This is a genomic window from Nocardioides sp. NPDC059952 (assembly GCF_042730435.1).
Classification (GTDB): domain Bacteria; phylum Actinomycetota; class Actinomycetes; order Propionibacteriales; family Nocardioidaceae; genus Nocardioides.
On sequence record NZ_JBHWLY010000025.1, the window covers coordinates 9,576 to 65,199 of the forward strand.

Genomic DNA, 55,624 nt, shown 5'->3' on the forward strand with positions numbered 1-55,624 from the left:
TCCTCACCACTTTGGGTGCCGTGTCGGCTCGTCTTACCGAGCCGACTCGGCACCGATTCATGTCAGAACGAGCCGACTCGGCGGTGTTTCAGAAGATGATCTCGCCGGACTTGCGGCGGGAGCGGAGCAGGGCGATTGCCTCCTCCAGGATGTCCTCGGCCTCGGCGTCGGAGCGGCGCTCCTTCACGTAGGCGAGGTGGGTCTTGTAAGGCTCGATCTTCGGCGCCGGGGGCGCGTTCTCCTCGTCCAGACCAGCCGGGAGCCCACACTTGGGGCAGTCCCAGGAGTCCGGTGGCGTCGCCTCGACGGCGAAGGTGATGACCGAGCGATGTGCGTTGGTGCAGAAGTAGGTGACGGCCTTCCGCGGCGCAGCCTCGCCGCGCTCCGCCTCACCCATCGGCCCAGCACCGACTCGGGAGCCCCGAATCGCGTTCCCTCCACCTGCCATGGTGCTGCGGTGTCCTCTCTCAACTTAAAGTTCGCAGCCCCGAGAGGCCACTTTGGGGGAATCGGACGGCAAAATCTCCGTCCAGCGTCGATGAGTTTAGACGCTATCGCGCGTGCGCTGAAGGGGAATGGTTCAGTAGGCCATCAGCAGGCCGAGCGCGATCACACAGGCGAACCAGATGACTCCGATGCCGATGGTGAGTCGGTCGAGGTTGCGCTCGACGACCGAAGATCCACCCAGCGAGCTCGAGACACCGCCACCGAACATGTCGGAGAGTCCGCCACCGCGGCCCTTGTGAAGCAGCACGAGCAGGATCATCAGCGCGCTCGCGATGACCAGGATGATGGTGAAGAGAAGTTCCACGTCTGAAATCCTATCTGGAGAGCCCGAAACCTACAGCACTGGCCTAGAGAACTGGCAGGTCGTAGTAGCGCGAGATCGCGGCGAAGTCCTCGACCGAGAGGCTCGCCCCGCCGACCAGCGCCCCATCCACGTCGGCCTCCTGCATCAGCGCGGCCACGTTGTTGGGCTTGACCGAGCCGCCGTAGAGGATGCGTACGCCGGCGGCGATCTCCGCGCCGTAGCTCTTCTCGAGCTGGTCGCGGATGCCGGCGCAGACCTCCTGGGCGTCCTGCGCGGTGGCGGTCTCGCCCGTGCCGATCGCCCAGACCGGCTCGTAGGCGATCACGACCTGGCCGACCTCGGCGTCGGTGAGCCCGGCCAGCGAGCCCTCGACCTGCGCGGTGCAGTGGTCGAGGTGGTTGCCGGCCTGGCGGACGTCGAGACCCTCGCCGACGCACACGATGGGGATCATCTTGTGCTTGAGCGCGATCTTGGCCTTGAGCGCGACGATCTCGTCGGTCTCGCCGTAGTGCTCGCGACGCTCGGAGTGACCCACGATCACGTAGGAGCAGCCGAGCTTGGCCAGCATCGCGGCCGAGACCTCGCCGGTGTAGGCGCCGGACTCCTGGGTCGCGACGTTCTGGGCGCCGTAGGTGATGCGCATCTTGTCGCCGTCGACCAGCGTCTGCACCGAACGGATGTCGGTGAACGGCGGGAAGACCGCCACCTCCACGGCCGCGAAGTCGTGGCGCTTGTCGGAGAGCGTCCAGGCGAGCTTCTGGACCAGGACCACCGCTTCTTGGTGGTTGAGGTTCATCTTCCAGTTGCCGGCGATGAGCGGGGTGCGCCCCGAGGCGGGCTTCTTGGCCGCCATCAGCCCAGTCCCCCGGCCATGGTCGCCTCGTCGAGCACCGCGATGCCCGGAAGAGTCTTGCCCTCCAGGTATTCGAGCGACGCGCCGCCGCCGGTCGAGATGTGACCGAACTGGTCATCGGAGAACCCGAGCTGGCGGATCGCCGCGGCGGAGTCACCACCGCCGACGACCGAGAGGCCGTCGATCGTGGTGAGCGCCTGGGCGACCGCGCGGGTGCCCTCGGCGAAGGCAGCCTGCTCGAAGACGCCCATCGGACCGTTCCAGAAGACCGTCTTCGCGCCCTCGAGCGCGGCGGCGTAGGTCTGCGCCGACTCCGGACCGATGTCGAGCCCGAGCGACTCGGACGGGATCGCGTTGGCCGCGACCACACGGGCGGAGGCCTCGTCGCCGAAGGAGTCGGCGACCACGATGTCGGTCGGCAGCAGGATCTCGACGCCGATCTCCTCGGCGCGCTCGAGGTAGCCGAGCACGGTGAGGATCTGGTCCTCCTCGAGCAGCGACTGGCCCACCTCGTTGCCCTGGGCCTTGAGGAAGGTGAAGACCATGCCACCCCCGATGAGCAGCTTGTCCGCCTTGCCGAGCAGGTTGTCGATCACGCCGAGCTTGTCGGAGACCTTCGAGCCGCCGAGGACGACCACGTAGGGGCGCTCGGGGGTCTCGGTGAGCCGCTTCAGCACGTCGATCTCGGTGGCCACCAGGTCGCCCTGCGCGCTCGGGAGCAGCTTGGCGACCTCGTAGACCGAGGCCTGCTTGCGGTGGACCACGCCGAAGCCGTCGGAGACGAAGGCGTCGGCCAGGGCGGCGAGCTCGGCGGCGAAGGTGGCCCGCTCGATGTCGTCCTTGCTGGTCTCACCGGCGTTGAAGCGTACGTTCTCCAGCACAGCGACCTGACCGTCGGCCAGGCCGCCGACGACCGAGCTGGCGGAGTCGCCGACGGTGTCGGTCGCGAAGGCGACCTCGGCACCGAGCAGCTCGCCGAGGCGGACGGCCACGGGGGCCAGCGAGTAGGCCGGGTCCGGCTCCCCCTTCGGCCGACCGAGGTGGGCGACCACCACGACCCTGGCGCCGGCGTCGGCCAGCGCCTTGATCGTGGGCACCGAGGCACGGATGCGACCGTCGTCGGTGATCGTGGTGCCTTCCAGCGGGACGTTGAGGTCGGAGCGCACGAGAACTCGCTTGCCGGCGACACCCTGCTCGATGAGCTGCGTGAGATTCAGAGACATAACGGGCTAGACACTAACCTGTGAGGACCCTCGCTGGGTCACAGGCTCGCACCAACGTACGCCACCAGGTCGCCGAGCCGGTTGGAGTAGCCCCACTCGTTGTCATACCAGGCCGCCACCTTGACCTGGTTGCCGATCACCTTGGTCAGCGGGGCGTCGAAGATCGAGGACGCCGGGTTGGTCACGATGTCGGAGGAGACGATGGGGTCGGTCGAGTAGACCAGGTACTTCCCGTCGGCGGCCTTCTCCATGATCGCGTTGATCTCCTCGACCGAGGTCTCGCGCGAGGCCTCGAAGGAGAGGTCGACGATCGAGCCGGTCGGGGTGGGCACGCGCAGCGCGTAGCCGTCGAGCTTGCCCTTCAGCTCCGGCAGCACCAGGCCGATCGCCTTGGCGGCTCCGGTCGAGGTGGGCACCACGTTGATCGCGGCGGCGCGGGCGCGGCGCAGGTCCTTGTGGATGTTGTCCTGCAGGTTCTGGTCGGCGGTGTAGGCGTGGACCGTGGTCATCAGGCCCTGGTTGATGCCGATGCCCTCGTGCAGCGCCTTCGCCAGCGGCGCCAGGCAGTTGGTGGTGCAGGACGCGTTGGAGATGACCGTGTGGGCCTCCGGGTCGTAGACGTCCTCGTTGACGCCGAGGACGATGGTGGCGTCCTCGTTCTTCGCCGGGGCGGAGATGATGACCTTCTTCGCGCCGCCGTTGTCGACGTGGGCGCGAGCCTTGGTCGCGTCGGTGAAGAAGCCGGTGGACTCGATCACGACGTCGACACCGAGGTCGGACCACTTGAGGTTGGCCGGGTCGCGCTCTGCGTACGCCTTGATCTCCTTGCCGTCGACGACGATCGCGTCCTCGGTGGCGGACACCTCGGCGTCGAGCGGGCCGAGGATCGAGTCGAACTTCAGCAGCGTCGCGAGGGTTGCATTGTCGCTGAGGTCGTTGACACCGACGATCTCGATGTCGAGGTCGGAGGCGCGCACCGCGCGGAAGAAGTTGCGGCCGATCCGGCCGAACCCGTTGATGCCTACTCGAACTGTCACGTGGACTCCTGGTTCGCGTCGAAAAGATTGTGCGCGGGATCACCCGCTGACGCCGACACTACCCAGCGCCTCTGAACAGCGGGAGACTGGGTTGGATCGTTCCAAAAGACGGACGAGTAGCAAACGGCCCGAGCCCCTCGATCAGTCGAGGGGCTCGGGCCGATTTCCGGAATCTGGAGGCGCCTCAGGCGTCCTCGGCCAGCATCTCCGCGGTCAGCGATGCCTCGGTGTCAGGGATGCCGAGCTCCTCGGCCCGCTTGTCGGCCATCGCCAGCAGACGGCGGATGCGGCCGGCGATGGCGTCCTTGGTCAGCACCGGGTCGTGGAGCTGTCCGAGCTCCTCGAGGGAGGCCTGCTTGTGCTCCAGACGGAGCTTGCCGGCCTGGCGCAGGTGGTCGGGGATGTCCTCGCCGAGGATCTCCAGGGCACGCTCGACGCGGGCCCCGGCGGCGACGGCCGCGCGGGCCGATCGGCGCAGGTTGGCGTCGTCGAAGTTGGCCAGCCGGTTGGCGGTGGCGCGGACCTCGCGGCGCATGCGGCGCTCCTCCCAGGCCATCAGCGACTCGTGGGCGCCCAGGCGGGTCAGCAGCTGACCGATCGCGTCTCCGTCGCGGATGACGACGCGGTCCACGCCGCGTACCTCACGAGGCTTGGCGGAGATGCCGATCCGACGGGCGACGCCGACCAGCGCGAGCGCCGACTCCGAGCCCGGGCAGGTCACCTCCATCGAGGAGGAGCGGCCCGGCTCGGTGAGCGAGCCGTGGGCCAGGAAGGCACCGCGCCAGGCGGCCACCGCGTCGCAGGCCCCGCCCGAGACGACGGCAGGCGGAAGACCCCGCACCGGCCGTCCGCGCTGGTCGAGAAGGCCGGTCTGGCGCGCCAGCGCCTCACCGTCCTTGACCACGCGCACGATGTAACGGCTGCCCTTACGAAGCCCGCTCGCCTGGATGAGAGCCACCTCTGCCTCGTGACCGAAGACGTCGGCGATGTCTCGCTTCAGTCTCCTGGCGGCCAGACCGGTGTCGAGCTCAGCCTCGACCACGATCCTGCCGGCCACGATGTGGATCCCCCCAGCGAACCTCAACGTCGAGGCAACCTCTGCCTTGCGGCAGCATGTCTTGGTGATCTGAGTGGAGGCCAGCTCGGCCTTCACCTGTCCCGTCATCGCCATGGCGAGAGTCTTTCATTGATGTCAACGACCCTCGAATCGGTTCCACGTCAGATCACTCAGTCTGGGGCAGTGCGAGGACGATTCTGCCGATTCGACGACAGGCGTTCGCCCCGTCCTCTAGTTTCCACGTCGTGCCACACGCGAAACCGGTCTCCAGCGACGACTCCCGGCCTTTCGCGATGCTGGTCATCCTCACCATCTGCTGCAGCCCCAGTCCGTTCGGCACCTTCACCTCAGCGTTGGCGACGTCCGACGGAGACTGGTCGAACTGGGCCTACACCGGGATCCAAGCGTTTCTGCTCGGCCTCTGCGTGTGGGGGATCATCAGACACGTACGTTGGCCAACAGGGTCCGCCAGCTCGTGGGACGCGGGCGCGTATGCCGTTCTCGCCATCCTGAATCTGGGCCTTGGAGTCGTGACCTTCCAGGACGGGGCGCCGCCCATGGAGACGCGGCTCGGTACACCGGACTGGGGATACCGACTGGACGCAGGCACGGTCTGCGCCTTCGGTACGACCCTACTGATCCTCGGCATCCGGGAAGTGGTTCGTCTGCGCCGCCAGTCCGATCCAGAGCCCGGGGAAGGACACGATCACGCCGAGCCGCAGTCGACCTGACCCCGCCCGCTCAGGGTGACACCCTCCGGCTCGCACCGGCTGCACTCAGCCCGCCCCGATTACCCTCGCGTAGGCCGCGGCGAGACGCTCCGGGTCGTGACGAGGGGTCCCGTCGTCGACAGCTACGTCCGCGACCTCGACTCGCGCACCGCTCTTCTCGGCCACCCGCGACAGCTCGTCGAGCCCGTCGAGGGAGGAGTCGACGAGGACGGTGTGGATGCGGAGGTCAGGAGCATGGTCGAGGAGGACCGAGAGGTGCTCGGCGGGGCCGAAGCCGGTCGTCTCCCCCGGCTGCTCACCGAGGTTGAGCACGACGACGATCTTCGCGGAGGTGGCGGCCAGGGCCTCGCGCAGCGCGCGGACCATCAGGTGCGGTAGCACCGAGGTGAACCAGGAGCCGGGCCCGAGGAAGACCCACTCCGCCTCCTGGATCGCCTTGACCGCGTCGGGGGCGGCGGGAGGGTTGTCCGGGATCAGCCGGATCGATTCGATGATCCCATCGGTGCTGGCGACCTCGACCTGGCCCTGCACCGAGGTGAGGGCGGCCGGTGAGCCGGGCACCAGGCCGCGTACGTCGGCGACGATGTCCATCGGCACCAGTGCCATCGGCAGGACGCGGCCCTTGGCACCCAGCAGCCGGCCGACCCAGTCGAGGGCCTCGACGTGGTCACCGAGCTGCTCCCACAGCCCCACGATCAGCAGGTTGCCGAGGTTGTGGCCACGCATCTCGCCCTCGCCGGCGAAGCGGTGCTGCAGCACCTTCGCCCAGGTGTCGTCCCAGCGGTCCGCGCCGCACAGCGCGGCGAGCGCCATCCGCAGGTCGCCCGGCGGGAGCACGCCGAACTCGCGCCGCAGCCGGCCGCTCGAGCCGCCGTTGTCGGCGACCGTGACGATCGCGGTGAGCTGGTCGACGGTCAGGTCGTCGACGAGCAGCCGCAGCGCGCTCAGCGACGCATGCAGTCCGTGCCCTCCCCCCAGGGCGACGACGGCCTGGGCATCTGCCCCGGGTCGGTCGGCCCCGGCCACTCTCACTCCCGCCCGAGGTCTCGGTGGATCGCCTTCGCATCCAGGCCCGCATCTCGCAGCCGCCTGGAGATCTCCTCCGCCATCGCCACGCTGCGGTGCTTGCCACCCGTGCACCCGATCGCCACGCGCATGAACCTCTTTCCTTCGTGGAGGTAGCCCTTGGTCACTCCGATGAGCACCGGAACATACCCGCTCAGGAACTCCTCCGCACCAGGGCGCGAGTAGACGTAGGCGGCGACGTCGGGGTTGTCGCGTCCGTTGCCGTCCTTGAGCTCAGGCACCCAGTGCGGGTTGGGCAGGAAACGCATGTCGGCCATGAAGTCGGCGTCGACCGGGATGCCGTACTTGAACCCGAAGCTCACCACCGACACCTTCAGCGTGGTCCGCTCCGGGGTGCCGAACGCCTCCGCGATCCGCGCGGTGAGCTGGTGCACGTTGAGCTGGGTCGTGTCGATGACCAGGTCGGCGGCGCCACGCAGGTTGGCCAGCACGACCCGCTCCCGCTCGAGCGCGTCCAGCAGCCGCTCGTTGCCCCGCTGCATCGGGTGCGGACGCCGAGCGGCCTCCTGCCGGCGGACCAGGGTGTCGTCGGCGGCGTCGAGGAAGACCAGGGTCGTACGCCGCCCGGTGGCTCCCTTCGCCACGATCTCCTCGAGCTCGGCGAAGAAGGACCCGGAACGTACGTCGGTCACGACCGCCACCGGCTGCTCCGGGCCCCGGGCCGCGTCGACCCGCTCGACCACCTGCGGGAGCAGGCTCGGCGGCAGGTTGTCGACGACGTAGTAGCCGAGATCCTCCAGCTCCTTGGCGGCGGTGCTCCGCCCGGCACCGGTCATGCCGGTGATGACGACGACCTCCCCCTTGTGCATGACCTACTCCTCGATGATCTCGCCGGTGGTGACGTTGATGGCGCTAACCTTGCCATTCTTCGCCGTCTGCTCCACAGCGGTCTTGATCGCTGTCGCGGTCGCGGGGCCGATGCCGGGCACCTGGGCGATCTCCTCGACGGTCGCCGCCCGGAGCTTCTTGAGCGAGCCGAAGTGCTTCATCAGCGTCTTGCGGCGCACCTCGCCGAGACCGGGTACGTCATCGAGCAGGCTCTCCACCATCGACTTGCTGCGTCGTCCGCGGTGGTGGGTGATCGCGAACCGGTGCGCCTCGTCGCGGACCCGCTGCAGCAGGTAGAGGCCCTCCGAGCTGCGCGGAAGGATGACCGGGTCCTCCTCCTCGGGCACCCAGACCTCCTCCAGCCGCTTGGCCAGGCCGACGACCGGGATGTCATTGATCCCGAGCTCGACCAGAGCACGCTGAGCCGCGGCCACCTGGGGCGCACCGCCGTCGACGACGACCAGCCCGGGGGCATAGGCGAACTTGCGCGGCCGACCGGTCTCCGGGTCGACCAGCATCGGCCCGTTGGCCCCTTCGACCTCGGTCGACACGATCGACGTGGACTGCTCGTCGAGCAGCCGCTTGAACCGCCGAGTGATCACCTCGTGCATCGCCTTGACGTCGTCGGAGCCGTCCTGGCCCTTGATGATGAAGCGGCGATACTCCGACTTGCGGGCCAGCCCGTCCTCGAAGACCACCATGCTGGCCACGATCTCGGTGCCCTGCAGGTGGGAGATGTCGTAGCACTCGATCCGCAGCGGCACCTCGTCGAGCTCGAGCGCCTCCTGGATCTCCTCCAGCGCCCGGTTGCGGGTGGTCAGGTCACTGGCGCGCTTGGTCTTGTGGAGCGCGAGGGCCTGCTTGGCGTTGTTCTCCACAGTCTCCTGGAGCGTCTTCTTGTCGCCCCGCTGCGGGACCCGGATCCGGACCTTCGCCCTGCGCACGTCGGAGAGGAGCTCCTCGAAGGTCTCGTGCTCCGGCGGCAGCGCGGGGACCAGGATCTCGCGCGGGATGGCCTCGGCGTCTTCGCCGGCGTAGAGCTGGAGCAGGAAGTGCTCGACCAGGCCGGCGGTGTCGGCCTCGTCCATCCGGTCAGCGACCCAGCCGCGCTGGCCCTTGATGCGGCCGCCGCGTACGTAGAAGATCTGGACGCCGACCTCGAGCGGGTCCTCGGCCAGGGCGATCACGTCGGCGTCCGCGCCGTCGCCGAGCACCACGGCCTGCTTCTCCAGGGCACGCTGCATCGCGGCGAGGTCGTCACGCAGCCGCGCGGCCTTCTCGAAGTCGAGAGCCTCGGAGGCGGCGTACATCTCCTTCTCGATCCGCTTGGTGAAGGTCGAGGTGTGACCGGCCATGAAGTCGCAGAAGTCGTCGACGATCTCGCGGTGCTCCTCGGCGGAGATGTTGCCGACGCAGGGCGCGGTGCACTTGTCGATGTAACCGAGCAGGCAGGGGCGGCCGATCTGCTGGGAGCGTTTGAAGACGCCGTTGGAGCAGCTCCGCATGGGGAAGACGCGCAGCAGGATGTCGACGGTCTCGCGGATCGCCCAGGCGTGGCCGTAGGGGCCGAAGTAGCGGGTGCCCTTGCGCTTGGCGCCGCGGCCGACCATGACCCGCGGGAAGTCCTCGGAGACGGTGACCGCGAGCCACGGGTAGGACTTGTCGTCGCGGTACTTCACGTTGAACCGCGGGTCGAACTCCTTGATCCAGGTGTATTCGAGCTGGAGCGCCTCGATGTCGTTGTTGACCACGGTCCACTCGACACTGGCCGCGGTGGTGACCATGGTCGCCGTACGTGGGTGCAGCGACGGGATCGGCTGGAAGTAGTTCGCGAGCCGCTGACGCAGGTTGATCGCCTTGCCGACATAGATCACCCGCCCCTTGGGATCGCGGAACCGGTAGACCCCGGGCTGGGTGGGGATGTCTCCAGCTTTGGGGCGATAGCTCTGCGGATCAGGCACGTCCGCCAGCCTATCGGCGAGCGCCGACATCGATGACAGCGATCGCCCCAGGGTCACGCCCTGGGTCACGCCGTGGCGCTACCGGCATCTACTCGAGGTCGACAGGCTCGTCATTCGTGTACCCATCCCAGTTGTGGATGTCCTTCTGGTCGATGTCTACGTCGGGGCTGAACACCGTGAACCGCACCGTCTCAGCGTTCACGTCGTATGTAGTGATCTCGGCAATCATGTTGCGATACCGGATCCGAAGCGTCGATCCGTCGATGACCGGATCGAACTCTTTGAGCGCAACAGCCAAACTGCTTTTCGGATCAGGAGCTGCGGTGACGAAATTTCCAAGAACCTCGTAGCGGTAGCTCGCATAGTGGCTGGATACTCCCGGCGTGTCGACCCCTCGGTATCCGCCGGATGCATCGACGGAATCAAAGCCGATGCTCTGCTCGGTCAGCGCAACAATCTCGGCCGTCCACTCCTGCGTGTCATCGCGGTGCTGCTCTAGCGCTGCGTATGTCTCTTCATCCACGGAGCCGCATCCTCCAAGGATCATCATTGTCACGACGGCCAAGATTGCCGAAAGTAGTCTCGCCATTTCGTTTCGTCTCACTGCGGATGCTTCTCGGTGTCGGGAGTGGTCGGAGTACGGTCGGCTTCGGGATCCGTAGGCGTACGCCACCACGGGTCATGGACGTGGTCGGCTCGGGCAACTTCGCCATACTGGCCGTTGACGATGTGAGCGATGTTGGACAGGGACTCGGTGCCTTGGTCAAAGTACTTGGTGTGATCGCCGATGATGCCGGTCTCGCCGCGCGTAGTGCTCTCCGCCTGAAATCGGATCGCACCGAAGTCGTCTTCGGCCGGGTTGCGCCCCATGCCGATATCACCGGTCGGCAGCAGACCCCCGAGTGGTCCGGCGAGGCCCCCACCGAGGATCGGTCCCGGGCTTACTCGGCCCTGGTCCCCGAGATCTGCCACTGGGTCCTCGCTGTTGGCACCGACCCAGACATGACCGTCCCCGACGCCGAAATCGCCGGCGGTCGACGCGTTGTCGCCAGCGCCGGGGCTGCCGGCAAGGACCACGTCGTCGACATCCGGGGAATGGTCGGTCATTGCGTGTGACAGCGTGGTGGACCCGTAACTGTGTCCGATTGCGGTGAGATGGAAGTCGTCATCGCGCATCGCGTTCAAACCGTTGAATGTGTCCGCGAGACGCCTCCCACCTTCCTTCGCCATGTCTTCGCGCGAAACGCCTGGAGAGTCGCCGTCATCCGGTGCGTCATAGCCCATCCAGAACATCGAGGCGTTGCTGTTGCCGCCTTCGAAGGAGGTTGCCTGCTGGACGTTCACGGCATCCTCAGCAAGGTTCGGGGCTGAACCGCCATCGTTGGTCAGGCCCGGCGTGATCGTCGAGACGTTCTTCGCCGTGTCGAGGTCGCCTACCGCCATCGCGACCGCACCATCACCGTCGAAGGCCGCTGGGTCGTAAGCATAGATCTGCGCCACGTAGGGCTCGTTGGAAGCAGGGTCGATCGTACCGTTGATGTACTTGCGCGCATCGTCGGCAGCGACCGCGTTTTCGAACGCCGCCTGTTCCTCGTCGGTCCGGACACCAGCAGGGATTTGGCCGAATTCCACGAGGTCTCGGTCGAGCGAGATCGTGTTCGCCTCATGGCGGGCGGCGGCGGGGATGCCGTCGGTATTACCGACGATCTCGGGGTAGGCAGCGGTCATGGCCTCGCGCTGCTCTTCGGTCAGGCCGTCCCACCACGACTTGATCGCCTTGGGGTCCTTGTCCGGCGGCATGGATGCCTTGGCCGCATCTGCTGGGTCCGCGGCACCTGCGTACTTGCTGTTGACCTGATCCTCGGTCATCAGCCGCCGCAACACAGCGGCCGCCTTCTCCTCGCTGGCGGTGAGGTCTTCGGCCCACCTGCCCTTGTCGTGCTCATAGGTCTGCACCCTGTTCGTGCAGCGCTCGCACTCGAGCTGAAGCTCGCGCAGCTCGGCCTCATCGGTCGGCATCGGACTTGTTCGAGCAGTGACGCGATCGATGTCCCGAACGAGTTGCGCGCGGTCGGCGGCGAGGTCGCCGTGACGCTGTTTGAGCGAGACCAGGTCATCGCCATGAGTCATGAGCGCGACGGCGGCCTCACGCAGCGCCAACGAGCAGGCATCGGCGTGCTCGCCGATAGGACCCAGACCTTCCATGTACGCCACCGAGGACACCCCGTCGCGAAGGCCAGAGTCCTTGGCCCCATGAGCAACGAACGAGCCGTGGTCGTCGAAGATCGACGAGGCGGTACGCAGCTTGTTGCCCTCCGCCTCGACCTTCGCGGCGTCGGCTTTGAAATCTGGCACCTCACCAGGCGTCGGCGGGAGCAGGATCGTGATCGTCATCGAAGCTCCTCGATCCTTCGGCCCTGCATGTCGGCGCGGGGACCGACCCCGAGGTCCTGGGTCTGGATCTCGTTGCCGGCTGAGCGGAGTCCGTCAGCTTGGCCCTCGGCGGTACGCGCGGCGTCCTTGGCCAGATTGGTCCAGGACTCCCCGAACCGGGCGACGACCCCGGCCAATGCTGGCGTGCATCCGCCCCCGGTGACATCGCTGATCTCGTCGGCGGCAGATATGAGGTTGAGATTCTCCGTGTCCCAAGCGGTCGCCGTCTTCTGCACCTTCTCCGGATCGACATGGATGCTCAAGAGCCCACCTGGACCAGATCTCGCGCCGCGATGGCGCGTCCTGAGACCGTGATCGACAGGTGGCCGTGTCGCGACGACCAGAACCCGACGATGTCGGCATCACCGCTGCGCGCCGTCCAACGGTGAAACGCCTTGACCTCGAGGCGCGACTCCCAGCGAGCCTCGGCGAACGCCTGCCTCAGTCGCTCCAATGTGGCTGCCCCGTCAGGCAGATCGGCCGACACCTCGGCTCGGCGACGTACATCATTGTGTGACACCGGTTCCCATCGCGGTTCCGCGACCACAGCCCCCGGGATACGGGGAACGATGGCCGCGACCGCGGCATCCACCACCTCCACCGACGCGGCGACATCCTCGGCACTAGCGCGCCGCGCCGGTGGTTCCACTGGTGGCAGGATCACCAGGTCGATGTCAGGACGCCGTCGACGCACCTCATTGAAGAACGGCTCCTCCACGACGCAACCTCCCGAGATTCGGCCTGAAGGCCTCGATCCTAACCGAGCAGCTCCACCTCCGAGAGGTTGATCTGCTCGTCGGCCGAGCCGGTGAACTCGATCCGGATGCGGCTGAACTTCGACGCCGACTCGAGCTTGAACGGCCGGGTGGCCTGCTGCCAGTCGAACTTCTCACCCGAGCGCCGGTCGAGGACCTTCCAGTCGGTGCCGTCGTTGGAGCCCTTGACGACCCAGCCGCTCGGCGAGCCACCTTCGGCGCCGTTGGTGAGGGTGTAGAAGGACACCGGCACCTTGGTCCCCGAGAACTGGTACTCCACCCACCCGTCACCGGCCACGGTCGTCTGCGTCCCGGAGTCGTTGTCGACCAGCGTCTCGCCGTCGCTGCCGCTGGCCGACACGATGCCCTTGCCGGCACCGGACTTGTCGGCGAGAGGCGTGGCCGGCTCCGAGCCGGTGGTCAGCGACGGCGGGACGGCGCTGGGCGAGGTGCCCCAGCGGGACGGCTTCGAGCCCATGTCGAACTCGATGGTGCCGCCGTCGACGAGCTCCTGGTGGGCGACGTACGTCTTGTCCCACCTCTTGCCGTCGATCTTGACGCCCTGGACGTAGATGTTCCTGTTGCTGTTCTTCGGTGCCTTGATCACCAGGTCCTTGCCACCCTCGAGGTGGAGGGTGGCTTTGGTGAACTGCGGCGAGCCGAGCACGAGGTTCTCGCTGCCCATCTGGAGCGGGTAGAGGCCCAGGGAGGCGAAGAGGTACCACGCCGAGGTCTCGCCGTTGTCCTCGTCACCGGCGTAGCCCTGCCCGATCTCGGAGCCGGTGTACATCCGGCGCAGCGTCTCGCGGGCGACCTCCTGCGTCTTCCAGGGTTGGCCGGTGTAGCTGTACATCCACGGGATGTGGTGGCTGACCTGGTTGGAGAAGCCCCACTGCCCCATGCGTACGTCGCGGGCCTCACGGATCTCGTGGATGATGCCGCCGTAGGAGCCCGGGTACTCCCCCGTCTCCGGCGTGGAGAAGAAGGTGTCCAGCTTCTTCGCGAGCCCGCCGCGACCGCCGTAGAGGTTGGCCAGGCCCTGGCCGTCCTGCGGGGTGTGGAACGCGAAGTTCCATCCGTTGGTCTCGGTGTAGTCGTGGTCGCTGCCCCACACCAGCGGGTTGTAGTCCGCCGGCGACTTCTTGAAGGTGCCGTCGGCGTTGCGGCCCTGGAAGAAGCCCACCTTGGTGTCGAAGGTGTTGACGTAGTTGCGGGCCCGGCTGAGGAAGTACTCCGACTCCTCTCGCAGCCGCTTCCGCTCGGCGGCGGAGATCCCGTCGCGCCGGGCGAGCTTCGCGGCCATGTTTCCGACGCCGTAGTCGTTGATGTAGCCCTCGAGCCCCCAGGAGACGCCCTCGCTCACGGCCGCCGGGGTGTAGCCGAGGAACACCGAGGTCTGCATGCCCTTGCGGCCGACGTTGGAGTTGGTCGCGGAGCCCGGAGGCCGGACGGTGGCGTTCTTCACCGCGGCCGCATAGGCGGCCTCGGCGTCGATCCCCTTCACCCCCTTGACGTAGGCGTCGGCGAAGGAGACGTCCGAGCTGGTGCCGGTCATCAGGTTGGCGTAGCCCGGCGAGGACCAGCGCGAGATCCAGCCGTTGTCCTTGTACTGCTGCACGAAGCCGTTGACCATCTCGGCCGCCTGGCTCGGCTCCAGGAGCGAGTAGGCCGCCCAGGTGGTGCGGTAGGTGTCCCAGAAGCCGTTGTTCACATAGACCTTGCCGTCCACGATGTCGGCTCCGGTATGGGTAGGCGTGGTGCCAGGCGGGTTGGTGTCACCGGAGGTCGACTGGACGGCGTGCTTCCAGACCGGCTCGTCGGCGGTGCCGGTGTTCTCGTGGCCCGAGTTGGGGTAGAGGAAGAGCCGGGCGAGGTTGGAGTAGACGGTCGTCTTCTGGTCCTTGGTCGCGCCCTGGATGTCGAGGACGTCGAGCTTGTCCTGCCACAGCGCCTTGGCGTCGTCCTTGACCGTCTCGAAGTCGTCGTCGGCGATCTCGAGCTCCAGGTTCTTCCGGGCCTGGTCGACGCCGATCAGGCTGGTGGCGATGCGCATCGTCACCGTCCTGTCCGCACCGGCGTCGAACTCGAGGTGACCCTGTACGTTCGGGCGCTCGCCGGTGGCGTACTTGCCGCCGCCGGTGACGGGCTGGTCGAAGGTCGCGTAGACGTACATCCGGGTGGCGCCGTTCGACAGACCGCTGCGGGTGTCGGTGAAGCCCTGCAGGGTCCCGGCCGCCGGGTCGAGCGTCAGCCCGCCGTCGTTGTTGACGTTGTCGAACACCAGTTTCGCGGAGTCGCCGGGGTAGGTGAACCGGAACATCGCCGCGTGGTCGGTCGGTGCGATCTCGGCTCGCTGGCCGTTGTCGAAGTCGACCTTGTAGTAGTAGGGCCGCGCGGTCTCGTTGGCGTGCTCGAAGGTGAGCCTGCGCGCGTTGCGGCCCGGGTCGGGGGTGCCCTCGGCGGCCGACGGCATCACCTGGAACGTCTGCCGGTCGCCCATCCACGGGCTGGTCTCGTGGCTCAGCGTCAGCGCCTGCAGGCTGGTCCGGTTCTGCGCGTCGTTGTCCTGGTGGTAGCGGTAGAACCACGACAGCGAGCCCGCGTTGGTCATCGGCGCCCAGAAGTTGAAGCCGTGCGGGACCGCTGTCGCCGGGATGTTGTTGCCTCGCGAGAAGCTGCCGCTCGACTGGGTGCCGCGGGTGGTGACGGCGTAGTCGACGCGGCTGGTCACCTGCGGTTCATCCGGGGAGGCGGTGATCGCGATGTCGTCGTACCAGCCACGGAACTTCGTCGGGCCGCTCGGGGCATCGACGGCGACCAGGATCCGGTCGATCGTCTTTCCGGCCGCGACCTCGCCGATGACGGAGGTCTTCTTGTTCCACTGGTTGGTGTAGAGCGACTTCGACTCGCCCTGGCCCTCCGGGGACAGTACGTAGCCCTGCGCGTCGAGGGCGCCCAGCTCCGAGAGCAGGGTGCCGTCGGTGAAGGCCAGGTCCACGGCCGTGTAGGTGCTCGGGTAGCTCAGATCACCCTCGATGAACTCCGGGAAGACCAGGTAGGACAGCTCGGTCTGCTTTCCGACCGGGATGTCCACGTCGAAGACCCGGTTGTAGGAATGACCCTTGTCCGCGGTGATCTTGCCGGCGTACTCGAAGGCGTGCACGCCGGTGAAGCCGACCTTCGACTTCGCCGCGTACGCCGAGGCGGGGCCGTCGTCGGGGTGGCTGGTCATGTTCTTCAGCGGCGGCGGGGGCTCGGAGCCGTCGGAGAGCTGCCACTCGGCGAGCTGGATGAGGCCGCCGCTCTGGTTGGCGGAGATGTCGATGCGGTAGTAGGAGTACGCCTGCGGCGACGCGATCTCGAACTCTCGCGTCTGGAAGCGCTCGTCCCAGGACTGGCCGGTACGGGTGTCGACGGTGGTCCAGGCCTGACCGTCGATGGAGCCCTGGACCACCCAGTCCTTGGGGTCGCGCTCGGCGGCGTCGTTGGCCGAGGTCAGGGCGTACTTCACGACGCTGACGGGCTGGTCGAGCTCGATCTGCACCCAGCCGGTGGTCGCGAAGGTGAGCCACTTGGTGTTGATGTCGCCGTCGACGAGCTCGGCGGCCCCCTCGCCCGAGCCGGTGTTCTCTCCGCTGGCGGTGACGCCGGTGATGTGCTCGGAGATGTCGCCGGGGATGCCGAAGGGGTCGGGTCCGGTGACGCCCGCGGTGCGGGGGTCACCGTCGTCATCGGTGTCGACGAGGTCGGCCCAGGTGGGCTGCGGATCGTCCTCCTCGAACGAGGTCGCCCAGTCACCGCCCTCGGCGGCCCGCTGGGGGTCGGCGGTGTCGCTCTTCGGAGCCGAGGGCTCAGGTGCCTCCGGCGTCGCGAGCGCGGGTGCGGTGCCGCTCATCGCGACCATCAGCGCCGCCGTCGCGGCGATCATCGCGGCCAGGCGGGCCCGGCCTCTCGTTCTGCGTGGTACGTCCCAACGATGCATCGGTGTGATCTCCTTCACATGGGGGCCATCCCAGATGGAACCGTGAGATGACAACGTTGTCAACGACGTTTGGGAAGGATTTACGCGCACACGCCGTGGAATCCCGGCTCTCTGTGCCGACACACGGAAAGAATCGAGACATCGTTGTCGCGCTCGGATCGACGTCTACGCTGAGCACGTGGCATCACCCCCGTCCGAGCAGACCCGCCAGCAGCGCCGACCGACCATGAAGGACGTCGCGGCCGCGGCCGGGGTGAGCCTGAAGACCGTCTCGCGGGTGGTCAACGGCGAGTCGAACGTCAACGACGACCTGCGCGCGGCCGTGCTCGAGTCGATCGCCGAGCTCGGGTTCCGTCGCAACGCCAGCGCCCGCGATCTCCGGCAGGGACGGTCAGGCACTGTCGGGCTGCTGCTCGAGGATGTCGCCGACCCGTTCTACTCGATCCTGTCCCGCGCGGTCGAGGAGGTGGCCCGGGAGCACGGCACGATGGTCTTCGCCGGCTCCTCGGCCGAGGACGCCGACCGGGAGCGCGAGCTCGCCCTCGCCTTCTGCGAGCGGCGCGTCGACGGACTGATCGTCGTGCCGGCCGGCACCAGCCACTCCTACCTCCTCCCCGAGATGCGGGCCGGCATCCCGGTCGTGTTCGTCGACCGCCCGCCCGGCGACATCGAGGCCGACATGATCCTCACCGACAACCGCGGTGGCAGCCGGCGCGGCGTGGAGCATCTGCTCTCCCACGGACATCGCCGCATCGGCTTCATCGGCGACGCACCCGAGATCTATACCGCCGGTGAGCGGCTCCGCGGCTACCGCGAGGCGCTGGCGTCCGCCGGGATCGAGTTCGCCGAGGAGCTCGTCACCCAGGCACCGCCCTCGCCCGCCTCGACCGCCGACGCGCTGGACCAGCTCCTCACCGGGCCCTCGCCGGCGACCGCGCTGCTGTGCGGCAACAGCCGCACCACCGTCAGCGTCCTGCGCGAGCTGGCCCGGCGCTCCACCCGACTGGCCCTGGTCGGGTTCGACGACGTCGAGCTCGGTGATCTTCTCCAGCCAGGGCTCACCGTCGTCGCACAGGACCCAGGTGCCATGGGCGCGGCCGCCGCGCGACTCCTCTTCCAGCGTATCGCCGGCGACACCGCAGGACCGCCCCAGACGGTCACCATCGGTGCTCGGCTGATCCCCCGGGGCTCCGGGGAGCTCCCGGCTCCCTGAGTCTGGGGAAATCGGCCACGCGAGGCCGGGTTTTAAAGTCTAGTGGTCTAGTATGGTTATGTGCCTTGTCGTGACCGCTACGGATACGCGCTGACCACCAGTGACGAAGCTGCCCTGGCCTACTCCCAGGGGCTGCTCGACGTGCTCCGTCTACGGGACGGCGCCCTCGCCTCCTTCGCGGCCTCGATCGTCCTCGACCCGACGTTCGCGCTCGGACACGCCGCACTGGCGCTGCTCGGCCACGAGATGTGCGCGCCCGTCGACGTCGGCGCTCGCCTGAAGCAGGCTCGGCTGCACGCCCGACGGGCGACCGAGCGCGAGCGCAGCCACGTCCACGCGGTCGATGCCCACATCGGCGGCAACCCGCGGCCGCTGATCGACCACCTTGCGGCCTTCCCGCGAGACGCTCTGCTGCTCTCGACCGCGGTGCCGACCATCGCCTTCGCCGGGGCCACCGAGGTGCCCGAGGAGGCGTGGGCGATCGTCGAACGCGCCAGGCCCGCCTACGGCACCGACTGGTGGTTCGCCGGCCTGCTCGCTTTCGTACGCCAGGAGCAGCGCCGCTTCGACGACGCGATGTCGCTCTCCTGTGCGTCGCTCGCGGTGGAGCCCGGCGCCGGTCACTCCGCCCACGCCCGTGCACACGCCCACTACGAGACCGGCGACCACGAGGCCGGACTCACCTGGATGTCCTCATGGGTGCTCGGCGACGGCGCCCAGATCGACTCGCTCTCCCACTTCTCCTGGCACGCCGCGCTGCACGAGCTGTCCCTCGGCGACCTGGAAGCCGTACGCCGCCGCTATGAGACCCAGCTCCAGCCCGGGCACGCGCTGGGCTGCCGGGCGCTGGTCGACTCCGGCTCGCTGCTCTTCCGGTGGGCGCTCACACCGGGCGCCCGCGACGTGCCCGACATCGCCGAGGTCGTACGCGTCACCGGTCGCGAGACGATGATCCGCCCCGCCACGCCGTTCCTGGCCATGCACACCGCGGTCACTCACCTCGCCACCGGCGACGCCGGTGCGCTCGACGAGCTGAGGTCATGGGCCGCCGGACACGTACATCCGACCATGGCCACCGTCGTCTCCCCGCTCGCCGAAGCGCTCGGGCTGATGGCCCGCGACGAGAACTCGGCCGCCGCCGAGCGGCTCGCGGCGCTCGCGCCCTCGATCCGTCGCCTCGGCGGCTCCGACGCACAGCGCGAGATCATCGAGGAGGCACGCATCGCCGCCCTGCTCCGCGCCGACCGCTGGGACGAGGCCCGGGTGCTGCTCGACGCCCGCCTCGACCGCCGTCGCTCCCCGCGCGACGAGCTGTGGCGGACTCAGGCCCTCGCGCGCGCCTGAGCCTCCCGAGGAGCCTCGGCCGACCGGAGCGACGTCTCGGCTCGCGCGGGCGACCTCTCAGCTGGGGACGATCTCTCCGTCGGTCACCTCGAAGGCGACCTCCTCCAGCGGACTCGTCGCCGGGCCCTGGGTCACCGAGCCGTCCTCGATCGAGAACCGGCTGCCGTGGCACGGGCAGTCGATGGTGCCGCCGGCGACCTTCGTGACCGGGCAGCTGCGGTGGGTGCAGATCGCGGAGAAGACCTTGAACGTGCCCTCGGTCGGCTGGGTGGCCACCAGGTTGCGGTCGGCGACGATCACTCCGCCGCCGACCGGGACCTCGCTCGTCGCGACGAGCGGGCCGTCACCCGTCGACCCGGAGTCGCCGCCACCGGTCCCGCCGGAGTCGCTGCCGCCGCACGCTGCGAGGAGCGGGACACCGACGACCGTGACCGCGGCCCCGCCTACGACCTTCCGGCGGGTGATTCGAGATTCACTCATGACGCCCAGAATAGGCACGCCGACCTCGCACGTCGCCCGCCGAGCGCAAACCTTCAGGCAAATCTCGATCTCGGGTCAGGAGGCGCTGACCTTCTTCCGCGTCGCCGGCTTCTTGGCCGCCGTCTTCTTGGCCGGCTCCGCCTTCGCCTTCACCGGCTTGTCCGGCGGCTGCTCGGCGGCCTTGCCGTCGAGCAACGGGGCGAGGAAGCCACCGGTGTGGCTGCCGGGAGTCACAGCGACTGTCTCGGGGGTGCCCTCTGCGATCACGGTGCCACCGCGGTTGCCGCCCTCCGGACCCATGTCGATGATCCAGTCGGCGGTCTTGATCACGTCGAGGTTGTGCTCGATGACCAGCACCGTGTTGCCCTTGTCGACCAGCGAGGAGAGTACCCCGATGAGCTTGCGGATGTCCTCGAAGTGGAGGCCGGTGGTGGGCTCGTCGAGGACGTAGAGCGTCTTGCCGGTCGAGCGCTTCTGCAGCTCGGCGGAGAGCTTGACGCGCTGCGCCTCACCACCGGACAGGGTGGTCGCGGGCTGCCCCAGCCGCACGTACCCCAGGCCGACCTCGACCAGCGTCTTCATGTGGCGCGCGATCGCGGGCACCGCGGCGAAGAACTCCACCGCCTCCTCGATCGGCATGTCGAGCACCTCGGCGATCGACTTGCCCTTGTAGTGCACCTCGAGCGTCTCGCGGTTGTAGCGCGCACCGTGGCAGACCTCGCAGGGCACGTAGACGTCGGGCAGGAAGTTCATCTCGATCTTGATCGTGCCGTCGCCGGAGCAGGCCTCGCAGCGGCCGCCCTTGACGTTGAACGAGAACCGGCCCTGCAGGTAGCCGCGCATCTTGGCCTCCGGGGTGGAGGCGAAGAGCTTGCGGATGTGGTCGAAGACGCCGGTGTAGGTGGCCGGGTTGGACCGCGGTGTGCGCCCGATCGGGGACTGGTCGACGTGGATCACCTTGTCGACGTTGTCCAGGCCGGAGATCTTGGTGTGCCGGCCCGGAACGGTGCGGGCGCGGTAGAACTCCTTGGCCAGGGCGGTGTAGAGGATGTCGTTGACGAGCGTCGACTTGCCCGAGCCGGAGACGCCGGTGACCGCGAGGAAGAGCCCCAGCGGGAAGGTGACGTCGATGTCCTTGAGGTTGTTCTCCTTGGCACCGTGGACGGTCAGCTCGCGCCCGGCGGTGCGTGGGCGGCGTACGGCAGGGACGGCGATCTCGCGGCGGCCGGCCAGATACTGCCCGGTCACCGACTGCTCGTTGGCGAGCAGCTCGGAGACCGTGCCGGAGTGGATCACCTGACCGCCGTGCTCACCGGCCCCGGGGCCGATGTCGACGACCCAGTCGGCGACCTTGATGGTGTCCTCGTCGTGCTCGACGACGATCAGGGTGTTGCCGAGCCGCTTGAGCCGCTCGAGGGTCTCGATCAGCCGGTGGTTGTCGCGCTGGTGGAGGCCGATGGAGGGCTCGTCCAGCACGTAGAGCACGCCGACCAGACCGGACCCGATCTGGGTCGCCAGCCGGATCCGCTGAGCCTCACCGCCGGAGAGCGAGCCCGAGGGCCGCTCCAGGGAGAGGTAGTCCAACCCCACGTCGAGCAGGAAGCGCAGCCGCGCCTGGATCTCCTTGAGCACCTGCTCGGCGATCTGCCGCTCCCGGCCGCTGAGCTCGACCTGGTCGAGCCACTCGGCGGCCTCGTTGATCGGCAGCGCACACAGCTCGGCGATGTTGAGACCGCCCTCACTCCGCTCCCCCAGCGTCACCGAGGTCGAGACCGGCTTGAGCCGGGTGCCCTTGCAGGTCGGGCACGGCACCTGGCGCATGTAGCCCTCGAAGCGCTCCCGGGTGGTGTCGGACTCGGCCTCCTTGTGGCGTCGCTCCACCCACCGGCGTACGCCCTCGAACTCGGCGTCGTAGGAGCGGCGCCGGCCGTAGCGGTTGACCGAGACCACGTGCACCTTGCGTCCGTGACCGTCGAGGATCGCCTTCTGACCGGCGGTCGGGATCGCGTCCCACGGGGTGTCGAGGTCGAAGCCGAGCTCACCGCCGAGAGCCTCCAGGAGGCGCAGGAAGTATTCGGCGACGTGGGCCTGGGACCAGGGCTGCAGCGCGCCCTCGGCGAGCGTGGCTGCCGGGTTGGGGACGACCAGCTCCGGGTCGACCTCCATCCGGGTGCCGAGGCCGGTGCAGGCCGGGCAGGCACCGAAGGGCGAGTTGAACGAGAACGACCGCGGCTCGAGCTCGTCGGTGTCGAGCAGGTGGTCGTTGGGGCACGACATCCGCTCGGAGAACTTCATCTGCTCGCCACTGTCGACGAAGTCGAAGACGACCAGGCCGCCAGCCAGCTCCAGCGCGGTCTCGACCGAGTCGGTCAGCCGTCGCTTGGAGGACTCCTTGACCGCGAGCCGGTCGATGACCACCTCGATGGTGTGCTTCTTCTGCTTCTCCAGCTTCGGCGGCGCGTCGAGCTGGTGGGTCTCGCCGTCGACGCGCACCCGGGAGTAGCCCTGCTGCTGCAGCTGGCTGAAGAGCTCGACGTACTCCCCCTTGCGGGCCCGGATCACCGGGCTCAGCACCTGGAAGCGGCGCCCCTCCTCCAGCGCGAGCACGTGGTCGACGATCTGCTGCGGCGTCTGCCGCTCGATCGGGGCGCCACAGGTCGGGCAGTGCGGCCGCCCTGCCCGGGCATAGAGCAGACGCAGGTAGTCGTAGACCTCGGTGATGGTGCCGACCGTCGAGCGCGGGTTCTTCGAGGTCGACTTCTGGTCGATCGACACCGCCGGGGAGAGCCCCTCGATGAAGTCGACGTCGGGCTTGTCCATCTGACCGAGGAACTGTCGGGCGTAGGCCGACAGCGACTCGACGTAGCGACGCTGGCCCTCCGCGAAGATGGTGTCGAACGCAAGGCTCGACTTGCCACTTCCGGACAGGCCGGTGAACACGATCATCGAGTCCCGAGGCAGGTCGAGGGAGACGTCTTTCAGGTTGTGCTCCCGGGCTCCCCGGATGATCAGCTGCTGCTCCGCCACGTTCTTTCCTCGTCCAGTGCTATCGCATCGCGCTACCGCGTCGAACAGATGTTCGCATCATACGACGCCGGGAAGACTCCCAGATGGCACCCTCTCACGGAGCACCGACATTTTACTTCTGACCGGGTCCGACGTGCTTGCATAGGCGTATGAGCGATGCCCCTACCACTTATACAGGCGCGGTGAAACCGGGCGGACCGGCCGACGTGCGCGAGCTCGGCCGGCTGACCGTCACGAAGGTCGCCGTCGACGCCCAGATGTCCAACAACTGCTACCTGCTGCGCTGCCGGTCCACCGGCGAGCAGCTCCTCATCGACGCCGCGGCCGAGCCCGAGACCCTGCTCCCCCTCATCGGTGACGAGCTGGCCACCGTCGTCACCACCCACCAGCACTGGGACCACCACCGAGCCCTGGCAGAGGTCGTCGCCGCGACCGGAGCCGCCACGCTCGCCGGAGAGCCCGATGCCGCCGCGATCACGGAGGCCACCGGCGTACCCGTCTCGCGCCCGCTCTCCCACGGAGACACCCTCACCGTCGGTGACTGCACCCTCGAGGTGATCGCGCTGCGCGGGCACACGCCCGGGTCGGTCGCCCTCGTCTACCGCGACCCCGAGGGCACGCCCCACCTGTGGACCGGCGACAGCCTCTTCCCTGGGGGTCCTGGAAGGACAATAGTTCCCGAGGACTTCACTTCCCTAATGGCCGACCTCGAAGCACGAGTCTTCGGCCCCCTGCCGGACGACACCTGGTTCTACCCGGGCCACGGCAACGACTCCACGCTCGGCGTCGAGCGCCCGAGCCTCGGTGAATGGCGTGCACGTGGGTGGTGAACGCCTGGACCCGCAAGGCAACGTTTTCTGCCCTCGACCGACGGCTACCTAGGGGGCGCTGGCGGCCTAGAAGCTTCGCTTCCGGTCCCGACGAGCCTTGGCCGCAGCCTTGTCGCGCTTCGCGAACTCGTCCTCCAGCGCCTGCACGCGGGCGGCAAGCCCTTCAGTGACATTCACGAGCTTCTTGATCGTGTCCACCAGCAGTTCGTCGTTGTTCATGCTGGGCAGGCTGCCAGCACACCCGCCGGGCCTGTGACCTACGCGGGCGTCCGTCCTTCACGTTAGGTACGCGCCCACCGGGACGTCAGAGGCAGGACTCGGCGGCGTCGGTGTTGTCGTTGGGGTAGCTGATCTCGTGGACTTCCTCCGCGTCGGGCCAGGTCGTGAACTCCTTGGCCATGGCGTCGACGGACATGATCGCGGAGGCGTCGGGTTCGAGGCTGTCGGTGATCCACACACCCGTGGCAGGTTCGCCGTCGTCGCCCTCGATGGTGAAGCTCATGGCGACGTAGTAGAGGTCGGAGGACTCCGACTGGACGGCCTGGGCCTCGACGGGTGTGATCTTCGCGCCGCTGGCGCTACCCGCGATGGCAGGAGCGATCTTGGTGGCGTCGAGGCAGTCAGCGGCGGGTTCGTCGTCGCCTCCGCAGGCGGCGAGGAGCGGAAGGGCGAGGAGGAGAATCACGGTGCCGAGTCGTGGGTTCATGAGCCTCACTTTGCCACCATCGAGCGAACGCATGAGCCCCGGCTCACCGCCACCCGGAGCTGAATTCCAATCTTCGAATGACCCCCTACCGCCCCAGGTTGCCGGGTGCGCTGGCGTCGTCGTGACCGAGAAAGCCGACGACCACCATCGGTCCGCCGAGGTGCCCAAGGAGCCTGCGGGCTCTTCTTCGGGGGTGACGTTGACGCACCCGGCGGGTCTATCGGCTCGACCTCGACTCCGGTACGGGCTCCCTGCCGAGGTCGCGCTGCCGTTCCCGTAGCCGCTTCTCGAAGTCGGTCAGCGACGTCGCCGGAGCCGGGGCTGGAGGGGTCCGGCGGCGGAGGAGTTCACGCAACTCCATCTGTCGTTCCCCGATGCGGATCACCCGGTCGACGGCTTGGACGTCACCCTTCCGGGCCTTCGACCAGAGCCCGACTCGCATCGCGTCGAGGCGGGCGATCTCCGACGTGACCTGGGCGACCTCCTCGTCGTCTACAGGATCGCTGTCGGCGTCCCCGGCAGCCGGAGCCCCACCCGGTCGTTTCCTGGCCGTGAGAGCGCGCTGTGCGGCCTTGAACGCACCGCCACGGTTGGCGTACCCCAGGACCTCCGCGATCCGGTCATAGCCCAGGCCAGCGAGGTGAAGTTCCAGTGCCCTCTCGGCACGGTCATCGGGGTCGAGGACGGTCATCTGGGGGCTCCTCTCGGGTCGTTTCGGGGGATCGACGGTTTCTTGGCGGGGGTCTCAGCCCTATGCCAAGGGGTGGCCGCCGGGGGTGGGGGCTGGGGGTCCTCCCCCTGGGGTGGCCGTGGTCGCCGCCGGTGAAGCGGCTGTGACCAGGTGGACGGGGTGGTGTGGGGCAGGTGGGTCTGTACGGGTGGAGCCTCCCGTTGTTCCCCCTTCGCTCCGGTCGGACCCCATGAGTTCAGCCGACTGGTGACGTTGACCCCACACTCCCGGGCGGCTACTCCTCGGCGGCGGCGAGCCAGGCGGCGACCGGGTCCCACGGCGTCCAGCCGGGGGCGGTGTCGACGGTGAACGCTCCTGTGGTGACGCCACCGGCGCACACGGCCTGCAACTGTTCGATCTCGGAGGGGTAGAACATGGCCCGTCTGGTCTGGCGGGTGTCCAACTGCACCGTGTACGGCCCGGCGGTCTGGGACTGGAACGCCCCGGTGCCGGTGTCGTTCCATCTCAGGATCGCGCCTCGCAGGATCGCCTTGGTCGCGGCCTGCTGTTCGGGGGTGAGGCTGTCCTCGTCGCCGAGGCAGGGGGCGACGAGGACGGCCATCGCGGTGGCGTCGGCGATCATCGCAGCGGCCTGGGCCTCGTCGATGTCGGCGAAGGGGGCCAGGTCGGCGGGGGTGATGAGCGCCATGAGGTGTCGGCCTAGGCAGGGGCAGCGACGGTGAAGGACCCGACCCGATCGGGGTGTACGACCTTCGCTCCGAACCGGAAGGTGCAGCGCAGCCCCATCCGGTCGGCGGCGAAGTAGGCGTGCTCGCTCCGGGCGATCTTGACGTCACCGACGGCGGAGACGATCGCGGCCTTGTCGACGATCAGCCCGGTCCCGGCGGGGACAGCGGAGGAGACGAGCACGGGCAGGTCCAACAGGACCCGCTGGGCGTCGTCGGCTCCGACTCCGAGGAGGGACTCGGCGCTGCCGGTGGCCCGCTTGATCTTCCGCAGGGAGGCCCAGGCGGTTGGGGAGACAACCATGTGGGTCGGGTTGCCTCCGGCTTCGGCGAGGGTCGCCTGGAGGTCGACGAGCGGGTCGAGGGTGTCGGCCACCGGGGTGGCGAGGGCCACGATCCCCTGGTTGAGGATCCCGGTCGGTGGGGTCTGGTCGATCACCCCGGGGTCGGGCTGCTGGATGTAGGCGAAGTTGGCGGCCTTGGTGACGGCTCGCTCCACGGAGTCGGCGAGGGCGTTGCTGGCACCGGGCTGGCCGAACAGTTCGTTGGAGGGGGCGAGGAGTTGGGCGATCTTCCCGGTCGCGATGACGGCCTCGGCGAGGTCGGGGACGGCCTCGGGGATCTCGTCTCCTTCGGGGACGAACCCGGCGTCGGCGTCGTCGACCCAGGCGACTCGGACCTTGGGGGCGTCGCCGTCGACGAACCCGGCGACGGTGGAGGTCTCTAGGACCAGCGCCTTGGGGATCGCGTCGGCGGCAGCGAAGGTGGCTTCATCGGGACGCCAGGCGGCGTCGGCTTCGGGGGTGGTGAGCGGCATGAGCCGGTCTCCCTTTCAGGGGGCGACGGCTCGCCGGTAGAACCACAGCAGCCGCCGGTGGATGAATATCCACAGGCGGCCGCTGGCCAAGACCTATGTGCCCCTCGGGGGCCCTCACGTTGAGCGGGCGACGGCCACGGGCCGGGTACCTGCTCTGCGGACGATCTTACGCCGGACCGTCCGACCATGCTGTGGTGGTGAACGCGTCGGCGAAGGTCGGCTTCGGCGGGGTCGGCCGGTAGGCGGTCTGTCGTCCTTCGCTGGGGACCCGGTTGCCGCGTCGCCGGTTGAGGCCGAGGGTCTGCTCAGCAGCGTTGGCGGCGACGGCGACCTTGGTCGGATCGACGGTGCCGGCGGCGGTGAGCATCTCGGCGAGGGTGGCCCCGCTGGCCCACAGCGCCTCCGGCTTCACGTTGTGGACCTTGTCGGCGAGCCGGTCGACCTCGGCTCGCTGGAGGGCCTCGACCTGGACGGCGAGCCGGTCGCGGTCGGCTTCGGTGTCGCGGAGCCTACGACGGTATCGGGCAGCCTCCCGGTTCCCGTCGTCGTCCTCCTGCGGCTCCTGCTGGCCTTCGGTGGCCTCCTGGGGGGCCTCGGGGACCTCTGGGCCCTCAGCAGGCTGCTGCGGGGAGCCTGCGGACGCCTGCGGGTCCTCGGGGGTGTCGGTGGTCTGGTTACTCATGGTGGTCTCCTTCGCTTCTGGGGTGAACGACGGTCAGCCACGGCACGTCGGCCTCGGCAAGCCCGGCACGGTCGAGCTGGACAGGCAGCACGCCCCACTTGATCGAGCTATGCACGGCGGCCGGATCGACGGCGGCCTTCCCGGCGTTCTCATTCATCGCCAGCAGCCGGGCCCGCAACTGATCGGGGGTCGGTCGCAGGTGTTCGGGTGGACGAGGGCCGAACGGGTAGTCGTCGTTGTCGTCGGTCATTGACCCTGTTCCTTCCTGATGTTCCCTCGCGCGCGTGCGTGCGCGTGAAGTTCTTCTGTTCTTGGCTTCTCTTGATTGGTTGTCTGTCTGTCTGGGTAATCGCTTACGTAATCGATGACGCGACCGGTCACTCCTGGGGATCACCGCCGTCCTTCTGGCGGTCCCGGAACGCCTGCTGCCCACGACGGTCCTTGGCCCGCTTGTTCTGCTGTGCGCCGAGTGACCCACGGACCACCAGACCGTGATGGACCACCTCGAAGTCCTCACCCCGGTCACGCCACCAGCCGAGGGCGAGCAGCTCCTTGATCGCGATCTCGAACTCGTCGGAGCCGGCGACCTTGCGGACGAGACGCTTCGGAATCCGGCAATCCATCCGCTCGACCACGTAGAGCCACGTGATCACCTCGTGATGGGTCCGGTAGGCGGCATCGGTCAGGTTGTCGTTGGCGGCGTCGGCGGGGAACTCGGTGCCGGTCTTCACCCACGTCATGAGGTCACCGCCTTGAACCGACACCGGATCCCGGTCAGGTCGCCAGCGGCGAGGAGGTCGGGGAGGTGGACTCGGCTGATGACCCATCCGTGGCCGCCGTGGGACCAGCGCGCGAGGTCCTCTAGGTGGGCAGCCCGGAGGAGCTGCTCGGTGGGGGCTCCCCGGAGGAGGGCGGCTCCCCGGGCCGGGTCGTCGTAGACCCACACGAACGGGCTAGGCATCGTCGCCTCCTTCGGCGAGGAGGTCGCGGACCCGGGCCCACTTCGCCAGCGCCTCGTCCATCTGTCGGAGGACGACGTCGCCATCGACACCAAGGTCGGCCAAGGTGACGTCGTCGGTGAGGATGGCTTCGGCCATACCGTCGACCTCAGCCACAACCTGCCGGAGCCGGACACCGACAGGGCGACGGGACGACGACCTCCGGACCGGCGACTTTCGCTTCGTGACCGGTGGGACGGCCCGGCCCATGTCCTCGGTCGAGGCAGCATCCGGCTTACCTGACGGCAGCACCTGGAGCTTCCTACGGCGGGGGTAGGTCTTCCCGTCCTTGCCGGTCACAGGGGCTTCAGGTGAGGAACTTTCCTCACCTGCGGATGATCCAGGTGTCCCATTTGGGACACCTGCGAGTTCTCTCGCAACGGTCGACTTCCCGGCTCCGACGACCTCACCGATGGCGCGGGTCGACATCCCCAGCTCGCGCATCCTGACTATGGCGAGGAACCGGCCGCCCCGGTCGAGCCGGCGAAGAGCGTCGCCGAACTCGGCGGTCACGTATGCCGTCCACGACCGGTAGTCGAGGGCCTTCCAGGCATCCCCCGCCTCGGCCTTCTCGATCTGATCGAAGACCTTGTCGGTGACGTCGGCCAAGCTCCCGAGGAGGAGCTTGATGGACATCGTGATCTTCTCGGCCTCGGTCTTGGACATCGGCACTTCGAGGGCTCCGGTCACGACGCGATCACCCCCTCACGGCACACGCACACGAACCGGGCATTGCCCATCTCGCGGCTACCCACCCAGCAAGCTCGCTGGCATCGGCAGGTCCCCGGGTTGATCCGGCCAACCGGCTCGACCCCGAGGCGGGCCCGGTAGCGGTCCACGGCCGGGACGTCGTACTCGCACGGCTCACCGTCGAGATGACCGCAGTTGCAGCCGAGACTACGGGGCCGGGTGGACGTTAGGCTGGGCTTGATCTTCGATGTGGTCGGGGTCGTGGGGCCGTTCTCCTGCCGGGGGCGGCCTCTCCCGTTTCCAGGGGGCTTCACGTCAGGCTGCGGCATCTCGGCCACCTCCCGTCGAGGCTGACGCGCCGAAGAGAGCGGCGAGACGGGCACGCTGTTCGTCGGTGAGCGGCGGCATCGCGTCGACCATCTCGCGGATGTACGCGGCCATGCGCTCGGTCTTCAACTGCTGGCGCAGTTCGGTGACGTCGGCGTCCGGGTCACGCTTCTTGATGTTGGCGAGTTTCGAGCGGGTACGTTTCCAGTCCCCGAATGGGCTGGTCGAAACGTCAGGCATGAGTCCTCCGAAGATGTGTCATCTTCGGGCGGCCACACCCTTTTGCCTAGGTGTTTGCCCGTCGTCGGCTCAGGCCCTCTTGGCTTTAGGCGGGAGGTTAGCCCCGTCATCCTTGCTACAGGATCCAGTTGCCTAGTCGGGGTTGTCGATCCTCCGACGACCGCCCGGCTCTATCGTTGCCGGGTGCTTCACGACCCCCAGCGCCAAGGCGAAGCGGGCAATCCTCAACCGAATGAGTGACCTCAGCCTACCTAGGTGTTGGACCTCGATCCAACAACGAGACGGGCGGATCGTGACAGAAATTTCGAGAACAAGAGGACCTGCCTCAAGCCGTCGCGACGGATACCGACATCGGATCGAACCCCGGTCCTCGTCGAGCCTTCTTGATGATGACCCGGCATCCGATGGCCTCCAGTACAGCCCGCCGCTGGACGACGTTCATCGCGTCCCAGCGCTCCTCCGCCTGCGGTCCGGCCAGCGGGCCGAGGAGGTCGACGTCGAGAGCTCGTGCGGCAGCCCTCGCCTGCTCCCGCGCCTCGTCTAGTTCGGGGGTCAAGCGGGCGGTGATCCGACGGAGTTGGTCACGGGTGATCTCGCCGTCGGCGTAACTGTCTGCCGCGTCGTTGAGCCTTGCCCGAAGGGATTCGACCCGGTCGGCCCACATACGGGCGTCCGACTCGTCCCCCAGGAGGACGTCGAGGGCGTCGGGGCGGCTCAGCCGCTCGATCACGACCGCGCGCACCACCTCGTCGACCCGCGCCTCGTTGCGACCAACGCACCCCTTCGCGTCGCACATGTAGAGCACGTTCGGCTTGCCGTACTTGCCCTTCTTGGTGGCGACTCGAAGACGTCCACCGCAGACGCCGCACACCCCCACACCCCAGGACAAGAGGTGGCGTCGAGCTCCGGGACGGGCGACACCCCCGAGCTCGCCGAGGACCCCGCCGTTCTTCCGGCGGAGCGGGTCCGTGAGGAGGGCGACCACTCGGTGATGCTTATCCTCGTCGACGATCCTCGGCCATGCGCCGGGGAACTCGGTCTCGTCGGGACGGCCCCGATGATGGACACGCACCGCGATGTTCGACTTGCGGATCGCCAACTTCTTGACGGACGTCTTGCCCCATGACCTCGATGGTGCCTTCCGGCCGCTCTTCAGGCGGCGCTCCTGTTCCTCGTCGTCGAGCCGCGCCCACCAGGCGGCCTCCGGCGACGGCTCCCCGCGCTGGTTGAGGTCGTCGGTCACGGCGAGGAGGCTATCTCCGCCGAGGAGCCGGTCGACGATCTCGCGGATCACGGCGGCCTCGTGAGGATGCTCGGTGTAGACCGCATCCCGCCCTCGACCCTCCCTGTGCCAGCCGTAACCGAGGTCGCCGGACGGGCGGCCCTTCTCGGCTCTCTGCGCCGCAGCCGCGATGATGCGCTCCGACTTCACCTCGGACTCCATCGTGTCGAACTCGCCCATGAGGCCAGCCTGCCCACGACCGTACGCGTTCGAGAGGTCGAACGAGATGCCCTTGACCGCGATGATGCCGACCCGCTGACGCGCAAAGAGTTCGATGGCCTCGGCGCGTTCCCGGCGATTACGGATGAGGCGGGACGTCTGCCAGACCACAACATGATCGACCTTGCTGAGGCGGACCAGCCGGAGCACCTCGGCATAGCCGGGGCGATAGTCGCCTCGGAGAGCGGAGATGTCATTGTCGGTCTCCTCGGCGACAACCTCCCAACCCTCGTCGGCCGCCTTCTTGCGGCACCGCTCCAACTGGTCGGCGACCTTCAGCGCTTCGCCGGTAGCGTCCTCGCTGATGCGCGCGTACAACACGACGCGAAGTGGGCGGTCGGTCATGGTGTCCATTGTATTACCCTTTCCGACCCCCCGGCATTCCCGGGAGGCGTCGGAAACACGCAGCAGGATCCCGTACGTTTCACCCAGCTGCTCGACGATGTCGAGGAGCGGATCTTCGGCACCCTCCCCGACGAGACCTGGTTCTACCCGGGCCACGGCGACGACTCCACGCTCGGCACCGAGCGTGGACATCTCGCCGAGTGGCGCGAGCGGGGTTGGTGACTACGGCTCCGTAGGCGGGGTCGCGGTCTCCGTCGGCGTCGGATCCGTGGTCGGATCGGCCGACTCGGTCGGCTCGGCGGTCGGCTCCGGTTCTGCCGTACGCGTGGGCCCGGAGGTGGGCGTCGAGCCACCGGTCCCGGCGGGCTCGTCCGGCTCACGCGACGGGATCGGTCGGTCCGGGTCGGCAGTTGCCGACGCGTCGGACTTCCCGGGTCCGTACGTCGCGCCGCCAGGATCGGTCGCCGCGCCGTGCGGACGGGCCGCACTGCCGTCGGAGGGCTCCTTCGACGGCCTCGAGCCAGGCAGTGGCGGCAACGGATCCACGTCGGGATAGGCGTTCCCGACGTCCTCGACACCCGTGGCCGGGTCGGGATCGGGACGCTCGGCCTCCGCCAGGCCGGCGAGAAGGACGACCACCCCGAGACCGGTCATGACCGCGCCGGTCAGGATGCCTGCGACGGCGACCTGCTTGCTCTGCAACTCGACTCCCTGTACCCGCCCCGCGCGTGGTGTGGCGCACAGCGTAGGGCAGCGCAGCCTCGAGCGTTACCCACCCGGGGGCATCGAGACCGGCGCTCGGGAGCCCGATTCAGTCGGTGGGGCTCTCGCTCGGCGACTCGCTGGGCTCGCTCGGCGACTCGGTCGGGTCGCTCGGCGACTCGCTGGGGTCGCTCGGCGACTCGCTGGGGTCGCTGGGGCTCTCGCTCGGCGACTGGCCGGGCTCGCTCGGCGACTCGGTCGGCCTACCCGTCGGCCTCGGCTCTGACGGCACCTGAGTGGGACGCGCCGGGACCGGGGACATCGACCCGCCGGCCGACTCCTCGACCGACCGCGGGCTCGCCGGGACCGGCTCGGCGACCTCGGGATCCTTGCTCTCCGGACCCAACGGGCTGGGCGGACCAGCCTGCGACGGCGTCGAGGACGACTTCTCCAGCGGCGCCACCGGCGAGACCGGCGAGATCAGGCTGACCCCGTTCTCATCCGTGGCGTAGCTGTGTCCTGGCTCTTCCGCTCCGGCGTTGCCGACGATCAGGCCACCAATCCCGATGCTCGTCATGGCCAGTCCCGTTGCCATTCCAGCCAAGGCGATCTGCTTGCGATGCAACACGATTCCCCCGTGATACCAACGACTCGACAAGTTCTCTGGTCGTGCACAGTAGACCTACAAAGATCGAAACTGTGCGACCACTATCGGAGTGTCGAACGTCCTTGGCAAGTCCTCGCCATCTATCGTTCGACCGATATAACCCCAGGTAAGGCGTGTGTTCGCCCGCCGCGAACGGCCGACACCGCCCTCGCCCGCGGCGCTAGTGTGTTGGCATGGGTGAAGTAATCAGATTTCCCGGCCATCCGCTGCCGGACGCCGACAAGCCGGCGCCGCTGTGGCGAGAGGCCGCCGGCCAGGTGATCCGCGGCGAGCGGGCGCGACAGGAGCGCACGCTCGCTGACGTCGCCGGCGACGCCGGGGTATCGACGCAATACCTCTCCGAGATCGAGCGCGGCCGCAAGGAGCCCAGCTCGGAGGTGCTCGAGGCCGTCGGCGGCGCGCTGGGCCTCGGCCTCGTGGACATCACCGAGCGGGTCACCCGCACCCTGCGCGCGGGCGCCCGCCCCTCCGGCCCCCTGGCTCTCGCCGCCTGACCCTCAGACGGAGGTGAGCTTGCGGCTCTCCAGCACCGCATCCGCCAGCCCGTACGCGACCGCCTCCTCGGCTCCGAGGACGTGGTCGCGCTCGGTGTCCGCGTGGATCTCTTCGACACTGCGCCCGGTGTGGCGGGCCAGCAGCGCGTCCATCTCGGCTCGCACCCGGCCGATCTCCTTCGCCGCGACCTGCAGGTCGGTGACATCGCCCCGCTGACCATCCTGGCCCGGCTGCTGCAGCACGACCCGCGCGTGCGGGAGGACCGTACGCCGCCCCGGCTCCCCCGCGGCCAGCAGCACCGCGGCGGAACCGGCCGCCTGGCCCACGCAGGTGGTCGCGACCGGCGACCGTAGGAACTGCATCGTGTCGTAGATGCCGAACATCGCCGTCGGGTCACCGCCCGGAGAGTTGAGGTAGAGCTCGATCTGGGTGTCCGGAGCGTCCGACTCCAGGTGGATCAGCTGCGCGATCACCACGTTGGCGACACCGTCGTCGATCGGCGTACCGAGATAGACGATCCGGTCCGAGAGCAGGCGACTGTAGACATCGAGTGCGCGCTCACCACGTGGGGTCTTCTCGATCACCGACGGGATCGTGTAGGAGCTCATCGGGCACCCCCGGCTGCGGTGAGACCGAAGGCGGCGCTGCGCTGCTGCACCGGCGTCACCGACTGCACGTCGTTGAGCACCTCGTCGACGAAACCGTACTCGCGCGCCTCCTCGGCGGTGAACCACCGGTCGCGCAGCGAGTCCTGGTCGATCTGCTCGACGCTCTGGCCGGTGTGAGCGGCGGTGATCCGCAGCATCTGCTCGGTCATCCGCGCCAGCCGCGCGGCCTGCACCTCGATGTCGGCCGCCGAGCCGCCGATCCCCGCGGACCCCTTGTGCAGCAGGACCTCGGTGTGCGGCAGGACGTAGCGCTTCCCCGGCGTGCCCGCGGTGAGCAGGAACTGGCCCATGCTCGCCGCCATCCCCATCCCCAGCGTGGAGACATCGTTGGGGATCAGGTGCATCACGTCGTAGATCGCCATCCCGGCGGTCACCGAGCCGCCCGGTGAGTTGATGTAGAGGGAGATGTCGCGGTGCGGGTCCTCGGCACTGAGCAGGAGCAGCTGCGCGCAGATCCGGTTGGCGATCGCGTCGTCCACCTCCTGGCCGAGCACGATGATCCTCTGGTTCTGCAGTCGCGCCGTGAGCTGCTCGTCGAGCGGCCCGGCCGAGATGGGTGTCTGGGTCATGTCTTCGACTCTGAAGGACTCCCCCGCCGCGTACCAGCGAATCTGCCGCAGGCAGATCTGCCCAGAGCAGAAGCACACGGACCCGATAGGTTGCCGTCGTGCGCTGCGTGATTCTCGACGACTACCAGGACGTGGCCAGGACGTACGCCGCGTGGGACTCCCTCGAAGGCGTCAAGGTGACCTCGCTGAGCGAGCATCTCGCGCCGGACGCCCTCGTCCGGGCGCTGAAGCATGCCGAGATCGTGGTGGCGATGCGGGAGCGTACGCCGTTCCCGGCGACCGTCCTGGAACGACTGCCGAAGCTGAAGCTGCTGGTCACGACCGGGATGCGCAACGCCTCGATCGACCTCGCCGCAGCGGCCCGGCTGGGGGTCACGGTGTGCGGCACCCCGTCGAGCCCGCACCCGCCGGTCGAGCTGACCTGGGCGCTCATCCACGCGCTGACCCGCCACATCGTGACCGAGGCGACCGGCCACGCCTGGCAGCAGAGCGTCGGGAGCGACCTGCACGGTCGGACCCTCGGCCTGCTCGGGCTCGGCAAGATCGGCGCTCGGGTCGCGGCCGTCGGCCAGGCGTTCGGGATGGACGTGATCGCCTGGAGCCCCCACCTCACCGCCGAGCGCGCCGAGCCGCTCGGTGTGCGCGCCGTCGAGAAGCACACACTCTTCGAGACCAGCGACATCGTCTCGCTCCATCTCGTCCTGTCGGAGACCACGCGACACATCGTCGGCCACGCCGACCTGGCCTCGATGAAGCCGACCGCACACCTGGTCAACACCTCGCGCGCCGGGCTGGTCGACACCCAGGCGCTGGTCGCCCACCTCGGCTCCGGCACCATCGCCGGAGCGGGCCTGGACGTCTACGACGTCGAGCCGCTGCCCGCCGACGACGTGCTGCGCCACCTCCCGAACGTGGTCGCGACGCCGCACCTCGGCTACGTCACCGAGCACAACTACCGCCGCTTCTACGGCGGCGCCGTCGAGGACATCGCCGCCTGGCTGGCCGGCGACCCGATCCGCCGGCTCGCGCCACCGAACTGATCAGCCGCGCCGGACGTAGGGCGTCGTGGTGCCGACCCTGACCAGCCCCGAGCGCTCGAGGATCGGCCGGGAGAACTCGGTGGAGTCGCTGTGGATGTAGCGCTTGCCCCGGTCGATGGCGGTGCGGGCGCGAGCGGCGGTGAGTGCGCGGTAGATGCCGCGGCCGCGCCACTTCTCCAGCGTCGCTCCGCCCCAGATGCCGGCGAACTCCGTCCCCGGAACCATGTCGATCCGGCCGGCACTCAGGACCTCGCCGTCCGCCTCCGCGACCCACATCTCGCTCTCCCCCGCCGTGATCCCACGCAGCTGGCTCGCGACCCGAGCCTCCGAGGCCGGTGAGCCGAAGACCCCGTCCTGCATGATGCTGGCGGCGCGTACGTCCTGCTCGCTGGTGATCGTGCGCAGACCCACTCCGTCGGGCAGCGGGACGTCGACGGCCAGCAGCCGGGCCTCGCCGACCATGATCGACTCCGGCTCATCGGGCGCGAAGCCGTGGCGCAGCAGCGCGTCGTGAAGGCCCGGGGCGTGGTCGTGGCCGCGGGTCTTCCACTCGACCTCCGTGATCGCCGGGTCGGCGTCGAAGTGCGCCACCGCCGCGGCGACCAGCTCCTCGATCCCGGCCGCGTCGGACCCGTCGAGGTCCTGGTAGGAGATGAATCCTCGCCCGCCGTCGAAGGTCGCGAGGCGAAGCGGTCCGTGCCGGGTCACCGACACCGCCCCGGTGGTCTCGGCGTCGGTTCGCAACTGCTCGTCATAGGCCTTCAGCACGGCCAGGAATCTACGCCGAAGTCGTACGCCGAAGCATGTAGTTATCCGGCCGCCCGCTCCGTTCCCCTCGTGAATGGCGCTTACAAGGAGCGCCCGAAGTGGAAGGGTGAGGACATGCCTCGCTACCTGATGATCCTCGACTACCAAGGCGGCACCGACGAGACTCCCGGCGGGATGGCCGGGTGGAAGCCGGAGGAGGTGCAGGGCCACATGAGCTACTACGAGGCGCTCAACAAGGCCCTGACCGAGTCCGGCGAGCTGGTCCACGTCGAGGCGCTGACGCCGCCGGACCAGGCGTTCGTGGTGACCTCGGACGGCACCGACAAGACCGTCACCGACGGACCGTTCCAGGAGTTCAAGGAGTGGGTCGCCGGCTACATGATCGTCGACGCCGAGACCGAGGAGCGTGCCCTGGAGATCGCCGGGCTCTACTCCGCCGCGCCCGGCCCCGGCGGGCTGGCGATCCAGCAGCCGATCCAGGTGCGCCGGATGTACCACGGCACCGACGGCTCCTCGGTCGACGACACCATCGCCTTCGGCGAGGCGAGCATCGAGTGACCGAGGCGACGGCGTACGACCTGCCCGACGACCTCCTGCGTGACCTCACGCCGCAGGTCGTCGCCGTCGTCACCCGGCGCAGCGGCGACTTCTACGCCGCCGAGGACGCGGTCCAGGAGGCTCTGGTCGAGGCGCTACGCACCTGGCCAGAACGAGGTGTTCCGGAGCAGCCTCGCGGCTGGCTGATCACGACCGCGATGCGCCGCCTCGTCGACGCCAAGCGCAGCGAGTCGCGTCGTCGCGACCGCGAGCACGCCGACCATCTCGCCGAGCCCGAGGGGCGGGAGACCTCGGAAGTGGACGACTCCCTCGACGTACTCCTGCTCTGCTGCCATCCCAGCCTCACCCCGGCCTCGGCGGTGGCGCTGACGCTGCGGGCGGTCGGCGGGCTCACCACCCGGGAGATCGCGAGCGCCTACCTCGTCCCGGAGAAGACGATGGCGCAGCGGATCTCCCGGGCGAAGGCGACGATCAAGGGCCGCTCGCTCGGGATCGACGGCGCCGCCGACCTCGCCGCCCGGATCCCCGCGATGCTGAAGGTGCTCTACCTGCTCTTCAACGAGGGGTACGTCGCGTCCGAGGGCGACCACCTCCAACGTGTCGACCTGTGTGCCGAGGCGATCCGGTTGACCCGTCTCGCCCGCACCGCGCTCGCCCGGATGACAGGGACCGCCCACGGCGAGCTCGGCGGCCTGCTCGCGCTGATGCTGCTGCTCGACGCTCGCCGCCCCGCCCGGATCGACGCGCACGGTGCGGTGGTGCCGCTGGCCGACCAGGACCGGAGCCTGTGGCGCCACGAGGCCACTCGCGAGGGGGTCGCGCTGGTCGACGCCGTCATCGGCACCGGTCGGCCGGGCACCTACCAGATCCAGGCCGCCATCGCCGCGCTCCACAACCGCGCGCCCACCGCGGAGGAGACCGACTGGCTGCAGATCACCGCGCTCTACGGGTTGCTGGAGAAGGTCGCGCCCGGGCCGATCGTGACGCTCAACAAGGCCGTCGCGGTCGGGTACGCCGACGGCCCGGGCCCCGCCCTCGCACTGCTCGACGAGCTCCTGCGCGACTCCCCCGACGACTTCGCCGGCCATCCGCGCGTGCCTGCGGTGCGCGCCCATCTGCTGGAGCTCGCCGGTGATCTGGACGGGGCCGCCACTGCCTATGATCTGGCCTCGGCGCGGGCCACCAACCTCGCCGAGCGCCGTTTCCTGACCTCGAAGGCGGCCGCGCTGCGTGACGCACGCTGCTGAGTTCTACTGAGAACCGTTCTCAGGCTACGCTGTGCCTGTGATCGAACTGCGCACCCCGACCCAGATCGAGCAGATGAAGCCCGCCGGCCGATTCGTGGCCGACGTCCTGACCGCACTCCGCGAGCACGCCGCCGTGGGTGTGAACCTGCTCGAGCTCGACGAGCTGGCGCACAAGATGATCAAGGACCGCGGCGCGGAGTCCTGCTACATCGACTACCACCCGAGCTTCGGTGCGATGCCGTTCGGGAAGGTGCTCTGCACCTCGGTCAACGACGGTGTGCTGCACGGCCTGCCCTTCGACTACACGCTGGCCGACGGCGACCTGCTCAGCGTCGACTTCGCCGCCAGCGTCGACGGCTGGGTCTCCGACTCCGCCCTCTCCGTCGTCGTCGGTACGCCCCGCCAGGAGGACCTCGACCTGATCGAGACCACCACCCAGGCACTCGCCGCGGGCATCGACGCCGCACGCGTCGGCAACAAGGTCGGTGACATCTCCCACGCGATCGCCGGCGTCGCCCGCGCGAAGGGCCTCAAGATCAACACCCAGTTCGGCGGCCACGGCGTCGGCCGCACCATGCACGGCGACCCGCACATCGCCAACGACGGCCGCCCCGGCCGCGGCTTCAAGCTGCAGCCCGGCCTCGTCATCGCGATCGAGCCGTGGTTCCTGCACACCACCGACGAGATCTTCACCGACCCCGACGGCTGGACCCTGCGCAGCGCCGACGGCTCCCGCGGCGCCCACATGGAGCACACCGTCGCGATCACCGAGGACGGGCCCCTCATCTTGACGGCCCGCGACTGACGTACGAACGACGGCGCCCCCGCTCCCGTGAAGGGAGCGGGGGCGTCGCGCTGTTCCACCTACGACAGGTTCACTGCCGTGTCATCGATCAGGAAGCTCGTCCCGAGGGAGGAGTCCTCCGTCCCGGTGAAGGTGAGGGTGACCGTCGAACCCGCCTGGCCGTTGAGGCTGAGCGAGCGCTGGACGTAGCCCGAACCCTTGTTCAGGTTCGAGTAGGTCGCCAGGGTCGTGGACCCGGCCTTGACCGTCAGCTTGTCGTACGCCGAGGTCGTGGTCGTCTCATCGGAGTCGACGTAGAGCCAGAACGTCAGCGTGGCCGCACATCCCGACGGGATGGTGACCGACTGCGACAGCGTGTCGGTGTGGGTGGACCCGTAGCCGTTCAGCCAGGCCTTGTAGGAACCCGAGTGCGCCGGGGCGCTGGTCGAGCTGTCGATCACTCCCGAGGAGGCGGTCCAGCCGGTCGCGCCGGACTCGAAGCCCGGGTTGGTCAGCTTCTGGCCCGAGCAGGTGCCACCACCGGTGCCGGAGACGGTGAAGGTGAACTGCACCGAGCCGGTCACACCGGCGGAGTCCGTCGCGGTGACGGTGGGCGTGAAGGTGCCGGCCGTGGTCGGCGTACCGGAGACGGTGCCCGAGGTCGAGATCGAGACGCCGGTGGGCAGGCCGGTGGCCGTGTAGGTGTAGGGCGAGGTGCCACCGGAGGCCGTGACCGCGAAGGACGAGATCGCGGTGCCGACCGTGCCGGTCTTCGAGCCCGGCGAGGCCACCGTGACGGGACTGCTGCCGCCCGGCGTACAGGTCGGGTCACCGGTCTGGGCGGGGACCGAGACGGCGTTCCAAGCGGCCTTGACCGCGTTGAACTCGGTGCAGGTCGTGGTGCCGTACAGGTTCTTGGCCGCGGTGAGCGTCCAGGTGCGGTACTTCAGGTACGACGACGACGAGGTCTTGAGCAGCATCGCGTTGTACATGACCTTCATCGCCTTCTGGATCCCGACACCGGTGACGGTGGACGAGTTGCAGGTCGGCGAGGTCGGCTGCCCGTTGGTCGGGTTGGAGCCCTCGGCGAGCAGGTAGAACCAGTGGTTGCCCGGGCCGGCCGCGGCGTGGACCTCGTCGCCCGGCGTCGAGGACGAGTAGCAGTTGTCGTCGCCGACCAGCGAGGGGTTGTACATGTTGCGGATCGGTCCGGCGCCCACCAGGTCGACCTCCTCACCGACGGTGTAGTCGGGGGTGTCGTTGGCGGTCTGGTTGTCGTACCACTCGGTCGCCGCACCGAAGGTGTCCGCGACGAACTCCTGGGTGTTGCCACCCGAGATCCCGCCCGGGGTGTGGTCGTCGATGCCGTGGCCGAACTCGTGGGCGACGACGTCGAGCGAGCCGATCCAGCGCGAGCCGGACTGGGAGTGGCCGATCTGCACCTGGGTGCCGTCGTAGTAAGCGTTCACGTCGTTCAGGCCGACCCGGATCGGGAGCCAGCCGCCCGAGCCGTCCATGCCCGAGCGCCCCAGCCACGAGGTCAGCATGCCCTTCTCCTGCTGGGCGGCGTAGAACGCATCGACACAGCCGGTCTCCCGGTTGGTCGGGTCGCCGTTGCCCCAGGAGTCGTCGGTGCCGGTGTAGGTCACGTTGCCGGTCGCGTTCTGACACTTGAGCGACGTCGCGGACGGATCGGTCAGCGAGTACGTCGAGCCGGAGAGCTGCGTGGAGATCGACACAGTCCCGGAGTAGCCCGAGCTCCCCGTGCCCTGCACGACGTGCTCCTTGGTCGAGAGCACCTTGCCGGTGGCGGCGTCGACGAACACAGACAGCCGCGAGGGCTCGCCCGCGCGGGTGCCGGTCACGATCGTCTCGTACGCGAGGTCCGAGCCGCCCTCGCCCTGGACGATGACCAGCTCGCTGGACTCGACGGCCGGCTTGGTCACCTGGCCCTTGGCGACCTTCTCCGCCTTCGCCTCGGTGATCGCGGGCTTCGTGGTGGCCACCTTGACCGGGGCGTCCTGGGCGACCGAGGTCCCCAGCAGGTTGCCCTCGGCGTCAGCGGCGACGACGAAGTCACCGCCGACGACGCGCAGCCCCTGGTGGGTGCGGTCGTAGGAGACGTACTGAAGTCCGGAGGACTGGTACGTCTTCAGTCGGACGGCCTCGTCCTTGGCGCCGAGCTTCAGCGCCGCGGGGTCGGCGGCGACGAAGGCCGCTGCCGACCTTTCCGCCTTGGTCCTGGCTTCCTTGCCGCTGACGACCGCGCGGCCGTCGTCGGTCTCCTGGGATGCGACGGTGCCCTTGCCGGGCTTGGGGTCGGTGGCCGCCTGCACGCCGGTGGGCATGCTGATGGCGGCCACTGCCGAGATGAGGGCCATGGTCAGGCCCTGCGCTACGCGTCTGTTGTTCACGCAGACTCTCCTTGAGCCGGCCCCGCCGAAGCGGAGCAGCCGATACTGACTCATGGACAGTGGCGATCGGCCGAGGAGCGGGTCAATCAGGTTAATGCTTCATAACCTTGCATCGCATCGAGTCGCTTTTACGACAACATATGAATACCCACGGGTACATGTCGGATGCGCCAGTTTCCCGGGGAAAACAGAAGTCAGCCGCTGGCGTCTCGGGTCACCAGCGGCTGACAAGTAGAACGTTAGCCGACGAGGCCGAACGCGTGCAAGCACCTGCAATGCATAAGACTGCAAATGATCCGACCGGGCTACTCAGACCACCCGAGAGGGCTAGGAGCGCGGGTTCTGCGAGCGCTGCGTGCGCCGCGCGTCGCGCTGCCGTCGCAGCCGTCGCACCAGGACGCCGTCGTAGGCGAGCGCCTCGGGCTTGTCGATCAGATCGTTGACGGCACGGTGGTATTCGGCGGCGCTCATCCCCAGCTGCTCCCGGACCGCGTCGTCGCGGCCGGTGCCGGCCGACCACCAGGAACGCTCGAAGTCGAGCAGTCGCTTCTCGTTCTCGGAAAGGCCCGGCTGCCCGTCGGCAGATCCGGGGCTGTGGGGCGCCTCGGTCATGCGTACATCCTCCCAGGCGCGACGGGCGCCTCCGAAACCGCCACGCGCCACCGTCTCGAACTACCCGGCATAGCCCATCTGGGCCATCTTCATAAAAGTGCAGATCGACTCTTTGAAGGTCGCTGGCCCGTCGGCTAATCTCTTCCATGTCAGCCGCTGGTGACCCGAGACGCCAGCGGCTGACTTCTATTTCGGCGGGAACTACACCTCCGCGGTGTCCTCGCCGTGCGTCCCCGGACGCGGCGCCCAGGGCAGCTCCTTCGCGGCCCGCACGACGACCAGCCGGTCCCCGCGCGACAGGGTGCCGACGACCGGGTCGAAGTAGCGGAAGACCTTCTCGTCGCGTACGACCGCGATCACCTGGTCGGCGAGCTGCTGCGGCTGCTTGCCGACCTCGTTGACCAGCAGGTCACGCTCGGCGACCTCGAGGCCGATGCCGGAGTTGAGCAGATCCTCCATGACCGAGCCCAGGGTCGGCGAGATGGTGGAGAGCCCCATCAGCCGACCGACAGCGTCGGCGGAGGTGATCACCGAGTCTGCTCCGGACTGCTTCATCAACGGCGCGTTCTCGCGCTCCCGGGCCGCGGCGACGATCCACGCGTCCGGGTTGATCTGTCGCACCGTCAAGATCGTGAGCACGTTGGAGTCGTCACGGTTGGTGGTGATGATGACCTGCTCGGCGTCCTTCACACCCGCTCGCATCAGCACCTCGCGCCGGGTCGCGTCGCCGGTGACCACCGCGATCCCGTCGGAGTGGGCATCGGAGCGCGCCACCGGGTCCGGGTCGACCACGACGAACTCCTCGGGGTCGGCACCATTGCTGAGCAGCGTCTCGACGGCGCTGCGTCCCTTGGTGCCGTAGCCCACGACGACGATGTGCTGGGACATCTTCTTCCTCCAGCGAGCGACTCGGATGAGGTCACGGCCCTGCTTGGTGAGGACCTCGAGGGTGGTGCCGATCAGCAGCACCAGGAACGCGATGCGGGCCGGCGTGATGATGAACGCGTTGATCATGCGCGCATGCGCCTCGACGGGGGCGATGTCGCCGTAGCCGGTCGTGCTCAGCGTCACCGTCGTGTAGTAGATCGCGTCGATCAGGCTGATCTGGCCGGTCGGATCGTTGTTGTCGGCGTACGCATCGCGGTCGAGATAGACCAGCAGGACCGTGCCGACCAGGATCGCGAGCGCGGCCAGCAGCCGCCGCCCGAGCTGCCACCACGGCGACCGCACCGTCTCAGGAAGAGCGATCTGCTCGACACCGGCCCACTTCGGGGTGAATGCAGATGTCTCGGACACATCTGTGACCCTATCCGCAGCGCTCTGTCGTCTGTTGCATGAGTGCCTCCGACATCCGCCGTGTCACCGCTCGGTCGCCGGGAAACACGAACGGGCGTCATGCCTCCGAGGAGACATGACGCCCGCCGGGCGCGGACCGACCTCAGCCCTTCACGGAACCAGCGGTGAGTCCACGGACGAAGTAGCGCTGCAGCGAGAAGAACACCAGCAGCGGCACCGTCATCGTGATGAACGCACCTGCGGTGAGCAGGTGCCACTCCTGGCCACGGTCGCCGATCAGGTCACGCAACGTGATCGTGACGACCTCGTTGTCACCCGCCCCGAGGAAGATGAGCGCGACCAGCAGGTCGTTCCAGACCCAGAGGAACTGGAAGATCGCGAACGCTGCCAGCGCGGGCACCGACATCGGCACGATCAGCCTCCAGAAGGTCTGGAAGTGGGAGGCCCCGTCGATCTCGGCCGACTCGATGATCTCCTGCGGCAGGGTCGCCATGTAGTTGCGCAGGATGAAGACCGCCAACGGCATCCCGAACGCGGTGTGGGCCAGCCAGACCGCGAGGAAGGTGCCGTTGAGGTTGTAGGCGCTGAACAGGCTGAGCAGCGGCACGAAGGCCACCTGCAACGGCACGACCAGCAGACCGACGATCACCAGGAACAGCACGTTGCGCCCCGGGAACCGCATGAACGTGAACGCGTACGCGGCGAACGCAGCGATCATGATCGGCAGCAACGTCGCCGGGACGGAGACGACGATCGAGTTCACGAAAGCGTTCGCCATCCCGCTCTCGAGGACCTGCGTGTAGCTGTCGAACGTCCACTGGGAGAACGGGTCGGTGATGACCGTCCACCAGCCCGACGACTTCACGTCGGCCTCGTCGCGGAACGACGAGACCAACAGGCCGAGGGTCGGGATGAACCAGAGCACGCACAGCAGAACGATGCCGACACGGGCAGCGACGCTGCCGAGGGTGAGGTTCCTCATCAGCGGGCCTCCTGCTTCTTGAACTGGCGCATCTGGTAGATCATCACCGGGATCACGGCGATCATCAGGACGACCACGACCGCAGCCGCCCGGCCCGCATCACCGAACTCGAAGAGCTCCACGAAGAAGGTGTTGGCCAGCACCGACGTGCCCGCTCCGCCTCCGGTCATCACGTAGACGATGTCGAAGACCTTCAGGACCAGGATGAGAACGGTCACGAAGACCACGATCACCGTCGGCCAGATCTGCGGCACGACGACCTGGAAGAAGATCTGGATCTCACTGGCCCCGTCGATGCGCGCCGCCTCCACGGTGTCCTCGGGGACACCCTTGATCGCCGAGGAGAGCAGCACCATCGCGAACCCGGCCTGCAACCAGATCATGATGACGATCAGGAGCAGGTCGTTGAGGTTGTAGTCGGAGATGCGCAGCCAGGCGACCGGCTCGAAGCCGAGACTCGTCGAGATCGCCGAGAGGAGACCGATCTGCTTGTCGCCCTGCGCGAACCTGGTCGCGTAGACGAAGCCCCAGATCGTGCTCGCCCCGACGAAGCTGATCGCCATCGGCATGAAGATGACCGACTTCGCGACCCGCTCCGGGAACGCCTTGAGCTGGTCGGCCAGCACCGCCACGAGCAGGCCGACGATGACGCTGCCGACCGGGACGATGAGGATCCAGAGCAGGTTGTTGACCAGCGTGCCGATGAACTCGTCGTCGCGGAAGAGCGAGGTGTAGTTCTCGAACCCGACCCAGTTGATGCTGTTGGCGTCGGCGAAGCTGTAGATCACCGTCATCACGGCCGGGTAGACCAGGAAGACGGCGACCACCACGATGGCCGGGCCGATGAAGACGTACGGCTTGACCCGCCTCTCCCACTTGCCGGGCAGGAGGCCCGAGAGGAAGTTGAGCAGCCAGTAGAGAGCGGCGGTGCCACCGACTCCGAGGACGATGGCGACCAGGCCGTTGAGGATCTTCAGGTAAGGATCATCGCTCATCCTCGCCAGCTCTCCTCGATCGCGTCGGCAGCTTCCTGAGCGCTCTTCTCACCTCCGACGTAGGCGTTCATCTCGCTCCAGAACGTGCCGGCGCCGACCTGCGCGGGCATCAGGTCCGAACCGTCGAAGCGGAAGGTGTCGGCGTCCTGCAGCAGGGTCGCGATCTCACCGAACATCGGGTCGGCGTACTGCGAGTTGTCGAACTCCGTGCTCGGCGAGAGCCAGCCACCGGCCTGGGCCCACTCGGCGCCGAAGTCGGGAGACGCGAAGAACTCCATCAGCTCCACCACGTCGGTGTCGTTGGTGAAGGCGGTCGCCATGTCACCGCCGCCGAGCACCGGGTTGCCCTCGAAGCCGCCCTCCATGTTGCCCGGCAGCGCGAAGACGCCGACGTTGCCGGCCAGGTCCTGCTGGACGTCCTTCGGGAAGAAGGTGGTGATGAAGTTGGCCTGGCGGTGCATCTCGCAGCCCGGCTTCGCGTCGAAGAGCGGGAGCGGGGAGTCGCCGAAGGGCTCGCTCAGGGTGCCGTCGGCCCCGCCGCGCACGTTCTTCGGCTTGTTGATGATGTCGCCCATGGTCTCGATCGCCTCGACGATCTTCGGGTCGTTGAAGGGGACCTCGTGGGAGACCCATTCGTCGTAGAACTCCGGGCCCTCCTGGCGCAGGACGATCTCCTCGACCCAGTCGGTGTAGACCCAGCCGGTGTCGGCACCGGCCTCGGCGCCGAGGCACCACGGGGTCTGGCCCTTGGCGATCATCTGGTCCTCGAGGCTCCGCAGCTCGTCCCAGGTCGTGGGCGTCTTGTAGCCGGCCTGCTCGAAGTTCTTCGGGGTCCAGACCAGCGACTTCATCGAGACGCGGATCGGGACGCCGTAGGTCTTGTCGTCGATCTCGACCGAGTCCATCAGGCCGGGGATCATGGTGTCGTCGAGCGAGCCGACGTCGATGAGGTCGTCGAGCGGCAGCGTGTCACCCGACTCGGTCAGGTCGCCGACCAGACCGGGCTGCGGGAACAGCGCGATGTCGGGGGCATCGTTTCCGTTGACCTTGGTGCGGATCTCCGTGGTGAAGTCCGTCGACGGGGTGTAGGTCACCTTGATCCCCGTGTCGTCGGTGAAGGTCTTCAGGGCCGCGTTCAGACCCACTGCCTCGCCCTCGGGGATGGCGCCGAGGATCTGGATGCTGCCGTCTCCCTCTTCGGTGTCGCCGGCATCGTTGTTGCCACCGCCACCGGGAACGCCACAGCCGGTCACGGCGAGCAGACCTGCGACCACTGCTCCGATTTGCCACTTTCGCACGTGCATCTGATTGCACCCTCCATCGTCGTTTGATCCACGGAGTCGTGCCACGCAGGCCGCGTCGGGTCCACGAGGCAGCGCCTCGTTATGTGATCTCCGTAACACTAGTCGCTACGGTCCATCGATGTCCCGGGGAAATTGTCGAACACTTACCCGAGAACGCGCAGGAGGATACCTCTCCCGTGCTCTGCCTCCAGGAAGACCCGCCAGCCCGGTGTGGCCCCGACGGGCGAGTTAGGCCAGAATCAGGGCCCAAATGAACTATCCGCACCCTCCCCATCACGGCCCCGGTCACGGGTCCCATCACCAGCCTCCACGCGACCCCTTGGCCGTGGCCGGCCGGCTGGCCGCTGTCATCTGCTCGATCCTCTTCTGGCTGATCGCGGCGATCGCCGTGATCGCTGCCGTCATCGGCATCTTCCGGGCCTTCGGCGGTGGTCTGGCGTGGCGTACGGTCGGGATCTGGGCCGTCGCCGGCGTCGGCTGCTTCGCGTTCTCCTGGATCATCGCCGCGCTGGGCCGGATCGGCCTCGACGACGAGCCGATCGGGTCGTGGCGCGTCGCGCCGTTCGAGCTGGCGCGCATCCTCTACCGCAACCGATGACAACAGGCCGTACGTCGCGCGTGCCCGCGCGGCGTACGGCCTGTTGACGTGGGGTCTAGACCCGCGCCTTGTCGGTCTCCGCTGCGGGCGGAGCCGCGTGGTCGTCGACCATGGTCGTCTCGTCGAAGGGGTCCTGACCGTCGAGGACACGGTCGAGCTGGCTGTGGTCGATGGTCTTGGTCCAGTGGCCGACCAGGACGGTGGCGACCGAGTTGCCGGCGAAGTTGGTCAGCGCACGGGCCTCGGACATGAACCGGTCGATGCCCACGATGAGCCCGACCCCGTCGACCATCTCCGGGCGGTGGGACTGCAGCCCGCCGGCGAGGGTCGCCAGGCCCGCGCCGGTCACACCGGCGGCACCCTTGGAGGCGATCATCATGAACAGCAGCAGGCCGATCTGCTCGCCGATGCTCAGCGGGTCACCCATCGCGTCGGCGATGAAGATCGAGGCCATCGTCAGGTAGATCGCGGTGCCGTCCAGGTTGAACGAGTAACCCGTGGGGACCACGACACCGACCGTCGCCTTCTCGACACCGGCGTGCTCCATCTTCGCGATCAGGCGCGGGAGGGCCGACTCGGACGAGCTGGTGGAGAGGATGAGCAGGAACTCGCGGGCGAGGTACTTGAGCAGCTTGAAGAGGTTCACGCCGGTGGCCAGCTTGAGGATCGCGCCCAGGATGCCGAAGACGAAGATCGCGCAGGTGACGTAGAAGGCGATCATGATGACGGCGAGGCTCTTCAGGGCGTCGATGCCGGTCTCGCCCACCACGCCGGCGATGGCACCGAAGGCGCCGACCGGGGCGGCCCACATGATCATCGCGAGCACGCGGAAGATGAGGTTCTGGATCGCGGTGATCGCGTTGAGGATCGGCTTGCCCGACTCCCCCATCCGCTGCAGCGCGAAGCCGACCAGCAGTGCCACCAGCAGGGTCTGCAGCACCACGCCGGAGGTCAGCGCGGAGAAGAGCGAGGTCGGGATGATGCTGAGGAGGAAGTCGGTCGTGCTCGCGTGCCCCTCCGAGGCAGCCTCCTGGCCCGCGCTGGACGCGTCGGAGCTGATCTGGAGGCCGGTGCCCGGGTCGATGATGTTGCCGACGATGACGCCGATCGCCAGGGCGACGGTGGACATCACGATGAAGTAGATCAGCGCCAGGCCACCGACCTTGCCGACCTTGGCCGCGTTGGCGACCGAGCCGACGCCGATGACCAGGGTGCAGAAGATGATCGGCTGGATCATCATCTTGATCAGGTTCACGAAGGCCGTGCCGATCGGCTTCAGCTCCACCGCGAACGACGGGGCGATCAGCCCGACCAGGATGCCGAGGACCACCGCGGCGATCACCGCGATGTAGAGATAGTGTGTCCGGTCCTTCTTGGGTCTTGTCTCTGTGGGGGTCGTGCTCATCGTTCCTCCTGGTCCGGTGTGGCCTGCCCTCCGGGGCAACTCGGGCAACTCTCCGGGAGAACGTGACGACCGTCACTGTTGTGTTCGTTGTGTTCGTGGCCACGATCACAACCACGCAACCGAGGTGGTCCAGAATGAGGTCGTGTCCCGTGTCCACCCGTTCCGCCCCCGCGTTCTCCGCGATCGGCCGGTGGCCCAGCAGGTTCTGCTCCTCCAGTTCGGCACGGTGCTGCTGCTCGTCGTCACCGGCATCCTGATGGCGTCCTACGACGCCCAGCGCGACTCCTACAGCCGTGCCACCCAGCGTGCGGTGGCCGTCGCCCAGACCGTCGCCGACTCCCCCACCGTCCTCACGGCACTGCGCGGCGAGGACCCGACGGCGACGCTCCAGCCCTGGACCGAGCAGGTACGCCGCGACACCGACACCGACTTCGTCGTGGTGATGGACCTGGACCGCACCCGCTACACCCACACCGATCCGCGCGAGATCGGCGGGAAGTTCGTCGGCGACCTCGGTGGCGCGCCCGATGGCGAGGTCTTCACCCAGCAGTACACCGGCACGCTCGGACCATCGGTCCGGTCGGTGGTTCCGGTCGAGGCCGGTGACGAGGTCGTCGCGCTCGTGTCCGTCGGCATCACGGTCAGCGACATCAACCGCGGACTCAGGCGCGACGTCACGATCGTGCTGCTGTGCGGCGCGCTCGTGCTTGCCGTCGGGCTGACCGGTGCCTGGCTGCTGAGCCGGCGCCTGCACCGGCTGACCCACGGCATGGGCGAGCGGGAGCTGGCCCGGATGTACGAGTACTACTCCGCCGTCCTCCACTCGGTCCGCGAGGGTCTGCTCCTCCTCGACGGAGAGGGGCGCGTGCAGCTGGTCAACGACGAGGCGCGGCGCCTGCTGGCACTGCCGGACGACGTCATCGGCACCCGGATCGAGGACCTCGACCTGGCGCCCGGACTGGTCGCCGCCGCCCGCGGCCGCACCGCCGAGTCCGATGACCTCTACCTCGCCGGCGAGCGGATCCTCGTCGTCTCCTCAGCACCGGCGCTGTGGGACGGCCGCGAGGTCGGCGCCGTGGTGACGCTGCGCGACCACACCGAGCTGCGCTCGGTGACCGGCGAGCTCGAGGTCGTACGCCGCCTCACCGAGTCCCTGCGGTCGCAGAACCACGAGGCGGCCAACCGGCTCCACACGGTGGTGTCCCTGATCGAGATGGGCAGGGAGCAGGATGCGGTCGAGTTCGCCACCGAGGAGCTCCAGGTCGCCCAGCTCCTCACCGACCGGGTCGTCGGTGCGGTCGAGGATCCCGTCGTGGCCGCGCTCCTGCTCGGCAAGTCGGCCGAGGCGGCCGAGCAGGGCGTCGAGTTCCGCATCGTCGGCGAGGTGCCACCCGGCACGGGCATCCCACCCCGCGACCTGGTGACGGTGCTGGGCAACCTCGTCGACAACGCCATCGACGCCGTCTCCGGCTTCGAGTCCCGCCAGGTCGAGGTCCACCTCACCGGTGACGAGGACACCCTCACGGTACGCGTCGGCGACAGCGGTCCCGGCCTGGACGACGCCGACTCGGCGCGCGTCCTCGACCGCGGCTGGACCACGAAGGCCGAGCCCGGTACAGGTCGAGGCCTGGGTCTCGCGCTGGTCGGCCAGATCGCCCGGCGTCATGGTGGCGAGGTCGTCATCGGCCGCTCGCACCTCGGTGGTGCGGAGTTCACCGTCACCCTCGCTACGGAGGCGGCGGCATGAACGTGCGGGTCCTGGTCGTCGAGGACGAGGCGCTGGCTGCCGAGGCCCATGCGGCGTACGTCGGGAGGGTCTCGGGATTCGCCCTGGCCGGGATCGCGCGGTCAGCACGCGAGGCGGTCCGCGCGCTCGACGCGGCCCGCGACGCGGGCACTCCGGTGGACCTGATCCTGCTCGACATGAACCTGCCCGACGGGCACGGGCTCGGGCTGCTCAGCAGGCTGCGTACCGCCGGGCACCTGTGCGACGTGATCGCGGTGACGGCGGCGCGGGACACGAAGGTGGTGCGGCAGGCCGTCGTGCAGGGGGTCGTGCTCTATCTGCTCAAACCGTTCACGTTCGCGACGTTCCGGGACAAGCTCGAGCAGTACGCCGACTATCGTGCCCGGCTGGAGGCTGCCCCCGAGGAGGTCGTCCAGGACGAGGTCGACCAGCTTCTGGGGTCGCTGCGGCCCACCGGGAGCACACCGCTGCCCAAGGGCATGAGCGCGGAGACCCTGCGGGCCGTGACGGCCGCGCTGCGCGAGGCCTCTGGCGACCTCTCGGCGAGCGAGGTCGCCGCGGTGGTCGGCTCGTCGCGGGTGACCGCACGGCGCTATCTCGAGCACCTCGCCGACAAGGGCCTGGCCGCGCGCGGGGTCCGTTACGGTCCCAGCGGCGGCCGGCCCGAGGTCGGCTACTCCTGGCGCTAAATCATTCGCGTTCGGGGTGTCGCGCCGGGCAGAGTCGACACCCATGACGAGCAGCGATGTGTGGACCCGGGACACGGCCGAGCGCTACGACGACCCGGACGACTGGGTCAACTCACCCGAGGTGACCGGGCCGGTGGCCCGCTTCCTCGCCGGGCTCGCTGACGGTGGCCCCGCGCTCGAGCTCGCCATCGGGACGGGCCGGATCGGCGTACCGCTGCGGGAGCTGGGGGTGCCGGTCACCGGCATCGAGCTCTCTCAGCCGATGGTCGATGTGCTCCGGCGCAAGGTGGACGAGGCGACGATCCCGGTCGTGGTCGGTGACATGGCCGCTGCCGAGGCGCCCGGGGTGGGGACGTACTCGTTGGTCTATCTGGTCTACAACACGATCGGGAACCTGCGTACGCAGGAGGAGCAGGTCGCCTGCTTCGCCAATGCCGCTCGCCATCTGGCGCCGGGCGGACGCTTCGTGGTCGAGGTCGGCGTGCCGGGCCTGCGGCGGCTTCCACCGGGCAGCCCCGCGATCCCGTTCGACGTCTCCCCCGCGCACCTCGGGTTCGACACCTACGACCTGGTCACCCAGCAGGCGATCTCGCACCACTACAGCCGCGAGGCCGACGGCCGGTTCCGCTACGGGCAGCACAACTTCCGGTTCGTGTGGCCCTCCGAGCTCGACCTGATGGCGCGGCTGGCCGGGATGACGCTGGAGGCGAGGTACGCCGGCTGGGACCGCTCCGCGTTCACCGGCGAGTCCACGAGTCACGTGTCCGTGTGGCGGAAGCCGGAGTAGCGCTGGAAGTCCCAGGCCAGCCGGATCGCCTCACGGACGGCTTCGGGGGCGGCGCGGTCGAGGTAGGCCTCGATCTTGTGGTGGGCCTCCATCCTCGGCGGGATGCCGAACGCGTCCGGCCAGCGCTCGATCAGCGCCTCGCGGGCCTCGATCGGGACCCGGACGAGCAGGGTGGTCGCGTCGACATGCCGGGCGACCAGGCGATCGTTGACGTACCAGCCGCGTGGTTTGTGGCGGCAGCCGTCCAGGGTGGACACGAAGGCGTCGACCTCGTCCGGAGTCATGCTTCCGGAGCGTACGCCGCCCGCCACCGTTCCGCGGCGACCTTCGCGGCCTCAGCGATGAGATCGGTGAGCTCGGGACGATCCGGGACGGCGAAGGAGGTGTAGGCGCCACGGCCGCCGTCGACCGGGCGTCCGTACGCCTTGGCCGCGAGCCGGCCGTCGGGCAGGAGGCGCACGTTGAGGGTGGTGAGCCGGAACGTCACCTCCCGCCTGCTGTCGGTCCACTGGAGCTCATCGGGAATGGCCACGTTGATCGCGAGAGCGCTGACCTCGACCTCGTCCGTCACCGAACCTCAGCCACCGATCGCAGGCGCGCCACCTCGGCACGCCCCTGCTCCACCTCGGCAGTCTCGAGTCCCCGTGCTCGGGCAACGTCGTGGGCCAGGTCCATGATGGCCTGGCCGAGGTGCTTCTGCGCCTTCTTCGCCTTCCTGCCCGAGGCAGCCTTCTTCGCGGCCTTGCGCGCCCTCCTGTCCAGGGCGGCGTCGAGCTCGTCGGCACGGACATGGCCGGCCTCGACCTCGGGGGCGAGGATGTCGCGGACGAACTGGTGCTCGGTCGGCGCGGCCAGCCTGAACGCGATCGTCAGCAGGACGAAGCCCGCGATCGTGGAGAGGGCCATGACCAGGAACACGCCCGCACCGTGACCGCCGAGACCGCCTGCGTCGTCCCAGGTGAAGTGGATGAACAGGCCCGCGGCGACGAAGAGGAGGCCCCTCGCGATCCGCCGGGGCTGCGCCGCCGTACCGATCAGGTAGACCGCACCGCTGCAGACCAGCGCGCTGAACAGCGGGTGCGAGACGAACCCGACGGCGAAACGTGTGAAGGAGATCTGCACCGCGTGCTGCACCGGGTCGGTGCCGAAGGCGCTGCCGACCGCGTTGGCGGCGTAGAGGAAGTCTTCGAACGCGGCGAAGCCCAGACCGATGAAGGCACCCAGGACGAGCCCGTCGTTGGCCGTCCGGACGAGCCGCGGCGCCAGTCCCATCAGGAGGAGGAAGCCGCACAGCTTGGCCGACTCCTCGGTGAACGGCGCGGTCGCGCCGGCGGCCCAGGAGCTCGCCCAGTCCTGCCCGAAGAGCTTGGCGTAGATGCTGAGCATCGCCGTGTTCACCGTCATCGCGAAGCCGAAGGTGGCTGCGATCGCACCCCAGGCAACCGCGGCGACGACGAGGTCGACCGGCTGCCTCTCCCACCGGTCCACGTGACGCAGCCAGGCCCACCAGATCGCACCGAAGCCGACACACAGCACCGCCGAGATCCCGATCGCCTCGCCGTAGAAACCGAGCTCCGGCCTGAAGTAGGACCAGGACTGGAACAGCCCGACAGCCATCAACCCGAGGAAGACCCAGAAGCAGAGGTTGTGAGGCTGCAGGAAGGTGAACCTCTCGCCCCACCCGGAGACCTCGAGTGCCCTCGCCTGACGTGCGGCGGCATCGGCATCGGCCCCGCCCACGCCGACCGGTGCGGTCGGGGCGCTCACGAGTCGCTCCCCTCGACCTCGTGGATCGAGGTGATCATGGCGTGGACCGTGTCGGCAGCAGCGGCCATCTGCGCCGGCGCCCCGTAGGCGGTGACCTCGAGCCCGGTGCCGTTGATCACGAAGGCAGCGATCAGCCCGTCACCGTTGGCCGAGCTGTACGCCTGGATCACCCCGACGTCACCCGCCCGGGTCGTGACGGTGGCCGGTTCACCGTCGATCGTGAACGTCTCATCACCCGTGCCGCTGGTGACCTTGGCGATCTGTTCGAGCAGCTCGGACGGGGTGCCGTCGAAGGCGTCGTAGGTGATGTCGAAGACGACTCCGTTGCCGGTGATCTTCGCCGAACCCGCGGCAGCGCCCGCGTTCGCCTCGCCCACCCGGAAGCCACTGATGACCTCCCACCCGGTCGCGGGCACGAACGCGAGGCCGTCACCGGTCGCCAGCTGATCCCCGGCCCGCACCGGATCGTCCCAGTCGATCCAGCCATCAAGACGCGGGACAAGCACCGTCGCGATGAGGAAGACCCCGATCGCGACCAACCCGTAGGGGAAGGATCTCTTGTCCAGTCCGAGAAAACGGTGCTCGACGGGCACCCGTCTCGTGGGCCCTCGACCCGTGGTGTTCGTCGATGACAACCGTGCCTCCGATGGCATGACAGCGAGACTCTCCTGCAGTCAAACTAAAGGATCTGTCAACACTTTCGGTCCCAAAGCCCGATATCGGTGGCGAAGCGGGCGGTGAGATGCTCGATCACCCCGCCCGCACCGAGCAGCGTCCCGGTCTCCTCCTCGGACGCCCCACCGGTCTCGGACAACGACTCGAGCCGTGCCAGACCGGGCGCGAGGGACGGCTCGATCTCGCTCCAGCGGGCGGCTGCGGCGGAACGGTCGGTTGTCCAGGTGCCGTCGTGGACGCTGACCAGGCCGGCCACGGCGAGGAGGGACTTGCGGGCGATCCGGCGGGACAGGTCGCTCGGGTCGTCGCGGCCGAGCGCTGCGCGCCACCTGCGCAAGGAACGGTCGATGTCTCCGTTGAAGCCGCGGGCGGCGCGGGCGTCCGCCCGGAACCCGGGCAGGCCGGCGCCTGGATCAGGGCCGGCGAGATGCGCGCAGTAGTGGCGCAGGAACACCCGGTTGCCGTACGCCTCGTCGCCCTCGCCGAGGTAGTCGTCCGAGGACACCGCGGCGATCTCCACGCCGCGGCAGAGGTCGGCGAACGCCGCCGACGCCTCCGCGCCGAGCCCGGAGGCGGCGGCCGCCGGGAGCCCGATCGTCAGCAGGTCCACGTCGGAGGCAGGCACCGTGGCCGTGCCGTTGGCCACCGAGCCGTAGACGTGGACCGACACCTCGGGCGGGACCCGCCCGAGGACGTACGCAAGGACCGGCTCGAATGCGGACGGCACCCGGTCCCGACGTGCTCCCGTGAGGATCAGGCCCTCAGGGGTCACGCCCTCGCGCGGATCAGCCATGACGCTCAGGTGAGGCGGAGCGCCATCTTCGACTCGGTGCGCGGGTCACCCTCGGGGAAGGGCTGCGTCTCACCGGTGAGCTCGAAGCCGAGGCGTTCGTAGAGGCGGCGCCCGGACTCGTTGCCGTCGACGACCCACAGGGTCAGCACGGAGGCGCCGTCACGACGCGCCCAGCCGGCAACAGCCAGGATGAGCCCCTCGGCGAGGCCGTGACCACGCGCCTCGGGGGCGAGCCACATGTTGATCAGGTGGTGCTCGTCGTCATGGATGATCCCGGCGGCGAGCCCTGAGGGATTCTCGCCGAGCCAGGCGATGTAGGCCGCGCCGGAGGCCGCCCACAGCCGCCAACGCTCGTCGGGCCAGGTCACCACCTCGTCGTAGGAGGCCCAGAACGCCCGAGGAGTGTCCTGGAGAGCAGCGAGGCGCACCTTCTTGAGCGCCGGCCACTCGTCCTCGACGACGACACGCACCGCCGCCGTCGGGACCACCTTCTCAGGGGCCCCGACGCCGGGGATCGAGCTGGGTCGCTTCGGAGCCGGCACGAGCTCAGGCGAGGTCGAGACCGGGGTACAGCGGGAACTTCGCGAGCAGCTCCGCCGCGGCGGCCTTGGTGTTGTCGGCGACGGAGTCCTCGATGGCGTAGGAAGCCTTGGACGGGCCGCCGGCCTTCGTGGTGCCGGGCTTGGTCT

61 protein-coding genes (1 of these 61 running past the window's edge) are annotated in these 55,624 nt (G+C 68.5%); 15 read left to right on the top strand and 46 right to left on the bottom strand.

The genetic code is table 11. The features are described from left to right. Positions 1–88: 88 nt before the first annotated feature. From ACFV9G_RS13485 to whiA, 6 genes are all read right to left on the bottom strand, one after another. Positions 89–448: an RNA polymerase-binding protein RbpA gene (locus tag ACFV9G_RS13485; RefSeq protein ID WP_160022595.1), complete on the bottom strand. Its 360-nt coding sequence runs from the start codon at positions 446–448 to the stop codon at positions 89–91. A gap of 132 nt (positions 449–580) precedes the next feature. Next, on the bottom strand, positions 581–811 hold the full coding sequence (secG, locus tag ACFV9G_RS13490) for a preprotein translocase subunit SecG (RefSeq protein WP_008357155.1): 231 nt from the start codon (positions 809–811) through the stop codon (positions 581–583). Between the two features lie 43 nt (positions 812–854). Continuing rightward, positions 855–1,664, bottom strand: a complete 810-nt coding sequence (tpiA, locus tag ACFV9G_RS13495) for a triose-phosphate isomerase (RefSeq protein WP_378727974.1) — start codon at positions 1,662–1,664, stop codon at positions 855–857. After that, positions 1,664–2,887 (bottom strand): phosphoglycerate kinase, encoded by a 1,224-nt coding sequence (locus tag ACFV9G_RS13500; RefSeq protein WP_378727975.1) that lies wholly within the window; start codon positions 2,885–2,887, stop codon positions 1,664–1,666. Before ACFV9G_RS13500 ends, tpiA begins: the two co-directional genes overlap by 1 nt. A gap of 38 nt (positions 2,888–2,925) precedes the next feature. Continuing rightward, entirely contained in the window at positions 2,926–3,924 is a 999-nt protein-coding gene (gene gap, locus ACFV9G_RS13505) for a type I glyceraldehyde-3-phosphate dehydrogenase (protein ID WP_378727976.1), read from the bottom strand. Positions 3,925–4,108: 184 nt separating this feature from the next. Beyond that, entirely contained in the window at positions 4,109–5,095 is a 987-nt protein-coding gene (gene whiA / locus ACFV9G_RS13510) for a DNA-binding protein WhiA (protein ID WP_045547796.1), read from the bottom strand. A gap of 179 nt (positions 5,096–5,274) precedes the next feature. Between whiA and ACFV9G_RS13515 the strand changes: the two genes are divergently transcribed. Further along, positions 5,275–5,712, top strand: coding sequence for a hypothetical protein (locus tag ACFV9G_RS13515; protein WP_378727977.1), 438 nt, complete (start codon positions 5,275–5,277; stop codon positions 5,710–5,712). Positions 5,713–5,757: 45 nt separating this feature from the next. Here the strand turns inward: ACFV9G_RS13515 and yvcK are convergent, their stop codons facing one another. The 8 genes from yvcK to ACFV9G_RS13555 form a co-directional block, all read right to left on the bottom strand. Then, positions 5,758–6,738, bottom strand: coding sequence for a uridine diphosphate-N-acetylglucosamine-binding protein YvcK (yvcK, locus tag ACFV9G_RS13520; protein ID WP_378727978.1), 981 nt, complete (start codon positions 6,736–6,738; stop codon positions 5,758–5,760). A 2-nt stretch (positions 6,739–6,740) separates the two neighbouring features. After that, positions 6,741–7,607: an RNase adapter RapZ gene (gene rapZ, locus ACFV9G_RS13525; protein WP_091041005.1), complete on the bottom strand. Its 867-nt coding sequence runs from the start codon at positions 7,605–7,607 to the stop codon at positions 6,741–6,743. Positions 7,608–7,610: 3 nt separating this feature from the next. After that, positions 7,611–9,587 (bottom strand): excinuclease ABC subunit UvrC, encoded by a 1,977-nt coding sequence (uvrC, locus tag ACFV9G_RS13530; protein WP_378727979.1) that lies wholly within the window; start codon positions 9,585–9,587, stop codon positions 7,611–7,613. An 88-nt stretch (positions 9,588–9,675) separates the two neighbouring features. Next, the gene (locus ACFV9G_RS13535; protein ID WP_378727980.1) at positions 9,676–10,110 is read right to left on the bottom strand and encodes a hypothetical protein; all 435 of its coding nucleotides are present in this window, start codon (positions 10,108–10,110) and stop codon (positions 9,676–9,678) included. 77 nt (positions 10,111–10,187) lie between these two features. Next, positions 10,188–11,981: an alpha/beta hydrolase gene (locus ACFV9G_RS13540; RefSeq protein ID WP_378727981.1), complete on the bottom strand. Its 1,794-nt coding sequence runs from the start codon at positions 11,979–11,981 to the stop codon at positions 10,188–10,190. Further along, the gene (locus ACFV9G_RS13545; protein ID WP_378727982.1) at positions 11,978–12,283 is read right to left on the bottom strand and encodes a hypothetical protein; all 306 of its coding nucleotides are present in this window, start codon (positions 12,281–12,283) and stop codon (positions 11,978–11,980) included. Before ACFV9G_RS13545 ends, ACFV9G_RS13540 begins: the two co-directional genes overlap by 4 nt. Further along, complete coding sequence (locus tag ACFV9G_RS13550; protein ID WP_378727983.1) at positions 12,280–12,738, bottom strand: hypothetical protein; 459 nt, start codon at positions 12,736–12,738, stop codon at positions 12,280–12,282. The genes ACFV9G_RS13545 and ACFV9G_RS13550 overlap by 4 nt, the downstream gene beginning before the upstream one ends. Positions 12,739–12,776: 38 nt before the next feature. Further along, complete coding sequence (locus tag ACFV9G_RS13555; protein ID WP_378727984.1) at positions 12,777–16,757, bottom strand: GH92 family glycosyl hydrolase; 3,981 nt, start codon at positions 16,755–16,757, stop codon at positions 12,777–12,779. Between the two features lie 178 nt (positions 16,758–16,935). Here ACFV9G_RS13555 and ACFV9G_RS13560 point away from each other — a divergent pair, with 178 nt between their 5' ends. Both ACFV9G_RS13560 and ACFV9G_RS13565 read left to right on the top strand, forming a co-directional pair. Continuing rightward, complete coding sequence (locus ACFV9G_RS13560) at positions 16,936–17,970, top strand: LacI family DNA-binding transcriptional regulator (RefSeq protein WP_378727985.1); 1,035 nt, start codon at positions 16,936–16,938, stop codon at positions 17,968–17,970. Positions 17,971–18,030: 60 nt separating this feature from the next. Beyond that, a complete protein-coding gene (locus ACFV9G_RS13565) occupies positions 18,031–19,314 on the top strand; it encodes a pyridine nucleotide-disulfide oxidoreductase (protein WP_378727986.1) in 1,284 nt (427 codons plus the stop codon). Positions 19,315–19,371: 57 nt separating this feature from the next. Here the strand turns inward: ACFV9G_RS13565 and ACFV9G_RS13570 are convergent, their stop codons facing one another. Both ACFV9G_RS13570 and uvrA read right to left on the bottom strand, forming a co-directional pair. Beyond that, a complete protein-coding gene (locus ACFV9G_RS13570; RefSeq protein ID WP_378727987.1) occupies positions 19,372–19,794 on the bottom strand; it encodes a Rieske (2Fe-2S) protein in 423 nt (140 codons plus the stop codon). A gap of 75 nt (positions 19,795–19,869) precedes the next feature. Beyond that, the gene (gene uvrA, locus ACFV9G_RS13575) at positions 19,870–22,821 is read right to left on the bottom strand and encodes an excinuclease ABC subunit UvrA (RefSeq protein WP_378727988.1); all 2,952 of its coding nucleotides are present in this window, start codon (positions 22,819–22,821) and stop codon (positions 19,870–19,872) included. Between the two features lie 149 nt (positions 22,822–22,970). Between uvrA and ACFV9G_RS13580 the strand changes: the two genes are divergently transcribed. Further along, positions 22,971–23,651, top strand: coding sequence for an MBL fold metallo-hydrolase (locus ACFV9G_RS13580; RefSeq protein ID WP_378727989.1), 681 nt, complete (start codon positions 22,971–22,973; stop codon positions 23,649–23,651). 66 nt (positions 23,652–23,717) lie between these two features. Here ACFV9G_RS13580 and ACFV9G_RS13585 read toward each other — a convergent pair whose 3' ends face one another. The 13 genes from ACFV9G_RS13585 to ACFV9G_RS13645 all read right to left on the bottom strand — a co-directional run bounded on the left by ACFV9G_RS13585 (position 23,718) and on the right by ACFV9G_RS13645 (position 32,075). Continuing rightward, complete coding sequence (locus ACFV9G_RS13585) at positions 23,718–23,870, bottom strand: hypothetical protein (protein ID WP_378727990.1); 153 nt, start codon at positions 23,868–23,870, stop codon at positions 23,718–23,720. Between the two features lie 85 nt (positions 23,871–23,955). Then, positions 23,956–24,357 (bottom strand): hypothetical protein, encoded by a 402-nt coding sequence (locus tag ACFV9G_RS13590; protein WP_378727991.1) that lies wholly within the window; start codon positions 24,355–24,357, stop codon positions 23,956–23,958. Between the two features lie 217 nt (positions 24,358–24,574). Next, positions 24,575–25,048: a hypothetical protein gene (locus tag ACFV9G_RS13595; protein WP_378727992.1), complete on the bottom strand. Its 474-nt coding sequence runs from the start codon at positions 25,046–25,048 to the stop codon at positions 24,575–24,577. A 274-nt stretch (positions 25,049–25,322) separates the two neighbouring features. Continuing rightward, positions 25,323–25,736 (bottom strand): hypothetical protein, encoded by a 414-nt coding sequence (locus ACFV9G_RS13600; protein ID WP_378727993.1) that lies wholly within the window; start codon positions 25,734–25,736, stop codon positions 25,323–25,325. A gap of 11 nt (positions 25,737–25,747) precedes the next feature. Beyond that, positions 25,748–26,590, bottom strand: coding sequence for a phage major capsid protein (locus ACFV9G_RS13605; RefSeq protein ID WP_378727994.1), 843 nt, complete (start codon positions 26,588–26,590; stop codon positions 25,748–25,750). Positions 26,591–26,756: 166 nt separating this feature from the next. Then, complete coding sequence (locus ACFV9G_RS13610; protein ID WP_378727995.1) at positions 26,757–27,272, bottom strand: hypothetical protein; 516 nt, start codon at positions 27,270–27,272, stop codon at positions 26,757–26,759. Then, positions 27,265–27,522, bottom strand: a complete 258-nt coding sequence (locus ACFV9G_RS13615; RefSeq protein ID WP_378727996.1) for a hypothetical protein — start codon at positions 27,520–27,522, stop codon at positions 27,265–27,267. The genes ACFV9G_RS13610 and ACFV9G_RS13615 overlap by 8 nt, the downstream gene beginning before the upstream one ends. 127 nt (positions 27,523–27,649) lie before the next feature. Then, a complete protein-coding gene (locus ACFV9G_RS13620) occupies positions 27,650–28,012 on the bottom strand; it encodes a hypothetical protein (RefSeq protein WP_378727997.1) in 363 nt (120 codons plus the stop codon). After that, positions 28,009–28,233, bottom strand: a complete 225-nt coding sequence (locus ACFV9G_RS13625) for a hypothetical protein (protein WP_378727998.1) — start codon at positions 28,231–28,233, stop codon at positions 28,009–28,011. The genes ACFV9G_RS13620 and ACFV9G_RS13625 overlap by 4 nt, the downstream gene beginning before the upstream one ends. Beyond that, complete coding sequence (locus ACFV9G_RS13630) at positions 28,226–28,960, bottom strand: hypothetical protein (RefSeq protein ID WP_378727999.1); 735 nt, start codon at positions 28,958–28,960, stop codon at positions 28,226–28,228. The genes ACFV9G_RS13625 and ACFV9G_RS13630 overlap by 8 nt, the downstream gene beginning before the upstream one ends. A 315-nt stretch (positions 28,961–29,275) precedes the next feature. After that, a complete protein-coding gene (locus ACFV9G_RS13635) occupies positions 29,276–29,527 on the bottom strand; it encodes a hypothetical protein (protein WP_378728000.1) in 252 nt (83 codons plus the stop codon). A 325-nt stretch (positions 29,528–29,852) separates the two neighbouring features. Beyond that, a complete protein-coding gene (locus tag ACFV9G_RS13640) occupies positions 29,853–31,373 on the bottom strand; it encodes a recombinase family protein (RefSeq protein WP_378728001.1) in 1,521 nt (506 codons plus the stop codon). 222 nt (positions 31,374–31,595) lie between these two features. Further along, entirely contained in the window at positions 31,596–32,075 is a 480-nt protein-coding gene (locus tag ACFV9G_RS13645) for a hypothetical protein (protein WP_378728002.1), read from the bottom strand. 116 nt (positions 32,076–32,191) lie between these two features. Here ACFV9G_RS13645 and ACFV9G_RS13650 point away from each other — a divergent pair, with 116 nt between their 5' ends. The 3 genes from ACFV9G_RS13650 to ACFV9G_RS13660 all read left to right on the top strand — a co-directional run bounded on the left by ACFV9G_RS13650 (position 32,192) and on the right by ACFV9G_RS13660 (position 33,236). Next, positions 32,192–32,371 (top strand): hypothetical protein, encoded by a 180-nt coding sequence (locus ACFV9G_RS13650; RefSeq protein ID WP_378728003.1) that lies wholly within the window; start codon positions 32,192–32,194, stop codon positions 32,369–32,371. Further along, a complete protein-coding gene (locus tag ACFV9G_RS13655) occupies positions 32,372–32,587 on the top strand; it encodes a hypothetical protein (protein WP_378728004.1) in 216 nt (71 codons plus the stop codon). Positions 32,588–32,915: 328 nt separating this feature from the next. Continuing rightward, positions 32,916–33,236, top strand: a complete 321-nt coding sequence (locus tag ACFV9G_RS13660) for a helix-turn-helix domain-containing protein (RefSeq protein WP_378728005.1) — start codon at positions 32,916–32,918, stop codon at positions 33,234–33,236. Positions 33,237–33,239: 3 nt separating this feature from the next. Here the strand turns inward: ACFV9G_RS13660 and ACFV9G_RS13665 are convergent, their stop codons facing one another. Both ACFV9G_RS13665 and ACFV9G_RS13670 read right to left on the bottom strand, forming a co-directional pair. Continuing rightward, complete coding sequence (locus tag ACFV9G_RS13665; protein WP_378728006.1) at positions 33,240–33,845, bottom strand: ClpP family protease; 606 nt, start codon at positions 33,843–33,845, stop codon at positions 33,240–33,242. Next, positions 33,842–34,525: a ClpP family protease gene (locus ACFV9G_RS13670; protein ID WP_378728036.1), complete on the bottom strand. Its 684-nt coding sequence runs from the start codon at positions 34,523–34,525 to the stop codon at positions 33,842–33,844. Before ACFV9G_RS13670 ends, ACFV9G_RS13665 begins: the two co-directional genes overlap by 4 nt. 47 nt (positions 34,526–34,572) lie before the next feature. Here ACFV9G_RS13670 and ACFV9G_RS13675 point away from each other — a divergent pair, with 47 nt between their 5' ends. After that, entirely contained in the window at positions 34,573–35,514 is a 942-nt protein-coding gene (locus tag ACFV9G_RS13675) for a D-2-hydroxyacid dehydrogenase family protein (protein WP_378728007.1), read from the top strand. On the opposite strand, the gene ACFV9G_RS13680 is transcribed toward ACFV9G_RS13675, so the two are convergent. After that, positions 35,515–36,282, bottom strand: coding sequence for a GNAT family N-acetyltransferase (locus ACFV9G_RS13680; protein ID WP_378728008.1), 768 nt, complete (start codon positions 36,280–36,282; stop codon positions 35,515–35,517). It abuts the gene before it with no gap. Positions 36,283–36,396: 114 nt separating this feature from the next. Here ACFV9G_RS13680 and ACFV9G_RS13685 point away from each other — a divergent pair, with 114 nt between their 5' ends. From ACFV9G_RS13685 to map, 3 genes are read left to right on the top strand one after another with little or no spacing between them, the layout of a single operon-like run. Further along, on the top strand, positions 36,397–36,840 hold the full coding sequence (locus tag ACFV9G_RS13685) for a YciI family protein (RefSeq protein ID WP_378728009.1): 444 nt from the start codon (positions 36,397–36,399) through the stop codon (positions 36,838–36,840). Continuing rightward, entirely contained in the window at positions 36,837–38,087 is a 1,251-nt protein-coding gene (locus tag ACFV9G_RS13690; RefSeq protein WP_378728010.1) for an RNA polymerase sigma factor, read from the top strand. The genes ACFV9G_RS13685 and ACFV9G_RS13690 overlap by 4 nt, the downstream gene beginning before the upstream one ends. A 37-nt stretch (positions 38,088–38,124) precedes the next feature. Then, positions 38,125–38,892 (top strand): type I methionyl aminopeptidase, encoded by a 768-nt coding sequence (gene map / locus ACFV9G_RS13695; RefSeq protein ID WP_378728011.1) that lies wholly within the window; start codon positions 38,125–38,127, stop codon positions 38,890–38,892. A 59-nt stretch (positions 38,893–38,951) separates the two neighbouring features. On the opposite strand, the gene ACFV9G_RS13700 is transcribed toward map, so the two are convergent. The 6 genes from ACFV9G_RS13700 to ACFV9G_RS13725 form a co-directional block, all read right to left on the bottom strand. Then, the gene (locus tag ACFV9G_RS13700) at positions 38,952–41,285 is read right to left on the bottom strand and encodes a M4 family metallopeptidase (protein WP_378728012.1); all 2,334 of its coding nucleotides are present in this window, start codon (positions 41,283–41,285) and stop codon (positions 38,952–38,954) included. Positions 41,286–41,612: 327 nt separating this feature from the next. Beyond that, positions 41,613–41,897 carry a DUF3263 domain-containing protein gene (locus ACFV9G_RS13705; protein WP_091040975.1) on the bottom strand — a complete coding sequence of 95 codons (285 nt, stop codon included), beginning with the start codon at positions 41,895–41,897 and terminating at the stop codon, positions 41,613–41,615. A 201-nt stretch (positions 41,898–42,098) separates the two neighbouring features. Then, positions 42,099–43,193 carry a potassium channel family protein gene (locus ACFV9G_RS13710; protein WP_378728013.1) on the bottom strand — a complete coding sequence of 365 codons (1,095 nt, stop codon included), beginning with the start codon at positions 43,191–43,193 and terminating at the stop codon, positions 42,099–42,101. A gap of 142 nt (positions 43,194–43,335) precedes the next feature. Continuing rightward, entirely contained in the window at positions 43,336–44,175 is an 840-nt protein-coding gene (locus tag ACFV9G_RS13715) for a carbohydrate ABC transporter permease (protein WP_378728014.1), read from the bottom strand. Continuing rightward, positions 44,175–45,170, bottom strand: a complete 996-nt coding sequence (locus ACFV9G_RS13720; RefSeq protein ID WP_378728015.1) for a carbohydrate ABC transporter permease — start codon at positions 45,168–45,170, stop codon at positions 44,175–44,177. Before ACFV9G_RS13720 ends, ACFV9G_RS13715 begins: the two co-directional genes overlap by 1 nt. Beyond that, on the bottom strand, positions 45,167–46,468 hold the full coding sequence (locus tag ACFV9G_RS13725; protein WP_378728016.1) for an ABC transporter substrate-binding protein: 1,302 nt from the start codon (positions 46,466–46,468) through the stop codon (positions 45,167–45,169). The genes ACFV9G_RS13720 and ACFV9G_RS13725 overlap by 4 nt, the downstream gene beginning before the upstream one ends. Before the next feature lie 256 nt (positions 46,469–46,724). Between ACFV9G_RS13725 and ACFV9G_RS13730 the strand changes: the two genes are divergently transcribed. Beyond that, entirely contained in the window at positions 46,725–47,072 is a 348-nt protein-coding gene (locus ACFV9G_RS13730; protein ID WP_378728017.1) for a hypothetical protein, read from the top strand. Between the two features lie 55 nt (positions 47,073–47,127). Here ACFV9G_RS13730 and ACFV9G_RS13735 read toward each other — a convergent pair whose 3' ends face one another. Then, complete coding sequence (locus ACFV9G_RS13735; RefSeq protein ID WP_378728018.1) at positions 47,128–48,477, bottom strand: cation:dicarboxylate symporter family transporter; 1,350 nt, start codon at positions 48,475–48,477, stop codon at positions 47,128–47,130. A 142-nt stretch (positions 48,478–48,619) separates the two neighbouring features. On the opposite strand from ACFV9G_RS13735, the gene ACFV9G_RS13740 reads away from it, so the two are divergent. Genes ACFV9G_RS13740 through ACFV9G_RS13750 form a run of 3 tightly spaced genes read left to right on the top strand, consistent with a single transcriptional unit; the run spans position 48,620 to position 51,700 of the window. Next, positions 48,620–50,224, top strand: a complete 1,605-nt coding sequence (locus ACFV9G_RS13740; protein ID WP_378728019.1) for an ATP-binding protein — start codon at positions 48,620–48,622, stop codon at positions 50,222–50,224. After that, the gene (locus ACFV9G_RS13745; RefSeq protein ID WP_378728020.1) at positions 50,221–50,913 is read left to right on the top strand and encodes a response regulator; all 693 of its coding nucleotides are present in this window, start codon (positions 50,221–50,223) and stop codon (positions 50,911–50,913) included. Before ACFV9G_RS13740 ends, ACFV9G_RS13745 begins: the two co-directional genes overlap by 4 nt. A gap of 43 nt (positions 50,914–50,956) precedes the next feature. Then, positions 50,957–51,700 (top strand): class I SAM-dependent DNA methyltransferase, encoded by a 744-nt coding sequence (locus ACFV9G_RS13750; protein WP_378728021.1) that lies wholly within the window; start codon positions 50,957–50,959, stop codon positions 51,698–51,700. Here the strand turns inward: ACFV9G_RS13750 and ACFV9G_RS13755 are convergent. From ACFV9G_RS13755 to ACFV9G_RS13785, 7 genes are all read right to left on the bottom strand, one after another. After that, a complete protein-coding gene (locus tag ACFV9G_RS13755; protein WP_378728022.1) occupies positions 51,670–51,984 on the bottom strand; it encodes a hypothetical protein in 315 nt (104 codons plus the stop codon). The genes ACFV9G_RS13750 and ACFV9G_RS13755 overlap by 31 nt on opposite strands. Further along, complete coding sequence (locus ACFV9G_RS13760; protein ID WP_378728023.1) at positions 51,981–52,271, bottom strand: hypothetical protein; 291 nt, start codon at positions 52,269–52,271, stop codon at positions 51,981–51,983. The genes ACFV9G_RS13755 and ACFV9G_RS13760 overlap by 4 nt, the downstream gene beginning before the upstream one ends. Beyond that, positions 52,268–53,467 carry a PrsW family intramembrane metalloprotease gene (locus ACFV9G_RS13765; protein ID WP_378728024.1) on the bottom strand — a complete coding sequence of 400 codons (1,200 nt, stop codon included), beginning with the start codon at positions 53,465–53,467 and terminating at the stop codon, positions 52,268–52,270. The genes ACFV9G_RS13760 and ACFV9G_RS13765 overlap by 4 nt, the downstream gene beginning before the upstream one ends. After that, positions 53,464–54,060 carry a hypothetical protein gene (locus tag ACFV9G_RS13770; RefSeq protein ID WP_378728025.1) on the bottom strand — a complete coding sequence of 199 codons (597 nt, stop codon included), beginning with the start codon at positions 54,058–54,060 and terminating at the stop codon, positions 53,464–53,466. The genes ACFV9G_RS13765 and ACFV9G_RS13770 overlap by 4 nt, the downstream gene beginning before the upstream one ends. Positions 54,061–54,158: 98 nt before the next feature. Next, entirely contained in the window at positions 54,159–54,935 is a 777-nt protein-coding gene (locus tag ACFV9G_RS13775) for a hypothetical protein (RefSeq protein ID WP_378728026.1), read from the bottom strand. A 5-nt stretch (positions 54,936–54,940) separates the two neighbouring features. Then, positions 54,941–55,477 (bottom strand): N-acetyltransferase, encoded by a 537-nt coding sequence (locus tag ACFV9G_RS13780; RefSeq protein WP_091040951.1) that lies wholly within the window; start codon positions 55,475–55,477, stop codon positions 54,941–54,943. Positions 55,478–55,481: 4 nt separating this feature from the next. Further along, positions 55,482–55,624 carry the 3' portion of a glycine hydroxymethyltransferase gene (locus ACFV9G_RS13785; RefSeq protein WP_378728027.1) on the bottom strand. 1,315 nt of this gene lie beyond the right edge of the window, so only the last 143 of its 1,458 coding nucleotides appear in the window; its start codon lies beyond the right edge, outside the window — the gene reads right to left on this strand; it ends in the stop codon at positions 55,482–55,484.

Bases quoted from the DNA above. Each gene is read 5' to 3' on its own strand.
- ACFV9G_RS13485 (WP_160022595.1), bottom strand. From the start codon at position 448: ATGGCAGGTGGAGGGAACGCGATTCGGGGCTCCCGAGTCGGTGCTGGG.
- tpiA (WP_378727974.1), bottom strand. From the start codon at position 1,664: ATGGCGGCCAAGAAGCCCGCCTCGGGGCGCACCCCGCTCATCGCCGGC.
- ACFV9G_RS13500 (WP_378727975.1), bottom strand. From the start codon at position 2,887: ATGTCTCTGAATCTCACGCAGCTCATCGAGCAGGGTGTCGCCGGCAAG.
- whiA (WP_045547796.1), bottom strand. From the start codon at position 5,095: ATGGCGATGACGGGACAGGTGAAGGCCGAGCTGGCCTCCACTCAGATC.
- ACFV9G_RS13515 (WP_378727977.1), top strand. From the start codon at position 5,275: ATGCTGGTCATCCTCACCATCTGCTGCAGCCCCAGTCCGTTCGGCACC.
- rapZ (WP_091041005.1), bottom strand. From the start codon at position 7,607: ATGCACAAGGGGGAGGTCGTCGTCATCACCGGCATGACCGGTGCCGGG.
- ACFV9G_RS13540 (WP_378727981.1), bottom strand. From the start codon at position 11,981: ATGACGATCACGATCCTGCTCCCGCCGACGCCTGGTGAGGTGCCAGAT.
- ACFV9G_RS13555 (WP_378727984.1), bottom strand. From the start codon at position 16,757: ATGCATCGTTGGGACGTACCACGCAGAACGAGAGGCCGGGCCCGCCTG.
- ACFV9G_RS13570 (WP_378727987.1), bottom strand. From the start codon at position 19,794: ATGAGTGAATCTCGAATCACCCGCCGGAAGGTCGTAGGCGGGGCCGCG.
- ACFV9G_RS13580 (WP_378727989.1), top strand. From the start codon at position 22,971: ATGAGCGATGCCCCTACCACTTATACAGGCGCGGTGAAACCGGGCGGA.
- ACFV9G_RS13585 (WP_378727990.1), bottom strand. From the start codon at position 23,870: ATGAACAACGACGAACTGCTGGTGGACACGATCAAGAAGCTCGTGAAT.
- ACFV9G_RS13590 (WP_378727991.1), bottom strand. From the start codon at position 24,357: ATGAACCCACGACTCGGCACCGTGATTCTCCTCCTCGCCCTTCCGCTC.
- ACFV9G_RS13595 (WP_378727992.1), bottom strand. From the start codon at position 25,048: ATGACCGTCCTCGACCCCGATGACCGTGCCGAGAGGGCACTGGAACTT.
- ACFV9G_RS13600 (WP_378727993.1), bottom strand. From the start codon at position 25,736: ATGGCGCTCATCACCCCCGCCGACCTGGCCCCCTTCGCCGACATCGAC.
- ACFV9G_RS13605 (WP_378727994.1), bottom strand. From the start codon at position 26,590: ATGCCGCTCACCACCCCCGAAGCCGACGCCGCCTGGCGTCCCGATGAA.
- ACFV9G_RS13610 (WP_378727995.1), bottom strand. From the start codon at position 27,272: ATGAGTAACCAGACCACCGACACCCCCGAGGACCCGCAGGCGTCCGCA.
- ACFV9G_RS13615 (WP_378727996.1), bottom strand. From the start codon at position 27,522: ATGACCGACGACAACGACGACTACCCGTTCGGCCCTCGTCCACCCGAA.
- ACFV9G_RS13620 (WP_378727997.1), bottom strand. From the start codon at position 28,012: ATGACGTGGGTGAAGACCGGCACCGAGTTCCCCGCCGACGCCGCCAAC.
- ACFV9G_RS13625 (WP_378727998.1), bottom strand. From the start codon at position 28,233: ATGCCTAGCCCGTTCGTGTGGGTCTACGACGACCCGGCCCGGGGAGCC.
- ACFV9G_RS13635 (WP_378728000.1), bottom strand. From the start codon at position 29,527: ATGCCTGACGTTTCGACCAGCCCATTCGGGGACTGGAAACGTACCCGC.
- ACFV9G_RS13640 (WP_378728001.1), bottom strand. From the start codon at position 31,373: ATGACCGACCGCCCACTTCGCGTCGTGTTGTACGCGCGCATCAGCGAG.
- ACFV9G_RS13660 (WP_378728005.1), top strand. From the start codon at position 32,916: ATGGGTGAAGTAATCAGATTTCCCGGCCATCCGCTGCCGGACGCCGAC.
- ACFV9G_RS13665 (WP_378728006.1), bottom strand. From the start codon at position 33,845: ATGAGCTCCTACACGATCCCGTCGGTGATCGAGAAGACCCCACGTGGT.
- ACFV9G_RS13685 (WP_378728009.1), top strand. From the start codon at position 36,397: ATGCCTCGCTACCTGATGATCCTCGACTACCAAGGCGGCACCGACGAG.
- ACFV9G_RS13705 (WP_091040975.1), bottom strand. From the start codon at position 41,897: ATGACCGAGGCGCCCCACAGCCCCGGATCTGCCGACGGGCAGCCGGGC.
- ACFV9G_RS13715 (WP_378728014.1), bottom strand. From the start codon at position 44,175: ATGAGGAACCTCACCCTCGGCAGCGTCGCTGCCCGTGTCGGCATCGTT.
- ACFV9G_RS13720 (WP_378728015.1), bottom strand. From the start codon at position 45,170: ATGAGCGATGATCCTTACCTGAAGATCCTCAACGGCCTGGTCGCCATC.
- ACFV9G_RS13730 (WP_378728017.1), top strand. From the start codon at position 46,725: ATGAACTATCCGCACCCTCCCCATCACGGCCCCGGTCACGGGTCCCAT.
- ACFV9G_RS13735 (WP_378728018.1), bottom strand. From the start codon at position 48,477: ATGAGCACGACCCCCACAGAGACAAGACCCAAGAAGGACCGGACACAC.
- ACFV9G_RS13745 (WP_378728020.1), top strand. From the start codon at position 50,221: ATGAACGTGCGGGTCCTGGTCGTCGAGGACGAGGCGCTGGCTGCCGAG.
- ACFV9G_RS13750 (WP_378728021.1), top strand. From the start codon at position 50,957: ATGACGAGCAGCGATGTGTGGACCCGGGACACGGCCGAGCGCTACGAC.
- ACFV9G_RS13755 (WP_378728022.1), bottom strand. From the start codon at position 51,984: ATGACTCCGGACGAGGTCGACGCCTTCGTGTCCACCCTGGACGGCTGC.
- ACFV9G_RS13775 (WP_378728026.1), bottom strand. From the start codon at position 54,935: ATGGCTGATCCGCGCGAGGGCGTGACCCCTGAGGGCCTGATCCTCACG.